The 57671-nt window shown below is 69.0% G+C and carries 50 protein-coding genes, 2 tRNA genes and 1 pseudogene (2 of these 53 running past the window's edge); 22 read left to right on the top strand and 31 right to left on the bottom strand.

The window, feature by feature from the left end:
• Positions 1 to 1866, top strand: partial view of a Stk1 family PASTA domain-containing Ser/Thr kinase gene (gene pknB / locus FNH13_RS01570; RefSeq protein WP_143781829.1) — the 3' portion only. Its footprint begins 189 nt before the window's first position; 1866 of the gene's 2055 nt are visible here — the last part of the coding sequence; its start codon lies beyond the left edge, outside the window; its stop codon occupies positions 1864 to 1866.
• 56 nt (positions 1867 to 1922) lie between these two features.
• Positions 1923 to 3014 (top strand): IS630 family transposase, encoded by a 1092-nt coding sequence (locus FNH13_RS01565; protein WP_143781828.1) that lies wholly within the window; start codon positions 1923 to 1925, stop codon positions 3012 to 3014.
• A gap of 29 nt (positions 3015 to 3043) precedes the next feature.
• On the opposite strand, the gene FNH13_RS01560 is transcribed toward FNH13_RS01565, so the two are convergent.
• Entirely contained in the window at positions 3044 to 3790 is a 747-nt protein-coding gene (locus FNH13_RS01560; protein WP_143781827.1) for a DUF881 domain-containing protein, read from the bottom strand.
• 137 nt (positions 3791 to 3927) lie between these two features.
• Here FNH13_RS01560 and FNH13_RS01555 point away from each other — a divergent pair, with 137 nt between their 5' ends.
• Entirely contained in the window at positions 3928 to 4185 is a 258-nt protein-coding gene (locus FNH13_RS01555; protein WP_143781826.1) for a cell division protein CrgA, read from the top strand.
• A 105-nt stretch (positions 4186 to 4290) separates the two neighbouring features.
• Here FNH13_RS01555 and FNH13_RS01550 read toward each other — a convergent pair whose 3' ends face one another.
• Both FNH13_RS01550 and FNH13_RS01545 read right to left on the bottom strand, forming a co-directional pair.
• Positions 4291 to 5193: a rhomboid family intramembrane serine protease gene (locus FNH13_RS01550; RefSeq protein ID WP_143781825.1), complete on the bottom strand. Its 903-nt coding sequence runs from the start codon at positions 5191 to 5193 to the stop codon at positions 4291 to 4293.
• Positions 5194 to 5232: 39 nt separating this feature from the next.
• A complete protein-coding gene (locus FNH13_RS01545; RefSeq protein WP_143781824.1) occupies positions 5233 to 5751 on the bottom strand; it encodes a peptidylprolyl isomerase in 519 nt (172 codons plus the stop codon).
• A gap of 121 nt (positions 5752 to 5872) precedes the next feature.
• Here FNH13_RS01545 and FNH13_RS01540 point away from each other — a divergent pair, with 121 nt between their 5' ends.
• Together FNH13_RS01540 and FNH13_RS19185 are read left to right on the top strand one after the other, a co-directional pair.
• Entirely contained in the window at positions 5873 to 7054 is a 1182-nt protein-coding gene (locus FNH13_RS01540) for a hypothetical protein (RefSeq protein ID WP_143781823.1), read from the top strand.
• Between the two features lie 219 nt (positions 7055 to 7273).
• Positions 7274 to 9589, top strand: a complete 2316-nt coding sequence (locus FNH13_RS19185; protein ID WP_228266529.1) for an acyltransferase family protein — start codon at positions 7274 to 7276, stop codon at positions 9587 to 9589.
• Between the two features lie 2 nt (positions 9590 to 9591).
• Here FNH13_RS19185 and FNH13_RS01530 read toward each other — a convergent pair whose 3' ends face one another.
• From FNH13_RS01530 to FNH13_RS01505, 6 genes are read right to left on the bottom strand one after another with little or no spacing between them, the layout of a single operon-like run.
• Positions 9592 to 10398 carry a bifunctional allantoicase/(S)-ureidoglycine aminohydrolase gene (locus FNH13_RS01530; protein WP_143781822.1) on the bottom strand — a complete coding sequence of 269 codons (807 nt, stop codon included), beginning with the start codon at positions 10396 to 10398 and terminating at the stop codon, positions 9592 to 9594.
• Complete coding sequence (gene allB, locus FNH13_RS01525; protein ID WP_228266528.1) at positions 10395 to 11762, bottom strand: allantoinase AllB; 1368 nt, start codon at positions 11760 to 11762, stop codon at positions 10395 to 10397. Before allB ends, FNH13_RS01530 begins: the two co-directional genes overlap by 4 nt.
• Positions 11752 to 12048 (bottom strand): hydroxyisourate hydrolase, encoded by a 297-nt coding sequence (uraH, locus tag FNH13_RS01520; RefSeq protein WP_143781821.1) that lies wholly within the window; start codon positions 12046 to 12048, stop codon positions 11752 to 11754. Before uraH ends, allB begins: the two co-directional genes overlap by 11 nt.
• Positions 12048 to 12545 (bottom strand): 2-oxo-4-hydroxy-4-carboxy-5-ureidoimidazoline decarboxylase, encoded by a 498-nt coding sequence (gene uraD / locus FNH13_RS01515; RefSeq protein ID WP_228266527.1) that lies wholly within the window; start codon positions 12543 to 12545, stop codon positions 12048 to 12050. Before uraD ends, uraH begins: the two co-directional genes overlap by 1 nt.
• Positions 12542 to 13399 carry a factor-independent urate hydroxylase gene (gene pucL / locus FNH13_RS01510; protein ID WP_143781820.1) on the bottom strand — a complete coding sequence of 286 codons (858 nt, stop codon included), beginning with the start codon at positions 13397 to 13399 and terminating at the stop codon, positions 12542 to 12544. Before pucL ends, uraD begins: the two co-directional genes overlap by 4 nt.
• Positions 13396 to 14613: a DUF6986 family protein gene (locus FNH13_RS01505; RefSeq protein ID WP_143781819.1), complete on the bottom strand. Its 1218-nt coding sequence runs from the start codon at positions 14611 to 14613 to the stop codon at positions 13396 to 13398. Before FNH13_RS01505 ends, pucL begins: the two co-directional genes overlap by 4 nt.
• A 101-nt stretch (positions 14614 to 14714) precedes the next feature.
• On the opposite strand from FNH13_RS01505, the gene FNH13_RS01500 reads away from it, so the two are divergent.
• From FNH13_RS01500 to FNH13_RS01480, 5 genes are read left to right on the top strand one after another with little or no spacing between them, the layout of a single operon-like run.
• Complete coding sequence (locus FNH13_RS01500) at positions 14715 to 15935, top strand: ATP-grasp domain-containing protein (RefSeq protein ID WP_143781818.1); 1221 nt, start codon at positions 14715 to 14717, stop codon at positions 15933 to 15935.
• Positions 15925 to 16887 carry a hypothetical protein gene (locus FNH13_RS01495; RefSeq protein WP_143781817.1) on the top strand — a complete coding sequence of 321 codons (963 nt, stop codon included), beginning with the start codon at positions 15925 to 15927 and terminating at the stop codon, positions 16885 to 16887. The genes FNH13_RS01500 and FNH13_RS01495 overlap by 11 nt, the downstream gene beginning before the upstream one ends.
• Positions 16884 to 18068, top strand: coding sequence for an alpha/beta hydrolase (locus tag FNH13_RS01490; protein WP_143781816.1), 1185 nt, complete (start codon positions 16884 to 16886; stop codon positions 18066 to 18068). The genes FNH13_RS01495 and FNH13_RS01490 overlap by 4 nt, the downstream gene beginning before the upstream one ends.
• Positions 18069 to 18089: 21 nt before the next feature.
• Positions 18090 to 18656, top strand: coding sequence for an NYN domain-containing protein (locus tag FNH13_RS01485; protein WP_143781815.1), 567 nt, complete (start codon positions 18090 to 18092; stop codon positions 18654 to 18656).
• Between the two features lie 5 nt (positions 18657 to 18661).
• Positions 18662 to 19291, top strand: coding sequence for a flavin reductase family protein (locus FNH13_RS01480; RefSeq protein WP_143781814.1), 630 nt, complete (start codon positions 18662 to 18664; stop codon positions 19289 to 19291).
• Positions 19292 to 19391: 100 nt separating this feature from the next.
• On the opposite strand, the gene FNH13_RS01475 is transcribed toward FNH13_RS01480, so the two are convergent.
• Together FNH13_RS01475 and FNH13_RS01470 are read right to left on the bottom strand one after the other, a co-directional pair.
• Positions 19392 to 20990, bottom strand: a complete 1599-nt coding sequence (locus FNH13_RS01475; RefSeq protein ID WP_228266526.1) for a S8 family peptidase — start codon at positions 20988 to 20990, stop codon at positions 19392 to 19394.
• 162 nt (positions 20991 to 21152) lie between these two features.
• Entirely contained in the window at positions 21153 to 22061 is a 909-nt protein-coding gene (locus FNH13_RS01470) for an XRE family transcriptional regulator (RefSeq protein ID WP_143781813.1), read from the bottom strand.
• 227 nt (positions 22062 to 22288) lie between these two features.
• Between FNH13_RS01470 and FNH13_RS01465 the strand changes: the two genes are divergently transcribed.
• Positions 22289 to 23806, top strand: a complete 1518-nt coding sequence (locus FNH13_RS01465; protein ID WP_143781812.1) for a fatty acyl-CoA synthetase — start codon at positions 22289 to 22291, stop codon at positions 23804 to 23806.
• Positions 23806 to 24615 (top strand): enoyl-CoA hydratase/isomerase family protein, encoded by an 810-nt coding sequence (locus FNH13_RS01460; RefSeq protein WP_143781811.1) that lies wholly within the window; start codon positions 23806 to 23808, stop codon positions 24613 to 24615. Before FNH13_RS01465 ends, FNH13_RS01460 begins: the two co-directional genes overlap by 1 nt.
• Here the strand turns inward: FNH13_RS01460 and FNH13_RS19905 are convergent.
• The 5 genes and pseudogenes from FNH13_RS19905 to FNH13_RS01440 form a co-directional block, all read right to left on the bottom strand.
• Positions 24530 to 24802, bottom strand: a pseudogene (locus FNH13_RS19905) (relaxase domain-containing protein); the annotation flags it as partial. The gene FNH13_RS01460 and the pseudogene FNH13_RS19905 overlap by 86 nt on opposite strands.
• Positions 24803 to 25039: 237 nt before the next feature.
• Positions 25040 to 25112 (bottom strand) — tRNA-Ala (locus FNH13_RS01450).
• A gap of 30 nt (positions 25113 to 25142) precedes the next feature.
• Positions 25143 to 25280 carry a DLW-39 family protein gene (locus FNH13_RS18905; protein WP_165699971.1) on the bottom strand — a complete coding sequence of 46 codons (138 nt, stop codon included), beginning with the start codon at positions 25278 to 25280 and terminating at the stop codon, positions 25143 to 25145.
• A gap of 73 nt (positions 25281 to 25353) precedes the next feature.
• Entirely contained in the window at positions 25354 to 27096 is a 1743-nt protein-coding gene (locus FNH13_RS01445) for a cell wall-binding repeat-containing protein (RefSeq protein ID WP_143781810.1), read from the bottom strand.
• A gap of 107 nt (positions 27097 to 27203) precedes the next feature.
• Positions 27204 to 27280 (bottom strand) — tRNA-Ile (locus FNH13_RS01440).
• Positions 27281 to 27455: 175 nt separating this feature from the next.
• Between FNH13_RS01440 and FNH13_RS01435 the strand changes: the two genes are divergently transcribed.
• Together FNH13_RS01435 and FNH13_RS01430 are read left to right on the top strand one after the other, a co-directional pair.
• Entirely contained in the window at positions 27456 to 28424 is a 969-nt protein-coding gene (locus FNH13_RS01435; RefSeq protein ID WP_202878842.1) for an ABC transporter ATP-binding protein, read from the top strand.
• 1 nt (position 28425) lies between these two features.
• On the top strand, positions 28426 to 29265 hold the full coding sequence (locus tag FNH13_RS01430) for an ABC transporter permease (protein WP_143781809.1): 840 nt from the start codon (positions 28426 to 28428) through the stop codon (positions 29263 to 29265).
• 130 nt (positions 29266 to 29395) lie between these two features.
• On the opposite strand, the gene FNH13_RS01425 is transcribed toward FNH13_RS01430, so the two are convergent.
• The 9 genes from FNH13_RS01425 to dnaA form a co-directional block, all read right to left on the bottom strand.
• On the bottom strand, positions 29396 to 30616 hold the full coding sequence (locus tag FNH13_RS01425; protein WP_143781808.1) for a ScyD/ScyE family protein: 1221 nt from the start codon (positions 30614 to 30616) through the stop codon (positions 29396 to 29398).
• A 160-nt stretch (positions 30617 to 30776) separates the two neighbouring features.
• Positions 30777 to 31415, bottom strand: a complete 639-nt coding sequence (locus FNH13_RS01420; protein WP_228266525.1) for a DUF3566 domain-containing protein — start codon at positions 31413 to 31415, stop codon at positions 30777 to 30779.
• Positions 31415 to 34018 (bottom strand): DNA gyrase subunit A, encoded by a 2604-nt coding sequence (gene gyrA, locus FNH13_RS01415; protein WP_229576651.1) that lies wholly within the window; start codon positions 34016 to 34018, stop codon positions 31415 to 31417. Before gyrA ends, FNH13_RS01420 begins: the two co-directional genes overlap by 1 nt.
• Positions 34019 to 34170: 152 nt before the next feature.
• Entirely contained in the window at positions 34171 to 36267 is a 2097-nt protein-coding gene (gene gyrB / locus FNH13_RS01410; RefSeq protein ID WP_143784883.1) for a DNA topoisomerase (ATP-hydrolyzing) subunit B, read from the bottom strand.
• A gap of 205 nt (positions 36268 to 36472) precedes the next feature.
• The gene (locus FNH13_RS01405; protein WP_143781806.1) at positions 36473 to 37048 is read right to left on the bottom strand and encodes a DUF721 domain-containing protein; all 576 of its coding nucleotides are present in this window, start codon (positions 37046 to 37048) and stop codon (positions 36473 to 36475) included.
• Positions 37045 to 38328: a DNA replication/repair protein RecF gene (gene recF, locus FNH13_RS01400; RefSeq protein ID WP_143781805.1), complete on the bottom strand. Its 1284-nt coding sequence runs from the start codon at positions 38326 to 38328 to the stop codon at positions 37045 to 37047. The genes FNH13_RS01405 and recF overlap by 4 nt, the downstream gene beginning before the upstream one ends.
• Before the next feature lie 34 nt (positions 38329 to 38362).
• Positions 38363 to 39460, bottom strand: a complete 1098-nt coding sequence (gene gnd / locus FNH13_RS01395; RefSeq protein ID WP_229576555.1) for a phosphogluconate dehydrogenase (NAD(+)-dependent, decarboxylating) — start codon at positions 39458 to 39460, stop codon at positions 38363 to 38365.
• 55 nt (positions 39461 to 39515) lie between these two features.
• Positions 39516 to 40649: a DNA polymerase III subunit beta gene (gene dnaN / locus FNH13_RS01390; protein ID WP_143781803.1), complete on the bottom strand. Its 1134-nt coding sequence runs from the start codon at positions 40647 to 40649 to the stop codon at positions 39516 to 39518.
• 610 nt (positions 40650 to 41259) lie between these two features.
• A complete protein-coding gene (gene dnaA, locus FNH13_RS01385) occupies positions 41260 to 42816 on the bottom strand; it encodes a chromosomal replication initiator protein DnaA (RefSeq protein WP_143781802.1) in 1557 nt (518 codons plus the stop codon).
• A 453-nt stretch (positions 42817 to 43269) separates the two neighbouring features.
• Between dnaA and rpmH the strand changes: the two genes are divergently transcribed.
• From rpmH to FNH13_RS01345, 8 genes are all read left to right on the top strand, one after another.
• Complete coding sequence (gene rpmH / locus FNH13_RS01380) at positions 43270 to 43407, top strand: 50S ribosomal protein L34 (protein WP_143781801.1); 138 nt, start codon at positions 43270 to 43272, stop codon at positions 43405 to 43407.
• Positions 43408 to 43428: 21 nt separating this feature from the next.
• Positions 43429 to 43794 carry a ribonuclease P protein component gene (rnpA, locus tag FNH13_RS01375; protein ID WP_143781800.1) on the top strand — a complete coding sequence of 122 codons (366 nt, stop codon included), beginning with the start codon at positions 43429 to 43431 and terminating at the stop codon, positions 43792 to 43794.
• Positions 43791 to 44081, top strand: a complete 291-nt coding sequence (yidD, locus tag FNH13_RS01370; protein WP_143781799.1) for a membrane protein insertion efficiency factor YidD — start codon at positions 43791 to 43793, stop codon at positions 44079 to 44081. Before rnpA ends, yidD begins: the two co-directional genes overlap by 4 nt.
• A 52-nt stretch (positions 44082 to 44133) precedes the next feature.
• Entirely contained in the window at positions 44134 to 45135 is a 1002-nt protein-coding gene (gene yidC, locus FNH13_RS01365; RefSeq protein ID WP_143781798.1) for a membrane protein insertase YidC, read from the top strand.
• Between the two features lie 49 nt (positions 45136 to 45184).
• On the top strand, positions 45185 to 45784 hold the full coding sequence (locus FNH13_RS01360; RefSeq protein WP_165699936.1) for a Jag family protein: 600 nt from the start codon (positions 45185 to 45187) through the stop codon (positions 45782 to 45784).
• 209 nt (positions 45785 to 45993) lie between these two features.
• Positions 45994 to 46779 carry a 16S rRNA (guanine(527)-N(7))-methyltransferase RsmG gene (rsmG, locus tag FNH13_RS01355; RefSeq protein ID WP_228266524.1) on the top strand — a complete coding sequence of 262 codons (786 nt, stop codon included), beginning with the start codon at positions 45994 to 45996 and terminating at the stop codon, positions 46777 to 46779.
• Between the two features lie 419 nt (positions 46780 to 47198).
• Positions 47199 to 48074, top strand: a complete 876-nt coding sequence (locus FNH13_RS01350) for a ParA family protein (RefSeq protein WP_407669932.1) — start codon at positions 47199 to 47201, stop codon at positions 48072 to 48074.
• The gene (locus tag FNH13_RS01345; RefSeq protein ID WP_143781794.1) at positions 48067 to 49116 is read left to right on the top strand and encodes a ParB/RepB/Spo0J family partition protein; all 1050 of its coding nucleotides are present in this window, start codon (positions 48067 to 48069) and stop codon (positions 49114 to 49116) included. The genes FNH13_RS01350 and FNH13_RS01345 overlap by 8 nt, the downstream gene beginning before the upstream one ends.
• A gap of 110 nt (positions 49117 to 49226) precedes the next feature.
• On the opposite strand, the gene trxA is transcribed toward FNH13_RS01345, so the two are convergent.
• The 6 genes from trxA to FNH13_RS01315 form a co-directional block, all read right to left on the bottom strand.
• Positions 49227 to 49550 (bottom strand): thioredoxin, encoded by a 324-nt coding sequence (gene trxA / locus FNH13_RS01340; RefSeq protein ID WP_143781793.1) that lies wholly within the window; start codon positions 49548 to 49550, stop codon positions 49227 to 49229.
• Positions 49551 to 49634: 84 nt separating this feature from the next.
• A complete protein-coding gene (gene trxB / locus FNH13_RS01335) occupies positions 49635 to 50639 on the bottom strand; it encodes a thioredoxin-disulfide reductase (protein ID WP_143781792.1) in 1005 nt (334 codons plus the stop codon).
• A 186-nt stretch (positions 50640 to 50825) separates the two neighbouring features.
• Positions 50826 to 51755, bottom strand: coding sequence for a hypothetical protein (locus tag FNH13_RS01330; protein ID WP_143781791.1), 930 nt, complete (start codon positions 51753 to 51755; stop codon positions 50826 to 50828).
• Positions 51756 to 51873: 118 nt separating this feature from the next.
• Positions 51874 to 52410 carry an RNA polymerase sigma factor SigM gene (gene sigM / locus FNH13_RS01325; RefSeq protein ID WP_143781790.1) on the bottom strand — a complete coding sequence of 179 codons (537 nt, stop codon included), beginning with the start codon at positions 52408 to 52410 and terminating at the stop codon, positions 51874 to 51876.
• Between the two features lie 49 nt (positions 52411 to 52459).
• Positions 52460 to 56275, bottom strand: coding sequence for a murein biosynthesis integral membrane protein MurJ (gene murJ, locus FNH13_RS01320; protein ID WP_143781789.1), 3816 nt, complete (start codon positions 56273 to 56275; stop codon positions 52460 to 52462).
• A protein-coding gene (locus FNH13_RS01315; RefSeq protein WP_143781788.1) for a DUF6049 family protein crosses the window boundary here: on the bottom strand, positions 56272 to 57671 show its end. The gene runs 1429 nt beyond the window's last position; only the last 1400 of its 2829 coding nucleotides appear in the window; its start codon lies beyond the right edge, outside the window — the gene reads right to left on this strand; its stop codon occupies positions 56272 to 56274. Before FNH13_RS01315 ends, murJ begins: the two co-directional genes overlap by 4 nt.

Raw genomic sequence — 57671 nt, 5'->3', positions numbered from 1 at the left:
GCGGCCGGGTTGAATCACCCCTCGATCGTGGCCGCCTACGACTCCGGTGAGCAGGAGCTGCGCGAGTCCGGGGGCGCACCGGTGCTGGTGCCCTACATCGTCATGGAGCTGGTCGAGGGTCACACGCTGCGCGAGATCCTCAACACCGAGAAGGTGCTGGACCCGGACGAGGCGGCCCGGGTCACCGCGGCGGTGCTCGCCGCGCTGGACTACTCGCACGAGCGGGGTCTGGTGCACCGGGACATCAAGCCGGCCAACGTCATGGTGACCCGTGGTGGCGCGATCAAGGTGATGGACTTCGGCATCGCCCGGGCCCTGGCGGACACCGCCGCCACGATGACACAGACCCAGTCCGTGCTCGGCACGGCACGCTATCTGTCACCGGAGCAGGCGCAGGGCGAGGACGTCGATGCCCGCTCCGACCTCTACTCCACCGGGTGCCTGCTCTATGAGCTCCTCACCGGCCGCACCCCGTTCGTGGGTGACCCGGTCTCCTTGGTCTATCAGCACCTCGGGGAGCAGGCCAAGGCGCCCTCGTCCTTCCAGGGCGACCTCACCGTGCCGCTGGACGCGATCACCCTGCACGCGCTGCGCAAGGCCCCGGCTGACCGCTATCAGAGTGCGGCAGCCTTCCGCTCCGACCTCTTGGCGGCACGCGCTGGCGAGCCAATCAGTGACGCCGCGATGGCATCGCTGAGCGCGGTCGTGGGCTCGCACGACGTGCTCTCCGGTGGGGCCGTCCCCTCCGCAGGCCCGGACACCCGTCCGATAGCCGCCTCAGCCGTCGGTGCCGCAGCGGGCACGGCCGCAGGCATCGCCTCCCAGGGCCGGCCAGGGGGACTGCCACCGCGGCCCCTCGCGGGCGACCCGGGATACGACGACGGTGACGAGCGCACCGATGAGATCCCGGTGCGCGAGCAGCGGCACTCCGGAGGCTGGCTCGTGCTGTCCGTGCTGGCCCTGCTGGCCCTCGCCGGCGTCGGGTGGGTCGTCTATCAGGCCCTCGGACCGAGCGGCGAGGATGACGTGGTGACCGTCTCGGTGCCCTTCGTGATCAACGACACCGAGGCAGATGCCGAGGGCAAGATCCTGGCCCGCAACCTGGTGGTCGGGCAGGTCGACCTGGTCGCCGACAACCAGCCGCCCGGCACGGTGATCGCTCAGGACCCGGCGGCCGGACAGCAGGTCGATGAGGGTTCAGACGTCAACCTCACCGTCTCCAGCGGGCCCGAGGCGATCCGGATTCCGGATGTATCGGGCAATGACGAGGACTCGGCACGCACCATCCTGGAGGGGGCGAATCTCACGGTCGCCGCAGAGGTCGTCGAGGAGGACAATCCCGACTTCGACAAGGGCATGGTGATCCGCACGGATCCGGAGGCCGGCAACGAGCAGGCCCCCGATGCCCCGATCACCCTGGTCGTGGCCAGTGGCCAGACCGAGATGCCGCAGGTCACAGACCTGGACATCGTCGACGCGATGGTCGCTCTGCAGGGCGCCCGCCTCCACGAGAACGTCACGCGCGAGGACGAGGTGCGCACCGACGTCGAGCCCAACACGGTGCTGAGCCAGTCGGTCGAGGCTGGTGACATCGTCGACTATCAGACCGAAATCACCCTGGTCGTGGCGGTCGCACCGCGCGAGGTCATCACGACAACGACGGAGGTGACGGTGACCCAGCCCCCGCCCTCGGAGCCCACCTCCGACCCGACGACCGAGCCCACCACGGACCCGACCACCGACCCGACGACCGAGCCACCCACCGACGACCCCACGGAGCCGACCACCGGTCCGACCTCGCCACCGGGGCCTACCGAGCCCCCGGGTGACCCGACCCTTCCTGACCCCCCCGAGCCCACGGAGTAGTCCGGTGGGCTAGTGTGTCGCGCCGTTAATTCGTTACATAAATCGTAGAATGGGGTATGAGTCGTACCGGACGCCCCAAGGCCCCGCTGGAGCTGACCGAGGAGGAGCGTGCACAGCTGCTGCGCTGGGCGCGCAGGCGCAAGTCTTCACAGGCGTTGGCGTTGCGCTCGCGGATCGTGTTGGGGTGCGCCGAGGGGTTGACGAACAAGGAGGTCGCGGCGCTGGAGAAGGTGTCGGCACCGACGGTCGGCAAGTGGCGGACCCGGTTCGTTGAGCACCGGTTGGACGGCCTGTCGGATGAGGCTCGCCCGGGTCGCCCTCCCACCATCAGCGCTGAGCAGATCGAGGACGTCGTGGTGGCCACCCTGGAATCCACGCCGCTCAACGCGACGCACTGGTCGCGGGCGAAGATGGCCCAGCGCAGCGGGCTGTCCAAGTCCACCATCGGGCGGATCTGGCGGGCCTTCGACCTCCAACCACACCGCGAAGACGGGTTCAAACTGTCCAACGACCCGCTGTTCGTGGAGAAGGTCTACGACGTGGTCGGCCTCTACCTGAACCCGCCCGAGGCCGCGGTGGTGCTGTGCGTGGACGAGAAGTCACAGGTGCAGGCCTTGGCCCGGTCTCAACCGGCGTTTCCGATGATGCCCGGTATGCCCGAGAAGCGCACTCACGACTATGTCCGACATGGCACCACGTCCCTGTTCGCGGCGTTCAACACCGCCGATGGCACCGTGATCTCCTCCCTGCACCGCAAGCACCGCGCGATCGAGTTCAAGAAGTTCCTGGCCAAGATCGACGACCAGGTCCCGGCCGAGCTGGAGGTGCACCTGGTCTGTGACAACTACGGCACCCACAAGCACCCCAGCATCAAGAAGTGGCTGGCAGCCCACCCCCGCTTCCACATGCACTTCACCCCGACCTACTCCTCATGGCTGAACCAGGTCGAGCGGTTCTTCGCCTACGTCACTGCCGACCTGCTCCAGCGTTCTGACCACCGCAGCGTCCAGGCCCTCGAGGGCGATATCCGCAAGTGGGTCAAGGCCTGGAACGAAGACCCCAAGCCATTCATCTGGACCAAAACCGCCGAACAGATCCTCGACTCCCTCGGCAGACTTCTACAACGAACTACCGGCGCGGGACACTAGCGCTGGAGCGGGCCGTCCTCCTCGGTGGGCTAGCGCTCCAGCGGGCCGTCCTCCTGGGTCGGCTGCGGGCGCGGTCCCAGGGGCTGCGCGTGCTGGGGCCGCAGGGTGCCGGTAAAGGCCGGCAGCTCCGCCTGGTCCAGCTCGGCCATCTCATAACCCAGCCCCAGGATGTCGGCCCACGCGCGATAGTTGCTCACCGTCGGGTCGTCCTCCAGGGCGGCGGCCAGCGCCTGCGGGTCACCGATTGCGGTGATCGTGTAGGGCGGGGAGTAGACCCGGCCCTGCAGATAGAGGGTGTTGCCGACGCACCGGACCGCGCTGGTGGAGACGATGCGCTGGTCCTGGACCATCATCGCCTCGGCCCCGCCGGCCCAGAGCGCGTTGATCACGCCCTGCACGTCCTGCTGGTGGACGACCACGTCGTCGACCGTGTAGCCGTCCGGCAGCGTGGCGAGGGTGTAGCCGGCATCATCGAGCACCACCTGGACGGCCGGGCCCTGCACCGCCGCCGTCCCCACCAGCGGCGCGAGCGCCTCGACCTCCTCCCGCACCGGGGAGGGACTGAGCACGGCGCTGCTCCCGATCTCTTGGCGCAGCTCGTCCGCCTGCGCGGAGAGGTCGGCGACCAGGTCGTTGCGCTCGGTGATCAGCCCGGCAAGGGTCTCGGGCGTGGCCGGACTGTCACCGGCGGTGGCCGCGGAGGTGCCGAACAGCAGGCCGGCGACCAGCGCCATGACCGGGACAAGGCCGTGCCACAGGCCGCGCTGCTCCGTCATCTCCAACCCCTCACCGGTCTGTGGTGCCAGCCTAGTCCTCCCGGGCACGTATCCTGTGGCCAAGTGCCGGGCAGACGTCCGGGCACTGAGCGGGTCAGCACTACCGCTGTCCTGCCCGCCCACCGAAGGAGTGAGTCGTGCCCAAGTCCAAGGGACGGGTCCGGAAGAAGCCCCGCACGGACAAGCGCCCGGTCGACGTCGCCGCACCGCCGCAGGTCAACCCGCCGTGGTTCGTGCCTGTGATGTGCGCCCTGATGATCTTCGGTGTGCTCTATGTGACGGTCTTCTATGTGACCAGCGGTAACTGGCCGATCGGCTCGATCGGCTACTGGAACCTCGTGGTCGGTCTCGGGGCCATCATGGCTGGCTTCATGATGGCGACGCGCTGGCGTTAACCACTAGTTATCCACAGGTTATCCACAGGATGGGGATAACTACACGGGTGTAACTCGGTGAGGTTGTTCCGCGGGGACCGCCCCGTGAGGAGCCTCCGACCTGGGTCAGAGACTGTAGAACTGCAGCAGCAGTGCGTTGTCCACGGCAGCGATCCGCCAGAGCGACGCGGCCGCGAGCCCGACGAGGATGCCGAGCACCGCGGGCCAGAACCAGCGTCGCCGAGCGGCCGTCTGCACCGTGGTGCGCCCAGCGGGCGCGGTCACCGCCAGCACGAGCGCGACGGCCGCACCGGTGATGGCCCCACCCAGGTGTGCCTGCCAGGCGATATTGGGCAGCACGAAGCCCAGCACGCCGTTGATCAGGAAGACGCCGATGATCCCGCCGGTCTCGCGGCCGAGATGGCGGTTGAGGACCAGCACCGCGGCAAACAACCCGAAGACCGCGCCGGAGGCACCCACGGTCGGAGTGGTCCACCCGGACCGCTCGCCGAGCTGCTCGGGCAGCTGGGCGAGCAGCAGGAAGCCGACCGACCCGCCGATCGCACTCACCAGATAGAGCACCAGGAACTTGACCCGGCCGAGCAACGGCTCGAGGTACTGCCCGGTGATCCAGAGCGCGAACATGTTGAACAGGATGTGCATCACGCTGCCCGGGCTGTGGGCGAAGGCGGCGGTGAGGAAGCGCCATGGCTGACTCTCGGCGAGCAGCGGGACAAACATCATCTCCACGGTGACCCGGTCGTTGACCAACTGGCCGACATAGACGACCACGCAGATCGCGATCAGGGTCAGCGTGACGATCGGGCGCCCGCCCCGCGTCGGTGCTCCGAACCGTGAGGTCGGTTGCCGCACCGTCTTGGCCTGCGCCCGGACACAGTCGACACACTGGATGCCCACTGCGGCCGGCCGCTGGCACTCCGGACAGGCCGGCCGGTCACACCGCTGGCACGTGACGTATGACGGTCGGTCCGGGTGGCGGGGACAGACCGGCGGGGCGGGGGCCGACATCAGCGGATCCTCACTCACGGGGGGCGGACGCCCAGGGGCTCACTCGGAGACGACGACCTTGTTGATCACGATCGGCTCGACCGGCTTGTCACCGCGACCGGTGCGGCTGGTCGCGATCGCGTCGACGACGGCCTTGCTCTCGGGGTCTGCGACCTCACCAAAGATGGTGTGCTTGCCCATCAGGTGCGGGGTCGGGCCGACGGTGATGAAAAACTGCGAGCCGTTGGTGCCCCGGCCTATCTGCTTGCCCGCGTTGGCCATCGCCAGCACATAGGGCTCGTTGAAGTTCTTGTCCGGGTGGATCTCGTCGTCGAACTTGTAGCCGGGGCCGCCGAAGCCCTCACCCAGCGGGCAACCGCCCTGGATCATGAATCCCTCGATGACCCGGTGGAAGACCAGCCCGTCGAAGAACGGCTGGGGGTTTGTCCGGCCCGCGTCGTCCTTGTACTCCTTGTCGCCGGTGGCGAGGCCGACGAAGTTCTGGACGGTCTTGGGCGCGTGGTCGGGAAAGAGCGTGATGTTGATGTCGCCCTTGGTGGTCTGCAGCGTCACATTCATGGGTTCATCCTCGCACGCAACACCATCATCCCCCGCGAGTGTTCCCCAGCAGGAACCCAGCCACCTACCCGAGAGTTAAGGGGGTGCCACCGGGTGGAGGATGGGGCCAAGACAGTGCAGGATGGAAGTAGTGCCCGACGACGAGGAGGACTTTGTGTTCCAACGCAAGAGCAAGGCTGAGCAGGTGGGCGACGAGGCGGTGGCCGTCAAGAAGAAGGCTGTCGCCAGCGTGAAGTCTGGGGCAGACGCGGCTAAGGGCGCCTTCGACAGCAAGGTGGCCCCCAGAGCCAACGAGGCCGCTGAGGCTGCTGCGGACGCCGCGCACCAGGCGCGGGACAAGGGCGCCGAGTTTGCGCACCAGGCCCGCGAGAAGGGCGCCGAGTTCGCGCACCAGGCCAAGGAGCGTGCCACCCAGGCACAGAAGCGTGCCGTCACCGGGATCGACCACGGCATCGACAGCGCGGTCCCCAAGGGCCAGGAGGCCATCGCCGGCCTGACCCCCAAGGTCGACCACGCCCGCGACGTGATCGTCGATGACATCCTGCCCAAGATCTCCGAGATGCTCGGCCAGGTGCAGAGCGTCAAGGACGAGAAGCTGGCCCAGACCGTCGCTGCCCTGGGTGCAGCCCCGGCCGCTGTTGCCGCAGCGCCCACCCCCAAGAAGAAGCGCCGCGGCGGTGCGCTCGTCGTCGTCGGCCTCCTGGCTGCCGCTGGTGCCGCCGTCGCCTGGTATCTGAACTCCCAGAAGAAGCCGGCCACCGACCCGTGGGCCACCGACCACCACGTCGGCGGCGCCCCTGGCGTCGACAGCCAGGTGCGGGCGACGCTGGCCGACAAGGCCACCGCCACCGGCAAGCCAGCCGGCACCGCGGGTGCAGCCGGCACAGGCGCCGCCGGCGCAGGGGCTGCTGGGGCGAAGGAGACCCCGATCGCTGACAGCCTGTCCGCCAAGTCCAGTTCCAGTTCGGTCGCCGACAAGGCCAAGGACAAGTTCGCGGACGCCAAGGACGCCACCAAGGACGCCCTGGACACCGCGAAGGACAAGGTGGTCGACGCCAAGGACGCGGCGAAGGACAAGATCGCCGAGGCCAAGAACGGCGCAGACTCGGGGCACGACGCCCCCGGCACGCCGGCCGGCCACGCCTCCGCCCCCCTTGCCGGGGAAGAGATCCAGGGTGCCAGCGGCACGGGCACCTCCGGCTTCGGCACCGACTTCAGCGAGGTCAGGGAGGCCACCGACCAGGACGCCGAGATCGCGGCCACGGACTCCCACGAAGCCAACCGCAAGACCGACCTGCCCTGACAGCGCTGGTCCCACCGGATGATGTGGGCGGTGGACACCTCGTGAGGTGTCCGCCGCCCACGCCCATGCTGTGAAGACGGTCACGAACCGTCGGCACACCCCTCCCTCTGACCCCATCCGTCACAAGAGATTCATGGCGCCACCCGCGTGGCGCCATACTCGTGCGGGGCGGACCCCTAGATTTGGTCCATCGGTGTCACGTGACGGAAGGAGGGTCCGTTGTCGGCCCAGGCACAGGAGCCCAGCTCCTCGCGCGAGCCCGCTGCCCGCAATCGCCTCCCGCAGGCTCCGCGTCACGGCGCCTCGATGAGCACCGGCCTGCTCGAGCGTCCCGCCATCATCCAGCGGCCCGTCGAGCACTCAGCAGCACCGCCCGATGACGGACTGCCCAGACGCCGGCGCCGGCGCGGCCCCTCGGAGATGGACCCCCGCCCTGGACACATCCGCGGCCTGGATGGCATCCGCGCCATCGCCATCATCGGCGTCCTCATCTTTCACTTCACCCCCACGGTGCTTCCCGGCGGGTTCCTCGGCGTGGACGTCTTCTTCGTCCTCTCCGGCTTCCTGATCACCACCCTGCTGCTGCGCGAGGTCGCCCGCAAGGGACGCATCGACCTGCCGAGCTTCTGGTTGCGACGGGCCCGTCGCCTGCTGCCCGCCCTGGTCACCGTCGTGGTGGTCAGCATCGCCGCGGCCCGGCTGGTCGGCGGAGACCTGCTGGTCAACATCGGCCGGCAGACCCTGGGCGCGCTGACCTTCAGCACCAACTGGGTGGAGGTCGCCGCCGGGGCCAGCTACTTCCACAGCACCTCCCCGCTGCTCTTCGTCAACTTCTGGTCACTGGCCGTCGAGGAGCAGTTCTATCTCTTCTGGCCGCTGACCCTGGTCGTCGTGCTGGCCCTGACCCGCACGGCCAAGCAGCGCATCGGTGTCGTGCTCGCCCTGGCCGGCGCCTCGGCGATCCTCATGGCGGTGCTCTACTCACCGGACAAGGACTCCACCCGCGTCTACTACGGCACCGACACGCACCTGTTCGGCCTGATGCTGGGCGTGGCGCTCGCCTTTGCCTGGGCAGCTCCACACCGGGCCGGCCTGCACTCAGCCACCTGGCGCCGGGTGCGTCCGGTGGCGGTGCTGACCTCGCTGGTCGTGCTCACCGCCCTCATGGCCGTGCTGACCGACAGCAACCCATGGACCTTCCGTGGTGGCATCCTGCTGGCCTGCCTGGCGACCGTGGTCCTGGTCGCCGGCGTGCTGGAGTCCCCGTCCTTGTGGCGCGGGGTGATGGAGCTGGCACCGCTGCGTTATCTCGGGGAGCGGTCCTACGGCATCTATCTGTGGCACTGGCCGGTCCTGATGATCGTCGCCACGATGTTCCCGTATGCCGAGGGCACCGCCCGCGGATATCTCACCCTCGTCGGAGCGCTCGTCCTGACGCTGGTGCTGAGCGAGCTGTCCTTCCGGCTCATCGAGACCCCGGTGCGCAAGCACGGGTTCCGCGCCTCCTTCCAGGCGGTGCGCGACGCGGTGGCCAGCTCCGGCCAGGGCGTGATCCCCAAGGTGGTGGCCGCCACCGCCGTCGCCGTCGTGGCCCTCGCCGGTGTGGCCATCGCCACGGCGCCCGAGAAGTCCGAGACCCAGCTGGCCATCGAGGCGGCTGAGGCCGACCTCAACGCCCCGACCACCCACGCCACCGCCCGCGCATCACTGGGCGGGGGCTGGTTGGTGGGGACGATGCCGGAGCCGGAGGGTGCCGCGGACAACGCTGCGGTCGCCGGCCCCGAGGGTCCCGGGTCCAGCAGTGCCGCTGACGGCTTCCGGGCTGCGGTCAACAGCTTCACTCCCGACGTCGACTCCCCTGTCGCGGGCAGCCCGGCCGGAGCAGGCACCGACACAGACACCGACACGGACACCGCACAGACACCCCAGGACGACACCGGCGAGGACGGCACGGCCGGGGAGGAGCCGGGCTCGCAGGAGGAGCCGGCGACACCGACCGGTGAGACCGCAGTGCCGGACGGCTGGCACCAGGACGAGGACGGGCTCCTCGTGCCGAGCAGCGACCGGATCACCGCCATCGGTGACTCCCTGGTGGTGACCAGCGCCGACGGGCTGAAGTGGCGTTTCCCGGAGATGAACTTCGCCGCCAAGTCCAACCGTCAGTGGAGGGACGCCAACCCGGTGCTGCAGGCCGCCCTGGCCGAGGGCAGCGTGCGGGACAACGTCATCGTCCACTTCGGCACCAACGCCGGGGTCAACGAGCAGCAGCTGCGCGAGTTCCTGGACGCCCTCGGGCCGGACCGCAACGTCGTGGTGATGAACCTCTACGGCTCCAGCACCTTCATCCCCTCCTCCAACGAGATCATCGAGGAGGTCGTCGCTGGCTATCCCAACGCCGTGGTCGGCGACTGGCAGTCCACCATCGAGGCGCAGCCGTCGGTGCTGCAGTCCGACCGGGTCCACCCGGACCTGGACGGCATGCATGTCTATGCCGAGGTCGTCGCGATGGCCTTCGACGAGCTCGCCCGTCGCTGACGCTACAGCCGGGCGTGCCGGTTGACGTCCTTGTAGAGCAGGTAGCGGAACGGCCCCGGGCCTCCGGCGTAGCAGGCCTGCGGGCAGAACGCGCGCAACCACATGAAGTCGCCGGCCTGCACCTCGATCCAGTCGGTGTTGAGCAGATACACGCCCTTGCCCTCGAGGACATACAGGCCGTGCTCCATCACGTGCGTCTCCGGGAACGGGATCGACCCCCCGGGCTGAAAGGTCACGATGTTGACGTGCATGTCGTGCCGCACGTCGAGGGGGTCGACGAACCGCTGGGTGGCCCACGCCGCGGTGCCCGGCATCGCCTGCGGAGCGACGTCCTCCTCGTGGGTGACCAGCGCCTCGGGAGTCTCGATCCCCTCGACGGGGACATAGGTCTTGCGGATCCAGTGGAAGGTCGCGGTGGACGCGGACTCGTTGCGCAGCGACCAGCGCGCGCCCGCCGGGAGATAGGCATAGCTGCCGACCCGCAGGGGGTGGTCGGTGCCCTCCAGGGTCAGGGTGGGGGTCCCGTCGACGACGAAGAGGACCGCCTGGGCTCCCGCGTCGTCGTCCGGCCGGTCGCTGCCGCCACCGGGACTGACCTCGACGACATACTGGCTGAAGGTCTCCGCGAAGCCGGACAACGGGCGGGCCAGCACCCAGGCCCGGGTCAGCGCCCAGTGCGGGAGCTGGCTGGTCACGATGTCGCGCATCGTGCCGCGGGGTATCAGCACATAGGCGTCAGTGAACACCGCCCGGTCCGTGGTGAGCTCCTCCTGGCCGGGCAGACCGCCGCGGGGCACGTAGTAGGTCATCGCTCTCCTCTCCGGAGCAGGCGGCCCGTTGGCACGGCTCCGTCAACAGGTATGCCGCGCAGCCAGGTCGCCCGCACTGTCCCGGTCAGGGTGCGGCCGGCATACGGCGTGTCGGGGTTGCGGTGGTGCAGCATCGTCGCCTCGACGGTGAAGCTCTCCTCCGGGGCGAGCACGCACAGGTCCGCGTCGGCGCCGACCGCCAGCCTGCCCTTGTGGGTCAGGCCCACGAGGTCGGCCGGACCCTCGGACATCCACCGGACGAGGTCGACCAGCGTGTGCCCCCGTGCCCTGGCCTGGGTCCACACGGCCGCCAGCCCGAGCTGGACGGACCCGATGCCTCCCCACGCCTGCCCGAAGTCACCGGTGTCGAGACACTTCAGCGCGGAGGTGCACGGCGAGTGGTCGGAGACGATGATCTCGATGGTGCCGTCGGCGAGCCCAGCCCACAACAGGTCCTGGTTGGCGCCGTCGCGGATCGGTGGGCAGCACTTGAACTCGGTGTGCCCGTCGGCGACCTCGGCCCCGGTCAGGCTCAGATAGTGCGGGCAGGTCTCCACCGTCAGGGCCACCCCGCGCTCACGGGCCTCACGGACCGTGGTCAGCGCCTCGGCGGCGGAGACGTGCACGACGTGCACCCGGGCCCCGCGCTGCGCGGCCGCTGCCGCCAGCCGCTCGATGGCGACCTGCTCGGCGCGCGGCGGTCGGGTCGCCAGGAAGTCGGCGTAGGCGCGGGTGACCAGTGGTCTGGCGTCGATCTCGGCTTCGTCCTCGGCGTGGACCAGCAGCAGCGCGTCGAGCTCGGCCAGCTCGGCGAGCACCTCGCGCAGGCTGGCGTCATCGAGGTGGGCAAACTCCTCGACCCCCGAGGGGAGCAGGAACGCCTTGAACCCCATCACCCCGGCGTCGTGCAGGCCCCGCAGGTGGGACAGGTTGTCGGGCACCGCGCCGCCCCAGAAGCCCACATCGACGTGCACCCGTCCCTGCGCCGCCTCCTGCTTGGCCCGCAGGCCGGCCACGGTGGTCGTGGGCGGCACCGAGTTCAGCGGCATGTCGATGATGGTCGTCACCCCGCCGGCGGCGGCAGCCCGGGTGGCGGAGTCAAAGCCCTCCCACTCGGTGCGGCCCGGCTCGTTGACGTGGACATGGGTGTCGACCAGCCCGGGCAGCAGGACCTCGTCGTCGGCGAGGACCAGGTCAGGCTGTGCGCCGGGCGCCAGCTCGGCGTCGAGGGTGCGGATCCGGCCATCCCGTATGCCGAGGGTCACCTGCCGCACAGTGGCCCCGACCACGGCCCGGGCGGCGTGGACCACCAGGTCGTAGGGCTCGCCCGTCCCGGCTGCCGCCGTTGGGCTCTCAGCTGCCACGGTAGGTCGAGTAGCCGAAGGGGCTGAGTAGCAGCGGGACGTGGTGGTGCTCGTCGGCCACGATCCGGAAGGCGACCACGATCTCGGGATAGAACGGTCCGTCGACACCGAACCGCAACCGATAGGTGCCGGGGGTCAGCTCGCCGCCGAGGGACCCGACGCGGCCGTCGGCGTCGGTGCTTGCCTCGGCCAGCACCGCGTCAGCGGCGTCGAGCAGGGTGACCGGCACACCCGGTGCCGGTCGACCGGCAGCGGTGTCCAGGACGTGGGTGCTCAGGGTTGCCATCAGTCGGTCTCCTCAAGGCGCAGCAGCGCGATCTGCAGGAGCTGCTCGATCGTCTCCGCGCGGTCTTGCTCGTCGGTGTGGGTGAGACGGACCTCCAGCTGGTCGAGGACCTCGTGCCCGTCCCGGCCCGCCGCACGGATGATGAAGACCCGACCAAAGCGCTGCTCATAGGCCAGGTTGCCGTCCCGCAGCTGCTCGGCCAACCGCTCGTCGGACCGGTCGATTCGACCCTGCTCCCGCTCGGAGTGCGCGGCGTCGTGGCGGGCGGCGTCCGCGCGCTCGCCGATGCGGGGGTGGCGGGCCAGCGCCCGGGTGAGTTCGGCGTCGGTGATGGTGCGCGCCGCGGTCCGCGCGGCGGTCTGCAGCTGGTGCGAGTCGGCATACGGTCTCCCGGCCACGACCTCCTGCGCCCACCGGGGGATGTCCAGGGCGGCCTCCACCCTGGCCCGGGCGGCCTCCTCGGGCATCGTGTTGAGGTGGTCCAGCGCGGTCGTCACTCGTCATCCCGGGTCACGGTGGCCTCGATGAGGCCGTAGGGGCGGTCGGCCGCGATGAAGACCTCTCCGTCGTTGGCCACCCCGAAGGGCGAGAGGTCCACGAGCAGGTGGTGCTTGTTGGGGGCGGAGAAGGAGATCTCCGCGATGCCCGGCTGGCTCTCGAGCACCGCGCGGCCCATCGCCCACAGGGTCTCCTGCAGGGCCCGGCTGTAGGTGGTGGCGAAGGTCTCGAGCAGGGTCGCGCGGACCTCGGCGTAGGTGCTGTTCCAGTCGACATCCACGCCCGACCAGCGCCAGGTCGCGGTGAGCGCCGTGGCCAGGATCCGGTCGTCGGTCTCCGGCAGCGTCGTGTAGTCGTCCTTGAGGAAGCCCTGGAACTGCGAGCCGGTGGACTTCAGCACGATCAGATCGGTCAGCCCGGAGACGACCTGGACGCTGTCCCGGGAGCGGTCGACCTCGGTGGTGCGCACGTCACCGCCGCGACGGACAAAGGCGTGGTCATGGCCCCGGGCGTCGTCCCCGACGCTGATCCGGTCCCAGGCATACTCCTCGACCCGTGTCAGGGCGCCCGTCGCCGCGGGTGAGGCCTCCAGCAAACGCCGCCCCAGGGCCAGGGCGTAGTCCTCGATGGAGGAGACACCGTGCTCCTTGGCATAGGCGAAGGCGGTGTTCTTCTGACTGTCGGTCGGCAGCACCGCGGACTGGTCTCCGGCCACGTGCGCGTCCTCGAAGTCACCCCGCAGCCAGCTGGAGACGTTGAGGTCGTGGATCTCGTGCCGGGCGGTGTCCCGCACGATCCGCACGACCCTGCTCTCGGACTTGCCATAGCGGTTGGCTCCCAGCCGGATGCTCATGCTCGCTCTCCTTCCCTGGGGCGCCGGGCCATCGCCCACAACGTCCCGATCTGCAGGCCGGTGGCCGTGACCACCTCGGACTCTTCGAGGGCACCGCAGTCCAGGCCGCGGGCCACGAAGTCGGACAACGCGCGGGCGGTCGCCGGCTCGTCGAGGATTGCGGACTCCTGGCGGCTGACATAGGTGTGCAGCCGCTGCGCCGCGGCGGGGAAGCCGTCGCGGAAGAACCGGTAGGTCGCGGCATACCGCGTCGGCAGCTGGGCGGGGTGCAGGTCCCAGCCCTGATAGAAGCCGCGCTCCAGGGACCGGCGGATCAGGCGCAGGTGCTCCTGCCAGCCGGGCACCAGGTGGTCCCCGACGGGCAGCCGGTTGGTCGAGCCGTCGGAGAGCCGGACCCCGGTGCCGGCGGCGGCGACCTGCATCACGGCCTTGGCGTGGTCGGCAGCGGGGTGGTCGAGGGACTGCTGGCCGGCGGCGATCCCACAGGCTGCGCTGTAGTCGTAGGTGCCGTAGTGGAAGCCGGTCAACCGGCCCTCGGCGGCGGTGACGATCGGCGCCAGCAGGACCCGACCGTCGGCCCCGAGCACGGACTGCGGTGTCTCGACCTGGACCTCAAACTGCAGGCGCCCGCCCAGGTGGGCCTCGAGGCGCTGGCAGGCGTGGGCCAGACCCGCGACCTGCTCGATCGCGGTGACCTTGGGCAGGGTGACCACAAAACCGTCGGGCACCTGTCCCAGCGCCTCGAGAAAGAGCAGCAGCGTGCGGACGCCGCGAGCGCGCGACTCCGGCTCGAAGCTGCGGATCCGGATGCCTGTGAACGGTGGCGGGTCCTGGCCCAGCAGGGTCGCCAGGGCACGGCCGCCCGCCTGCGCGGCCGCGTCCTCCTCCTCGTCCGGACGGGTGCCGTAGCCGTCCTCGAAGTCGATCCGCAGGTCCTCGATCGGCTCGGTCTCGATCTTGGCGCGCACCCTGGCGAGCAGGTCCTCGTCCCCGTCGATGACGGTCAGGAAGTCCTGCTCGTGCTCAGCCAGCACCTGGCTGGCCTGGGCGCCCAGATCAGCGACGGACCCGGCCTGGAAACGGTCCGCCGGCAGATAGAGGGTGTGCACCGGTTGTCGCCCGGCGCGCTCACCCGGGTAGTGCCGCGCCAGCGCCGCGTCGGCGTCGGCCAGCAACTCGTCCAACTCAGCAGTGAGCGGGCCCAGCAGGTCCATCCCGTGACCCTAGCCCCACCGGGCGCGCGGCGGCGCGGGATTCCTGCGTCCGGTCAGGTGCAGTGCAGACGCGGCAGCACCATCTGTGGCAGTCTCGACCTGTGAACATCGTCTTCGTGGAGCCACACTTCCCACGCAACCAGCGCGAGTTCGTCAGAGCGCTAGCCGAGGCCGGCGCGAACGTCCTCGGGGTCGGTGAGACACCCGCCGAATATCTCGACAGCGAGCTCAAGTCGTGGATGCGCCACTACGAGCAGGTCGGCTCGGTGACCAACGTCGAGGCGATGACCCAGGTGGTGCGCAGGCTGCAGGGCATGGTCTGGGTGGACCGGATGGAGGCGACCATCGAGTCGCACACCATGCCGGCCGCCATCGTGCGTGAGGCCACCGGCATCCCCGGCACCTCGGTCCACACCACCTGGCTGTGCCGCGACAAGCCGTCCATGAAGGAGGCCCTGCGTCAGGTCGGGGTGCCCACCGCGGCCTCGACGGCCGCCTCGTCCCTCGACGAGGTCCGGGCCTTCGCCGAGCGGGTGGGCTATCCCCTGATCCTCAAGCCGCGCGACGGTGCCGGAGCGGCGGGCACCAGCAAGGTGACGGACGCCTCGGAGATGGAGTCGGCGCTGGCCCGGTTCGGTCCCGGCACCAGCTCGATCGCCGTCGAGGAGTTCGTCGAGGGACACGAGGGGTTTTACGACACCATCAGCATCAACGGTCAGGTCGGTGTGGACTTCGCGTGCCACTACTATCCGAACGTGCTCGAGGCGATGCGCACCCGCTGGATCTCCCCGGTCTATATCTCCACCAACCGGATCGACGGCGGGGGGCTCTATGACGAGATCCGCGCCATGGGCCAGAAGGTGATCTCCGCCCTGGGCATCGGCACGTCCGCCACCCACATGGAGTGGTTCCACGGCCCCAAGGGGCTGAAGTTCAGCGAGATCGGCGCACGCCCACCCGGCGTCGGGTGCTACGACCTCTACTCCGCCGGCAACGACGTCGACACCTACCGCGTCTGGGCCGATGCGATCGTGCACGGCCAGGTCTTCCAGCACCCCAGCCGCAGCCACTCCGCCGGCATCATCGCCCTGCGACCCGACCGGGACGGGGTGATCACCGGCTACAGCGGCCTGGAGGACGTGGAGAACCGCCTGGGCCGGTGGATCGTCGACGCGCACCTGCCGGGTGCCGGCACACCAACCCAGCCGATCGAGGCGGGCTACATGGCCAATGCCTACATCCGGCTGCGGCACCCCGACTATGACGTGCTGCGCTCGATGATGACCAGTGTGGGCGAAGCCGTCCAGGTCCATGCCGGCTGAGCAACGTCCGCACTCCAACCACGTCGCCTCGGTCACCCTGCTGGGGCCGCAGCGCAAGCCGCGGGTCGACAAGGTGCTCCAGTCCCTGGGACTGGCCGACGCCCGAGCGGCGATCATCAACGCCGGCTGGCGCGAGCGAGAGCCCGAGGACGAGCTGCTCGTGACCCTGACCTCGGGCGATGCCGTCAACCTGCGGCTGTGGCACCGGATGCAGGAGGTCTGGGACGCCGATCCTGAGTTTGCCGCTGCGGACCGCAAGCGCCGGGTGTTGCTGGAGGAGATGCAGGACCTCTATCTCATCGCTCTGGACCACGTCATCGACGCCCTGGTGACGATGCGCACGCGTGCCCCGCGGTCGGCAGCGGCGCAGGAAGTCGCTCTGGCGGACGCCGAGCAGATCATGCGTGACATCGACCAGCGCCATCTGGACCGGGTCAGCGAGATCCACGCGGGCTTCTGGGCGAAGTGGCCCCCGCACGAGCGTCGCCCGGTCCAGCTGCAGCGCCAGCTGATCAGCTCCGACCTCAACGGCACCGACGTCGTGCTGATCCCCGGTGGCCACGTCGGGGTGCTGATCGGCGCCCTGCACCTGTTCAACATCGCACCCCAGCTGCGCGTCCCGATCGTGGCGTGGGGGGCCGGAGCCATGGCGCTGACCGACCGGGTCGTGCTCTTCCACGACCGGGCGGCCCACGGTCCCTCCGTCAGCGAGCTGTTCACCACCGGCCTGGGGCTGGTCCACGACACGGTGGCCTTCCCGGCTGCGCGTGAGCGTCTCGACGTCGCCGATCAGGTCCGGATGGGGGTGCTGGCCCGGCGTTTCTCGCCCGCGGCGTGCCTGTTGCTGGATGAGCGCGCGCGGGTCGACATACCTGCTGGTGGTGACCTGCCCGATGATGCCCGGGTGTTGGACAACGACGGCACCATCACGACCATGGAGCACCTCCGATGAGCATCTCCCTGCCCAGTCAGCCGTTGCGCGGCACCACCCGGGGCACGTTGGCGATCAACGAGTTCCGGCGGCTCGCGCACCACGACGAGAGCACGGTCGACGCCTTCCTCCATGACCGGCAGGTGCCGATCGTGGAGGGGTCCAAGTGCACCTTCTTGTTCCGCGGCGAGGCCGACGAGGTGCACCTGCTGCACCGCATCGTCAACCAGTCGCAGCGGGTGCCACTGCGGCGCATCGCCGGGACCAGCCTCTGGTACGTCATCATCGAGCTGCCCTACGGCTCCCGGGTGGAGTATCAGCTGCAGCTGCGCCGGGGCGATCACACGGTGCAGGGCAACGACCCCCTCAACCCTCTGGTCGCGCACAGTCCGGTCGGCTCGTCGTCGGTGTGCCAGGCGGTCGGCTATGTCACCCCGGAGTGGACCCAGCACGACCCGCAGGCGCGCCCCGGGGAGCTGCTCGACCTGCCGCTGACGTCCAAGGCCCTGCGCCGCGAGACCCACAGCCGGGTCTATCTGCCCGCCAGGTTCCGCCGGAGCACCCGGTATCCGCTGCTGATCGTGCACGACGGCGATGACTACCTCAACTACTCCTCCATGAAGACGGTGCTCGACAACCTGATCCACCGCCTGGACATGGCCGAGACGATCGTCGTCTTCTCCAACCCCGGCGACCGGATGCGTGAGTACCCGAACTACGCCCCCCACGCCCGCCACCTGGTGACCGAGCTGATCCCGCACCTCGAGGAGCACTACCCCATCATGCGCCGCCGGCAGGGACGCGCCCTGATGGGGGCCAGCTTTGGTGCCGTGGCCTCGATGAGCACGGCCTACCGCAACCAGGCCATGTTCGGATCCCTTCTGCTGCAGTCGGGTTCCTTCGTCTTCACCGACATCGGGGACGACCACGGCGGCGGTCCGGCCTTTGACCCGGTCGTCAAGTTCATGAACCGCTATCGCTCCCGGCCGCGCAAGGTCGCCGACCGGCTCTTCGTCTCCTGTGGCGTCTATGAGCCACTCATCGTGCCGAACCGCTCCATGGTGCCGGTGTGGGAGAGCACGGGGAGTACTGTGCGATACGTCGAGGCGCGGGACGGGCACAGTTGGGAGAACTGGCGCGACCGGCTCCGCGACGGATTGTCCTGGACCTTTCCGGGACCTCAGAAATTTGTCTATGAATAGGCACGACCTTTGGAGGTAAGGGTGGACGACCACACCCAGCCCACGTCATACCTGCTGGTGGACGGTGAGAACATCGACGCCACCCTCGGCACCTCGATCCTCAACCGCCGACCGGAGCCGCACGAGCGGCCGCGCTGGGACCGGCTGATGCAGTTCACCCGCGAGACATGGGGAGGCTCACCGCGCGGCCTGTTCTTCCTCAACGCCTCCTCGGGCATGCCGATGTCCTTCATCCAGGCGCTGAAGGCCCTCGGCTATCTGCCGGTGCCGCTGTCCGGTCCGGCGGACGAAAAGATCGTGGACATCGCGATCCAGCGCACCCTGCAGGCGATGGCCGACCGCGACGGCGACGTGATGCTCGTCAGCCACGACGGTGACTTCCTCGAAGATCTCGAGCCGCTGCTCGGGACCGACCGCCGGGTGGCCGTCGTCGCCTTCGCCGAGTTCCGCAACGGTGGGTTCAACCGCCTGCTGGAGCAGGGTCTGGAGGCCTATGACCTGGAGCACGACGTGCGGGCCTTCACCTCGCCGCTGCCGCGCATCCGGATCATCCCGATCGACGACTTCGACCCGACCCAGTTCCTCTAGACCGTATGCCGGACGGGCCAGCCAGGTCGACGCCGCGGGCGGTCTTTCGACCCGGTGACGAGGGAGTCAACGCCTATCAATTGCTGACCTCGGTGGTGCTTCCGCGACCGATCGCGTGGGTCTCCACACTCGGTGCGGACGGGGTCGGCAATCTCGCGCCGCACTCGTTCTTCTCGGTGGCCTCCGCGGTCCCGCAGGTGGTCTCGTTCACGTCCGTGGGGCACAAGGACACGCTGGCCAACGTGCTCGCCACCGGCGAGTTTGTCGTCAACATCGTGACGGCTGCCCAGCTTGAGCAGTGCAACGGGACGAGCGCCGAGGTGGCGGCCTCCGTCGATGAGGCGGCCCTGCTCGGGATCGCGATGGAGGCGAGCAGGACCGTGCGTCCGCTGCGCGTCGCAGGATCCCCCGCGTCGGTCGAGTGCTGCCTGCACTCGACCGTGCCGGTCGGTGACAGCGTCGTGGTCCTGGGCCTCGTGCAGGCGATCACCGTGCAGGAGCAGGTGCTGCGCGCGGGCCGCGTGGACGCCCGAGCCCTCGACCCACTGAGCCGGTTGGGCGGGCACGAGTGGGGCACTCTCGGGCAGATCCACTCCGTGCGTCGGCCCCGCCCGGAGGACGTCCTGCCGACCTGAGCGGTCGGGTGCAGGATGTCCGACGGCAGGATGTCCGAGCGCAGGGTGACGGCCGGCAGCTCGGGAGGTGCTGCCGGCCGTCAGTCAAGCGGGTGTTGGGTCAGGGTCGGTCGAGGGCGAAGGTGTAGCTGCCGGAGCCGCGGTAGGAGTGCACTGCCCACGAGTAGTAGCCCGCGGTGCCTGCGTAGGTGACCTGCTCCTGCGAGCCGGTGCTCAGGCTCGAGGCGACCCGCACCCAGGAGGAGCCGTTCCACTTCTCCAGGTAGAGGTCGAAGTCAGCACCGGTCGGCCCGGACAGGCAGCCGACGTGGGTGCCGGAGCCGCTGTAGTAGCTGCCGCTGCTGCCGGGGTGGTAGCGGTAGGCGCCGGAGCCGGACAGGGTGCCCGACTCGCTCTGCGACAGGTCACAGCCGGGTGCGGGGTCCGGGTCGGGATCCGGGCCCGGGTTCGAGGCGCCAAAGGTGGTGTGCAGCAACAGGTTGGGCGAGCCGGTCCCGATGCCGGTGAGCCGGTTGGGGGTGGCGTTGCTCACCACGGCGGCGTTGACGCTGCTCGGCGAGGCGGACGGGTTGTCCTCCAGATAGAGCGCGGCGGCGCCGGCGACGTGCGGCGCGGCCATCGAGGTCCCGCTGATGCTGTTGGTCGCGCTGTTGCTGGTGTGCCAGGCCGAGGTGATGCTCGAGCCGGGGGCAAACAGATCGACGCAGCTGCCGTAGTTGGAGAAGGAGGACCGGGCATCGCTGCTGGTGCTCGAGCCGACCGTCAGCGCCTCGGCCACTCGGTTCGGGGACCCGTTGCACGCGTTGGCGCTGTCATTGCCCGCTGCCACGACGTAGGTGACGCCCGAGTTGATCGAGGTGCGCACGGCCTGATCCAGGGCGCTGGAGTTGCCACCACCGAGGCTCATGTTGGCGACCGCGGGACCTGAGGCGTTGCCGGTCACCCAGTCGATGCCGGCGATGATGCCCGAGTAGGACCCCGAGCCGGCGCAGTCCAGGACCCGCACAGCCACCAGATCGACGTCCTGGGCGACGCCATAGCGCTCCCCGCCGATCGTGCCGGCCACGTGCGTTCCGTGGCCGTTGCAGTCCTGTGCGCCACGCCCGTCGTTGATGGCGGAGTAGCCCGCGCTCGCGCGGCCGGAGAACTCGGAGTGCGCTGTGCGGATGCCGGTGTCCAGGACGTATGCCGTCACGCCCTCGCCGCTGGCGGCGTAGCTGAAGCTGCCGTTCAGCGGGCGGTCCCGCTGGTCGACGCGGTCCAGGCCCCAGGTCGCGTTGGACTCGGTGCCGGAAGCGGCGAGCGAGACGGTGGCATCCTGCTCGATGTAGGCCACGTTGGGGTCCTGGCGCAGGTCGGCCAGGGTCCGCTTCGAGGCCTCGACCGTGAAGCCGGTCAGGACGGTGTCATAGGTCTGCAGCACCCGGGCACCGTCGGCCGTGCTGGCGCGCTGGGTGGCGGCGAGGGTCGCCGAGGATGCGTCCTTGTCCAGCACGACGATGTAACGGTCCTTGATGGGGGTCCCGTCAGGCACGATCAGGGGTGCCGTTGTGGAGCGCGAGCCCTCCAGAGAACTGGCCCGGTCCGGCGGGGCACTCCGGTCTCCGGAGTCTCCAGCCGCCGCGGCACCCAGGGGGACCAGCGCCACCATCGCACTGGCGGCCAGCACGCCAGCCCGTCGCATGAATGATTTCGACATCATGTCCTCTTTCTCCGCCTCGTCGTCGACGCGGTGCCCCAACTGTGCGGCAGACAATGCACGTTCACAAGGATTAACAATTAGAAGTAGGACCCTTTTGGTCGGCAAATAGGGCGCCATTCAGGCGCCCGACGAGGTGCCGCCGGACAGCGTGCAGCAGGCTCAGGCGGCGCCTTCAGGCCAGTCCCAACGGGCTCCGACGACACCCGGCCGGCCGTCGAGCTCGACCAGCAGCAGCCCGTGGTCGGGGTCCAGATAGAGCTCCTCGGACTCCTCCTCCCCATCCACCACCTGGGAGTACCGCTCACACCGGGCGGGCAGCTCCTGGCCGTCGAAGAGCACCTCCAGGACGTACTGTCGGTTGGCTCCTCGCCGCCGCCGTTCATAGCGGTGGGCGGGCGGGTAGGGAGCCGACTGGACGAACTCGTACTCGACCGTGACGAACTCTCCACGACGCAGCGGCCGGGGGAGCATCATCTCCACGACGACCACCCCGCTGCCCGCTTCGCTCGTGGTCCGGAGGATCTCGCAGCGTTGCAGGGCACGCGCCTGCGGCAGGGGGCTGCGCGGGTCGTCGTTGCCGTACATCGCCACAAACCGGTCGACCCCGTCGCGCTCGCTGCGCATGATCTGGCGGGTCCAGGTGCTCCGCTCGGTGTGGTCTGGACCCACCTGCACCCGGTCGTGATAGCTGACCCTGGTCAGGTGGTCATCGACGCTGCTGGTGATCTGCTCGAAGGCGGAGACGACCGCGGGCACCTCGTTCCACAGTTCGCTCCAGGTCGGTGGTTGCGGGTTGCGTCCCCGGACGGCCGGACGCCCGAGCTGCCCGACCAGGTGACCTGGCGCCAGCTCGAGGATCTGCTCGAGAGTGCTCACACAGTCCAGCGAACTGCGTCGGCCAGGTCGCGACCGGCCGGACTGCCAATAGCTGAGGGTCGCCGCACTGACCGGGGTCCCTGCCTCTTCCAGGCGGGCCACGATGCGCCCTAGCCCCAGGCCTCGCTGATCGATCGCCTCGCGCAGTGTGGTGGCAAACGAGGCCAGATCCTCAGCGGTGTCGGACAACACGTCGTGACCCCTTGAAAGAATACTTCGGTCGGTGCGGATTAAATCAGAGCAACAATGCAGACTACCGACTAGTAGCATGAGGGTCTAGGTCGCCGGTGCAAAGAATGCGTCAAGACTGTGTTGCAGCACAGTCAAGGTATTGTCAAGAATCATGGGACGCGCAGCTCTGACCATGTCGATACTGTGGGTCCGTCGGGCCGACGCGGCCCCCGAGTCCAGGAGGCGTCATGTCACTGCTCACCCGCTCCAGCACCGTTGACGGGATCCTGCGGCGCAGCGCCGCGCGCTACACAGGCAGCACTGCGCTCATCTTCGGGGACCGGACCTGGAGCTATCAGGACCTCGACGACGCAGTCAGCCGGGTGGCTGCCCACCTGCTGGGGCTCGGCCTGACCGCCGGTGACCGCGTGGCAGCGCTGGGACGCAACAGCGACGCCTACCTGATCGGGTTCCTGGCGTGCGCCCGAGCCGGCCTGATCCACGTCCCGCTGAACTACAACCTGCTCGGCGGCGAGCTAGACTACCTGCTCACGCAGTCCGGGAGCACCGCGCTGCTGCTCGACCCCGCCCTCGAGACCTCACTCGCCGGCATACCGGAGGCGACCCTGGCCGGCCTGGCCCACCGGGTGCCCCTGCGCGACGCCGAGGGGTCGGTCATCTCGGTCGCGACCGAGGGGGCGGTGCCGGTGGTCGACGTGGAGGTGGCGGACGACGACCTCGTGCAGCTGCTTTACACGTCGGGCACGACCTCCCGGCCCAAGGGGGCCATGATGAGTCACCGGGCGCTCGTCCACGAGTACCTGTCCTGCATCGTCGAGCTCGACCTGGCCACCGACGACAACCCGCTGCATGTCATGCCGCTCTATCACTCGGCCCAGATGCACGTCTTCCTCCTGCCGTGGTTGGCCATCGGCGCGACCAACACGGTGCTGGAGGTGCCGGATCCGGCCGAGGTGCTGCGGCGGATCGAGCAGGACGGTCACCGGGCCTTCTTCGCAGCTCCCACGCTCTGGGTTGCGGTGGCCAATCACGGCGACTTTGCGGCGAGCGACCTGTCGGGCCTTCGCAAGGCCTACTACGGCGCGTCGATCATGCCGGGCCCGGTGTTGAAGCGGCTGCTGGACAAGGCGCCCGAGTGCGGCTTCTACAACTGTTTCGGCCAGTCCGAGGTGGCCCCGCTGACCTGCGTGCTGCGCCCCGAGGACCATGCGACGCGACCCGACTCGGCGGGTCGTCCGGTGCTCTTCGTCGAGTCCCGGGTGGTCGACGCCCAGGCGCAGGAGGTGCCGGTCGGACAGAGCGGGGAGATCGTCTACCGGTCACCGCAGCTGTGTGACGGCTACTGGGACAACGAGGAGGCCACCGCCGAGGCCTTCGCCGACGGGTGGTTCCACTCCGGGGACCTGGTCCGGGTCGACGAGGAGGGCTACATCTTCGTCGTCGATCGCATCAAGGACGTGATCAACACCGGTGGCGTCCTGGTGGCCTCCCGCGAGGTCGAGGACGCCCTTTACACCCATCCCGCGGTGGCCGAGGTCGCGGTGGTGGGAGTGCCCGACGAGAAGTGGGTCGAGGCGATCGCCGCCTTCGTGGTGCGCAAGGCGGACGTCGACGAGGCGGGCCTGATCGAGCACGTCCGCGGCCAGCTCGCGGCGTTCAAGGTGCCCAAGCAGGTCACCTTCATCGACGATCTGCCCCGCAACGCCTCGGGCAAGATCCTCAAGAGAGAGCTGCGTGACGGCTGATGACCAACGACCAGCCCCGGGGTGTGCGCACCGAGGTGCACGGCTCCGTGCTGCACATCATCCTGGACCGCCCCGAGGCGGCCAACGCCTTCGACATTCCCGCGGCCCTGGCGCTGCGGGAGGCGCTCGACGAGGCGCAGGACGAGCGGCACCGCGCGGTGCTGCTGACCGGCGCGGGTGCCCGCTTCTGTGCGGGTGGGGACGTCGCCTCCTTCATGGCCGCTGCGGAGGGTGAGCGATCGGCATACCTGCATGAGCTGGCGACCATGCTGGAGGCGCAGCTGCGTCGTCTCGCCGACCTGGCCAAGCCCGTCGTCACGGCCGTGCAGGGAGCGGTCGCCGGTGCCGGGCTGGCGTTCGTGCTCAACTCAGACATCGTGGTCGCCGCCCGCTCGACCAAGTTTGTGTGGGCGTATGCCGGGGTCGGCCTGACCCCCGACTGCGGGGTGTCCTATCTGCTGCCGCGGGTCATCGGCCTGCAGCGGGCACTGGACATGGCGATCGGCGGCACGATGCTTTCAGCGCAGACCGCGCAGGAGTGGGGCCTGGTGGCCCGGGTGGCCGACGATGAGCGGGCTCAGACCATCGCGCGTGACCTCGTCCAGACTCTGGCTGAGGGCCCAACGGGCGCTCACGGCCACGCCGGTCGGCTGCTGCGCCAGGCCTTTGAGGTGGATCGGGACACGCACGCCGCGGATGAGGCGGCCACCATCGCGGCGCGGGTCAACACTCCCGAGGCCGCGGCCCTGATCGAGCAGTTCTCGGCACGCTCACGGACCCCGGGAAAGGGACCTGCGAGGGAGGCGTGATCGTGCGTTCTGGTCTGGCTTCGAGGTGGGTGTTGTCGTGCTCGGAGGCCATCACCGTGGACTTGAACAGCATCCGCCCGTCCACCGTCAACCACCGGCCGCCCCCCTCCGGCAGCAACTGCACCTTCTTGGAGACGACGACATGGGTGTGCAGATCCGGGTCCCTGGTGCGCGGGTCGCGGTGGTCGAAGCCGCCACCAACCCGATACCCGCCACAGGCACCTGCGCGGCGAGATGCATGACATGTTCACTGAGTGCAGATCACACCGATGAAGTTTCTGTGATGTCCGTGTAGGTGGACATTGTGGATGTCGAAAGGTTCGGGAACTCAGCGCATGAGCCCGTTGCAGTACGTATCTAGGGTACGGGTGCGAAAAGAGGCCCTCCCCAATGATCGGGAAGGGCCTCTGACCTGCGGTTGCGGTGGAGCCTAGGGGACTCGAACCCCTAACCCCCTGCTTGCAAAGCAGGTGCGCTACCAATTGCGCCAAGGCCCCCGAAGGGTGCCGGACCGAGCCGGCGGTTGTTCAGTTGGCCGGGGCCTGCTCGCTGACGCCGTCAGTCGCCTCGGCCCACAGGTCGCGCTCGGCCTGCTCGTCCTGCATCTTCTTGGCGACGGCCAGGACTCCGGCCGCCACAGCTGCCAGTGCCAGCAGACGCTTCATGAGTGCTCCTCGGTGTGGATGTGCCCGAACAGGATACCCGCGGGGGGCCGCTGCCTCCTAACCGTCGTGCCGCTCAGTCGGCCATCACGTCCTGCAACTGGCTCTCGACCGCACCCGTCACCACGCTCTGACCACCGACGATGGTGACGGTCTGCGGGTCGATGGCCCGGATGATGCCGCGGCTCGCGATCGGCAGGCTCGTCGTGCGGGTCAGCACGACAGGGCCGACCTGGCCAGCCGCCAGGGCGTCTGGGAAGTCGCGGCCGGTGGCCACCAGCACCGTGCCGGTGTCCACGCCAGAGTGCGCGAAGAGGGCCGCCGCCGTCTCGTAGCGGTCCACGCCGGCGGCCCGCTCGACCGTGAACCCCAAGCCCCGCACCTGGTCCTCAACATCAGCGCTGACCGCGCCCGTGCCGCCGACGAGGACGACCAGCCGAGCGTCGAGGTCGGTCAGGGCGGCCCGGGTGGCCAGGGGCAGGGTGCCCGGCTTGGTCAGCAGGAGAGCATCATCCGGGCCGGCATGACTGGCGGCTGCGAGGGCATCGGGATAGTTCTCGCCGCTGGCCAGGAAGACCGTGTCCACCTGCTGTCCGTCCAGCGCGTCCCGGGCGAGGACCGCCGCGGTCTCATAACGGTCCTTGCCCGCCAGCCGGACCGTCGGAGCATGTCCGCCCAGGGCGACCTCGACAGCACCCGACACCGCCAACTGCCCGCCGGCAATGACGATGCGGGTGTACTCCGGGGCGACCAGTGCGGCCAGAGCGGTTGCCGTCACGACCGGCAGACGGCTGGGCCGGGTCAGCAGGAGCCTGTCGCGATCACCGCTGAGCGCTCCCGCCGCGAGGGCATCCGGGAAGTCCGTGCCGCTGGCGACATAGAGGTCCCCGGCGTGGGCACCCCAGTTGGTCGTCGACAGCAAGGCCGCAGTCTCGTAGCGGTCCCGGCCCGCGACCCGCATCACCACATCGGGATCGCCGTCCACCAGGCCGGCCTCGTGCAGCTCGCTGGCCAGCGGGTTTGTCAAGGTCAACGCATAGGTGGCCGTCAGGTGACTGCCTGCGCCAGCAACGGTGACCCCGCCGATCGCGGCCGGGTCGGTCCCTCCCGGGTGGACCCAGTCGGACACGTCCACCCAGCTGACCCGGCCGTCCTGCTCGGCCACCTGCTCGGCGGCCTCGTTCAGCTCCGGCTTGTCCGCCATGCCCGGGTCCCACAGCAGAGCGACGTGTCCGGCGCCAGCGGCGAGGGCGCGCTCGACCACCGGGCCCACGTCGTAGGAGAAGGCGGCGGACGGAGAGGCAGCCAGGAAGACCACCTCAGGTCCGACGCGCGTGATCTCGGCCAGGACCGCGTCGTTGAATGCGCGGGCGGCACCGCTGCCGGAACCCGGCGCAAACGGGTTTGTCGATTGGGTCGCCACCCGCAGTGCCGCACCCTCCCGCTCGGCGAGGCTGATCAGGGCGTCGCCATAGGAGCCGCTCTTGCTGGAGCCCACCAGCATCCAGGTCTGCGCGCTGCTCGGATCCCCGTAGACGCACCCCGCGGGGACGTTCGTCGCCGTCCTCGGGGCGTGGCAACCGTCGGCGTAGTAGCCGGGGTAGTCGTTGCGCGGATCGGCCGGCGTCGCCGCAGGACTGTCACTGACCGCGCTGCCCCAGTGCGCACCGGGCTGGACCCAGGTGCTGCCGTCGTGCAGGGCCACTGCCCCGACAGGCGGACCCTGATAGGCGTCGGGTGTGCCGGGAGGGTAGGTCTGCCCGGCCATGGTGGCGACGAGCGCCAGGCTCAGCGCGACGGAGGAGGTGATGCTGGCCATAGTGCACGCTCATGTCCCAGATCGGCGGTGTGAAACTCCATGGTCGCACTGGTGCGAGCGGCATGACGGGTCCGACACTGCTCCAGCGCTGGGGGCTGGGGTGCTGCTGGTGGGCCTAACAGGACTTGAACCTGTGACCTCTTCCTTATCAGGGAAGCGCTCTAACCGTCTGAGCTATAGGCCCGGGGAGGTGCTGTGCCCGACGGACACGCGCCGCATGAGATTACCCCATCGGGGCGGCTTGCTCCAAAGTGAGCGGCTCGTGGACGCTGGCGGTGAACCACCCCGGCGCATGATGCTCGCGACCGTGCCCGATGATCTACTTATCCCCGACAGCCGCCGTGGTCACAGGGAGCCCGATGAGCGACACCGTCCCACCGATCCAGACCCACAACCTGCAGATGACGTATGGCGCCACGCAGGTGCTCAGGGATGTCACCGTGAGCATCGGGCGGGGGGAGGTGGTCGCCCTGCTGGGGCCCAATGGCGCCGGCAAGACCACCACGATCGAGATCCTGGAGGGCTTCCGGGTGCCGTCGGCCGGCGAGGTGCAGGTCCTGGGCGAGACGCCCCACACTGCGGGTGAGGCCTGGCGGGCCCGGGTCGGGGTGGTCCTGCAGTCCTGGCGGGACCACGGCAAGTGGCGTGTCGGTGAGTTCCTCGACTACCTCAGTCTGTACTACGCCGACTACGCCACCCCCGAGGTCGAACGCCCCTGGCCCACCGCTGACCTCATCGAGCGGGTGGGGCTGGGCGACAAGACGCTGCGCCGCCTCGACCGGCTCTCCGGAGGGGAGCGCCGCCGGCTCGACGTGGCGGTCGGACTGCTGGGCCGCCCGGAGGTCCTCTTCCTCGACGAGCCCACCGCCGGCTTCGACCCGCAGGCGCGCCGCGACTTCCATGAGCTCATCCGGTCCCTGTCGGACCTGGACACCACGATCCTGCTGACCACCCATGACCTGACGGAGGCAGAGATCCTGGCCAGTCGCATCCTGGTGCTGGCCGGCGGCACGATCGTCGCCGACGGCAGCCCCGACGACCTGCGCCACCGGATGTCGGCGAGCGCCTCGGTGCGCTTTCGGCGCGACGGGCAGCTGCACACCCAGTCGACCGAGGACCCGGTGAGCTATCTGCGCACGGTGCTGGCCGAGCCGGGAGAGATCGAGGACCTTGAGGTGCGCCGGGCCTCGCTCGAGGAGGCCTACCTCAGCCTCGTCCGCCAGGTCGAGACCGGCACGGAGACGCCGGAGGCGAGCTTCGGCATACCTCCTGAGGGGACCGACGACGCCCCGGCGGCCGACCCCGAGCCCACCCGCGAGGAGGCCTGAGATGCCCACCGTCCTGCGTGCTGCCCTGCGACGGGCCCGGATCGAGCTGCGGCTGCAGATCATGTCGCCGATGGTGCTCTTCGCCCTGCTCGGCCCGGCGGTGATGCTCGCTGTCCTGTTCTGGCTGCGGGACTCACCGGTGATGGAGAGCGCCCTGTCGCTCGGCCAGTTCCTGGTGCCGGCCTATCTCGCGTTCGGCATCATCAGCGGAGGGGTGCTCGGTGTCTCCGGAGAGATCACCACCGAGCGGGACGACGGCACCCTGCTGCGCGCCAAGACGGTGCCGCACGCGATGACCGGTCACCTGATCGCCAAGTTCTTTGCCAGCATCGTCACCACGCTCCTGCCGATGGCGGTCATCATCATCGGCGCTGGCTTCCTCGTCGACGGCGTCACCCCCACGACCGCCTGGGGATGGATCCGCCTGCTGCTGCTGTCCACGCTGACCATCGCCGCCATGCTGCCGCTGGGTGCCGTGCTGGGCTCGATCTTCAAGGGGCCGATGGCGCTGCTGTTCACCACGATGGTCATCTATGGCCTGTGCGCCGTCTCCGGGCTGTTCTATCCCGTGACGGGGCTGCCAGAGTGGCTGCAGTGGGTCGTGCAGATCTTCCCGGTTTACTGGCTGGGTCTGGGTTTCCGCTCGGTGATCCTGCCCGCCGAGGCGGTGGCCCTGGAGATCGGGGAGTCGTGGCGCACCTGGGAGACCTTCGGGGTGCTCGGGGTCTGGGTGGTCATCGGCTTGGTCCTCGCGCCGATCGCCCTGCGCCGTATGTCGCGGCGTCAGTCCGGCTCCGCCCTCGCCTCCGCACGCGAGCGGGTCCTCACCCGCGGGTACTAGACCAACGACGCGCCTTGGCCTGGGACCCTGCCTGTGCAGACAGGGTCCCAGTGCCGTCCACCCGCCGGCGGCTCCCCCGGGAAAGGACTCGGAAGCCGTCGTTCAGGAGTCGATGGCCGTCAGAGGGCGATCAGTGCAGGCGGAACCGCAGCACCTCTCCGCCACCGGGAACGACCGCGCCGGTGGTGACGTAGGCATGGCCCTTGCTCACCGCGACACCGTAGGGGGCGAACAGGTCGTCAGCGATGACCTTGTGCGTGTCAGAGCCCTTCTTCACCCGCACCAGGGAGCCGGTGAGGTCCTCGGACAGCAGGCCGTTGTTGGCCAGCTGCACGGCATACAGCTTGCCGTTGGCCCAGGTCAGGTCGGTGACGTTGGTGAGTCCGCTGGCCCACTCGGACACAGTGCCGTGCCGGTCGATCCGCACGATCGTGGAGCCACCGACCGGGAACGGGAAGCCGGTCAGCAGGCTGACATAGACGGCTCCGTCCGGGCCGCGCTCGGCGGCCGTGGGCACCGGTTCGAACGGGATCATCGTCCCGGGAGGCAGCCCCAGGAAGGGCGGAGCCTCAGCCATCCCACCCGGAGGGACACCGACGGTCGACAGGTCCCCGTGGTTCAGTCGCAGGACGCTGTTGCCGCCGGCATCGGTCACCAACCAGCCGTGCCGATCACGCACGATCGCGTTGGGGTTGGTGTCGAGGTAGTCCGGGTGCGGATTGACGTCGGTCTCGAACTGGGCCAGGTCCGCGAACTCCTCGATGATGACCCGGTGCCGGCCGCGGAAGCTGATCTCCTGGACGGTCGCGAGGTCCTCATAGGTGTCGTCATCGAAAAGTTGCACCATCGCGTCCCGCATCTCTGGAGGAGCCCCCAGCCCGACGGTGACCATCAGGGTGTTGCCCCTGACCGAGACGTCGCTGGGGCCGGTGCTCTCCCCACCACCGAGGTCGACAGAGGGCAGTCCGGTGACGATCCGGTCCTGGCCGCCCTTGCGAGACACCTTGGTGATGGATCCGGTGTCGCCCAGCCGGACCTCTGACCAGTCCGGGTGCTCCTCGGGGTCCCAGCTGCCACAGGGCACCAGGGAACCGCCTTCACCAACGACCGGCCCTTCCTCACCGAGGACCACGCAGTCGTCACCACCGGTGCCTGACTCGGCGACATAGAGGTCACCGTTGGGGGCAGCCGTGAGGTGTCTGGGGCTGTTCAGCCCGGTGGCGATGACCTTGCCGTCCTGGTCCGGCGGGTGGTGGTCCCTGCCGCCGGCGAAGGCGACTGTCGAGACGCCGGTGGTGGTCAGGCACACCACGGCAAGGCTGCCGAGCACACGACGGGACAACGGCTGCATAGCGGCTCCTAGCGAGAGGTCACGGGACTGCTGTCACGGATACTCTCGTAGGCTAGGCACCGGCGAGGGTCTGGCGATATGGGTAAAACTGCCCACACGCGCAGGGTTGTGGAGCGGGGCGCGCCGCGGGATCATGCCCCGCGGCGACGCCGGGACGATCTCACTCGTCGGACAGCGTGAGCTGAGCACCGCCGACCAGCGCGGTGCACACGTTGTAGAGGAAGGCGGTCAGCGTCGCCAGTGCGGTCAGCAGGATCACGTTGATGACCCCGATCACCACGGCCAGCGACACGATTCGACCGAAGCCGACATAGTCCATCAGGTTGAAGGTGTCCGAGGACGTCTCACCGGTGGTGATCTCCACGATGAGGTCGTTGACCGTGGCAAAGACGTTCATGCCGTTGAGGACGGTCCACAGCACGGCCACCATGATCACGGTGGCGACGCCCAGTGCCACGGACACCAGGAATGAGATCTTCATGACCGACCAGGGGTCGATCCGCTGCAGCACCAGGCGCACCCGACGGGGCCCGGTGCGGCGCACCGGACGACCAGGGGCGGACCGCGCGGTGCTGCGGCTCCTGCCAGCAGCGTTCGGGGAGCCACTACCGCCCCGGGCGCGGGCCGCGGCGGCGCTCAGGTCCCGGCGCGGTGCGGTGCGGGCCATCGCACCGTCGCGCAGCCCAGTCCCCTGACCGGTCTGGGTGCCCGGACGGCGGATCTTCTGGGTCTCGTCGCCCGCGGCGGGCCGCGTCTGTGCGCCGGCCGTGCCGGCCGGGTTCGGACCAGTCGTGCTCACTACTCGCCTCCAGTGTCGGGCTCATCGGCGTCCGTGGCGTCGTCACCCGGGACCACCTCGGCCTCGGGGGACGGCTCGTCGACGTCCGCCGACTCCACAGACGGTAGTGCATGATCGCCGGTCGTGACCGCATCACCGGTGACTCCCGCGTCCGCAGTCGTTGCGTCCGGATCGGTCTCGATGGTCTCGATCTCCTCGGACAGGGCGGACTCGGTGTTGACCGCGACCGCGACGATCGAGTCACCCTTGCCCGGGGTCGCGAACTTCACCCCTGCGGTGTCCCGGCCGGTCACCCTGACCTGGTCGATCGCCGAGCGCACCACGTTGCCGCGCTCCATGACGACCAGGACCTCGTTGCCCTCCTCGACGGTCAGGGCCCCGACCAGGTCACCACCCTTGTCGGTCGCCTTGGCCACCTTGATGCCCAGTCCGCCACGACCCTGCACGCGGTATGCCGACAGCGGGGTCCGCTTGGCCATGCCGGACTCGAAGACCACGAAGACGAAGGGGTCGCTGCCCTCCGGCACGACCGACATGGACAGCAGCCGGTCCTCCCCGCGGAACTTCATGCCGGTCACGCCCGAGGTCGCCCGTCCCATCGGCCGCAGCGTCGTGTCGGTGGCGGTGAACCGCACGGACTGGCCCTTGACCGAGACCAGCAGGATGTCGTCCTCCGGGCCGGCCAGACCGGCGCCCACCAGCTCGTCCCCGTCGCGCAGGTTGACCGCGATCAGCCCGCCGGAGCGGGGGGAGTCGTAGTCGGTGAGCCGGGTCTTCTTGACCAGCCCGTTGCGGGTGGCCAGCACCAGGTAGTCAGTCACCTGGTAGTTCTCCAGGGCCAGCACCTGGGCGATCTCCTCGCCGGGCTGGAAGGCCATCAGGTTGGCCACGTGCTGGCCCTTGCCCGTCGGTCCACCTTCGGGGATCTCATAGGCCTTGGCACGATAGACCCGGCCGAGGTTGGTGAAGAACAGCAACCAGTGGTGGGTGTTGGTCGTGAAGAAGTGGGAGACGACATCGTCGGCCCGCAGTGCGGCACCGCGGCGCCCCTTGCCCCCGCGGTTCTGGGGGCGATACTCGGTGACCTTGGTGCGCTTGGCGTAACCGCCCCGGGTGATGGTGACCACCACGTCGTCCTGGGGGATCAGGTCCTCCATGGACATGTCGCCGTCGAAGGCCACGATCTGGGTGCGACGCTCGTTGCCGAACTTCTCGACGATCTCGGCCAGATCGTCGCTGATGATCTGCCGCTGGCGCTCCGGCTTGGCCAGGATGTCCTCGTAGTCCAGGATCATCGCCTCGAGCTTGTCGTGCTCGTCGATGATCTTCTGACGCTCCAGGGCAGCCAGGCGGCGCAACTGCATCTCAAGGATGGCGCGGGCCTGGATCTCGTCGATCTGGAGCAGCTCGATCAGGCCGTCGCGGGCGTCCTCGACGGTCGCGCTGCGTCGGATGAGCGCGATGACCTCGTCAAGAGCATCCAGCGCCTTGAGGTAGCCGCGCAGGATGTGGATCTGCTCCTCGGCGCGCTTGAGCCGGAACTTCGTGCGCCGGACGATGACCTCGATCTGGTGCTCGACCCAGTGCCGGATGAAGGCACTCAGCGGCAGCGTGCGGGGCACGCCGTCGACGATCGCCAGCATGTTGGCACCGAAGTTCTGCTGCAGCTGGGTGTGCTTGTAGAGGTTGTTGAGCACGACCTTGGCCACCGCGTCGCGCTTGAGCACGATGACCAGGCGCTGACCGGTGCGACCAGAGGTCTCGTCGCGCATGTCGGCGATGCCCTTGAGCTTGGCGTCGTTGACCAGCTCGGCGATCTTCTTGGCCAGGGTGTCGGGGTTGACCTGGTAGGGCAGGTCGCGCACGACCAGGCAGGTGCGTCCCTGGATCTCCTCGACCTCGACATTGGCCCGCATGATGATCGAGCCGCGCCCGGTGCGGTAGGCCTCCTCGATGCCCTTGCGCCCCATGATCTGGGCGCCGGTCGGGAAGTCCGGCCCCGGGATGATCTTGATGAGCGCCTCGAGCAGCTCCTCGCGGCTGGCCTCCGGGTTGTCCAGCAGCCACTGCACACCCTCGGCGACCTCGCCCAGGTTGTGCGGCGGGATCTGGGTGGCCATGCCCACCGCGATGCCTGCCGAGCCGTTGACCAGCAGGTTGGGGAAGCGCGCGGGCAGGACCGACGGCTCCTGGGTCTTGCCGTCATAGTTGTCGACGAAGTCGACGGTGTCCTCGTTGATGTCCCGGACCATCTCCATGGCCAGCGGCGCCATCTTGCACTCGGTGTAGCGCGCGGCCGCGGCCGGGTCGTCACCGGGCGTGCCGAAGTTGCCCTGACCGTGGACGAGCGGATAACGCAGCGTCCAGTCCTGGACCAGCCGGACCAGGGCGTCATAGATGGCGCTGTCACCGTGCGGGTGATAGTGACCCATCACGTCGCCGACGACGCGGGCACACTTATTGAAGCCGCGGTCGGGACGGTACCCCCCGTCATACATCGCGTAGAGGACGCGCCGGTGGACCGGCTTGAGCCCGTCCCTGACGTCGGGCAGGGCGCGGGCCACGATCACGCTCATCGCGTACTCGATATAGCTCCGCTGCATCTCGGAGTTGAGGTCAACTACCTCGATGCGGTCGGTCTCCGGCGGGTTGATGTCGGTCACGCCTGTCCTTCTCGTATGTCGGGTGGTCCGGTGTGCGTGGGGGCTGGGGCGGCGCGCCCAGCGGGGGGCTCGGGGGCAGCGGCCCCGAGTGATCAGATGTCGAGGAACCTCACGTCTCGGGCATTGCGCTGGATGAAGCCGCGTCGCGCCTCGACGTCCTCGCCCATCAGCACCGAGAAGACCTCGTCGGCCTTGGCCGCGTCGTCCAGGGTGACCTGGAGCAGCACCCGGTGGTCAGGGTCCATCGTGGTGTCCCACAGCTCGGAGTAGTCCATCTCACCAAGACCCTTGTAACGCTGGATGCCGGAGTCCTTCGGCAACCGCCAGCCCTTGGCCAGGCCCTCCTTGATGAACGCGTCGCGCTCGCGGTCGGAGTAGGCGTACTGGTGATCCACGCTGGACCACTTGATGCGGTAGAGCGGTGGCTGCGCGAGGTAGACGTAGCCGTGCTCGATGAGCGGGCGCATGAACCGGAACAGCAGGGTGAGCAGCAGCGTGCGGATGTGCATGCCGTCGACGTCGGCATCGGCCATCAGCACGATCTTGTGATAGCGCGCCCTGGTGATGTCGAAGTCCTCACCGATGCCCGTGCCGAACCCGGAGATCAGGGCCTTGACCTCCTGGTTGTTGAGCACCCGGTCGAGGCGGGCCTTCTCGACGTTGAGGATCTTGCCGCGGATGGGCAGGATCGCCTGGTTGAACGGGTTGCGACCCCGCACCGCCGAGCCACCCGCCGAGTCACCCTCGACGATGAAGACCTCGCTGATCGAGGGGTCGTTGCTCTGGCAGTCGCGCAGCTTGCCGGGCAGGCCACCGGACTCCAGCAGCCCCTTGCGCCGGGTCGCCTCGCGCGCCTTGCGGGCGGCGACGCGTGCGGCGGCCGCCTGGACCGCCTTGGTGACGATCTCCTTGCCCTCGCGCGGGTGCGCCTCGAGCCAGTGCCCCAGCTCCTCGGTCATCGCGGACTGCACAAAGCCCCTGACCTCGGAGTTGCCGAGCTTGGTCTTGGTCTGTCCCTCGAACTGCGGCTCGCCGAGCTTGACGGAGATCACCGCCGTCAGCCCCTCGCGGATGTCCTCACCGGTCAGATTGGGGTCCTTCTCGCGCAGTACCTTGTTGGCGCGGGCGAAGTCGTTGACCAGGCGGGTCAGGGCTGCTCGGAAGCCCTCCTCGTGCGTGCCGCCCTCGTGGGTGTTGACCGCGTTGGCGTAGGTGTGGACCGACTCGCTGTAGGAGCTCGTCCACTGCATCGCGACCTCAACGGCGAGCATCCGCTCCTTGTCCTCGGTCTCGAACCCGATGATCTCCTCGTGGACCGCCTCGCTGCGCTTGGACTTGTTGAGGTGGGCGACATAGTCCAGGAGCCCGTTGTCGTAGCGGTAGGTGAGCGGCTTGCGGTAGGCCTCGCCGGTGGGGGAGGCATCCGGGGTCGCGTCCGTGTCCTCCTCGGCGATGCCGTCGATCGGGTCGTCCTCGAGGGCGTCGATGTCGCGGACGACCTCAATGGGCCGCTCATCGGTCAGCCCGATCGTCAGGCCCTTGTTGAGGAAAGCCGTCTGCTGGACCCGGGCCCGGATCGTCTCGAAGTCGTGGTTGACAGTCTCGAAGATGTCGGGGGAGGGCCAATAGGTGATGATCGTGCCGGTCTCGTCCTCAGGGATCTTCTCGTCCTGGGACAGGGGCTCCTGAGGCACCCCGAGCTTGTAGGTCTGACGCCACACGTAGCCGCGCTGCCGGACCTCGACCTCGAAGGTCTCGGCGAGGGCGTTGACCACCGAGGAGCCCACGCCGTGCAGTCCGCCGGAGACCTTGTAGCCGGAGCCGCCGAACTTGCCGCCGGCGTGCAGCTGGGTCAGCACCAGCTCGACGGCGGGCTTCTTCTCCACGGGGTGGATGTCGGTGGGGATGCCGCGGCCGTTGTCGACCACCCGGATCCCGCCACCCTTGAGGATGGTGACGTCGATGCGGTCGGCAAAGCCAGCCATCGCCTCGTCGACGGAGTTGTCGATAATCTCCCAGACCAGGTGGTGCAGACCCCGCTCACCGGTGGACCCGATATACATCCCGGGCCGCTTGCGCACCGCCTCCAGGCCCTCCAGGACCTGGATCGCGTTGGCGTCGTAGGCGGAGTCGGTCGCCAAGGATGCCGGGTCCCCCTGCTGCGGTGTTGCCTCGGGGAGCTCCGGCATCTCCGGCTCGTTGTCCTGGGGATTGTCTGGTCCGACAGTGGCCACGGGGCTCCTAGGAAGTGTGGGCGGGGTAACCTCCTCAGTCTACCTGTCAACAGCCTCGAAGAGTGCCTTCCACAGCCAGATAACGGCAATTTGACGATCAAACAGCCCCAGTCCTGGGGTGGACCTCATCCCTCGGGCCCCCAGACAGTCCTGAGCCCACTCAGCCGTAGGTGTCGCGCGGTCCTCGTCCCGGTGCCCGCAACCGGCCCTTGCGCCAGCTCGGCGCGGCCGGTCCACGGACGGAGATCTCGGTGACCACCCCCGCACCGACCTCGGTCTCGATCCGCGCGAGCACCGAGCTGCTCAGCAGCTTCATCTGCGTCGCCCAGGCGGTGGAGTCTGCCTGCACAGTCAGCACCGTGCCATCGAACCCGAGCGGCTGCACGTGCTGGGACACCTCGGCGCCGACGATGGTGGGCCACCGGCCGATGACCGCCCCCACCTGCACGTCAGCGCCCCAACCGCGTGAGCTCAGCAGCCGGTCGACCTCACCGCCGAGGAGCCTGGGGTCCCGTGCCGCGCCCTCACCGGTGCCGGAGCGGCGCTCGGCCAGTTCCTGCCCTGCGGTCCGCTTCTTGCCCAGCGGGCCCGGTCGCAGCCCTCGAGCCCGAGCGCTGGCGCGGGCTCGGGCCAGCGCGTCGGCCGCTGCAGTCAGCGGCGCCCGCTCCTCGGAGTCGTCAGGCCCGGACTCGTCAGCACCGGACCTGTCGGGACCGGACTCGTCGGGACCAGTCATCCGCCGGACTCCTGCTCAGGCATCTCACCAGTGTCCCGCTCAGGCATCTCACCAGTGTCCCGCTCAGTGCTCTCCCGCGGCACGACGGCACCGTCTGCCACGTCCAGGATTGTCCCGCGGCCCGACAACCACGCCGGCACGTCCTCGGCGACCGCCGCGGTGATGAGCACCTGCTCGCACTCGGAGACGAGCTCGGCCAGGCGCTCTCGACGCCCGGAGTCCAGCTCGGCGAAGACGTCGTCCAGCACGAGCACCGGGTCGGTGCCCACATCGTGGCGCAGCAGCCGGAAGGACGCCAGGCGCAGGGCCAGCGCGATCGACCAGGACTCTCCGTGGCTGGCATACCCCTTGGCCGGCAGCTCACCCAGCGACAGGACCAGCTCGTCGCGGTGCGGACCGACCAGGGTGACGCCGCGTTCCTGCTCCTCGCGGCGGCGCTCCTGCAGGACCGCGAGCGTGGCGGCATACAACTCCTGCTGCTCAGGCACCTCACCGGCGGTGATCGCCTCGGCCACCGACCCCTCCAGGCTGGAGCGGTAGGTCGCCTGGGCCTGCGCCGCGGCGTCGCTGATCCTGGAGTAGGCCTCGGCGAGATAGGGGCCGAGGTCGCGCAGGAGGCGCAGCCGCGCATAGGTCAGGGCGGCGCCGACCTGCGCGACCTGCGTGTCCCAGGCGGCCAGGGTCGACTCGACCGCTGCACGCGCGTCCTCGACGCTCTCACCGGGGGCGAGTCGGTGCTGGGGGACCTGCTTGCGGCCACCGCGCCACAGGTGCTGGCCCGACCGCAGCAGGGCGTTGCGCTGCTTGAGCGCCTTGTCATAGTCGCTGCGCACCCCCGCCCAGCGCGGCTGACGGGCGACCAGCAGGTCGTCGAGGAAGCGGCGGCGCTCCGCCGGATCCCCCTTGACCAGCGACAGGTCCTCCGGGGCGAAGAGCACGGTGCGCAGGGTGCCGAGCAGGTCACGGGGCCGGGTCTGGGGTGACTTGTTCAGCCGGGCCCGGTTGGCGCGCCCGGGCAAGATCTCCAGCTCGACAATGCTCTCGCGGCCCTCCCGGACCACGGCTCCACGCACGATCGCCGACTCGGCCCCGTGCCGGACCAGCGGTGCATCGGTGGAGACCCGGTGACTGCCGAGCGTGGCGAGATAGCCGGCAGCCTCGACCAGGTTGGTCTTGCCGACACCATTGCGTCCCAGGAGCGTGGTGATGCCGGGCGTCAGACTCACCTCGGCGCCGTGATAGCTCCGGAAGTCGGTGACGCTGAGATGGCGCAGGTGCACGACGTGTCGGACGAGTGCTCGGTATGCCGCGGGGCTAGCCCGCGTCGGTGTCGCCGGAGCCCGAGGTGGGACCGGCGTCCGCCCCGGGTGCGGACGACCCGTCGGTGTCACCGGAGCCGGAGGAGGGGCCAGCATCCGCTGCCTCGGACCCTGCCGACTGACCGCCCGGGGCCTCTGCGCCCGCGCCGGGACGCTCGGTGCCCTCGTCGTGCTTGGGCTCGGCACCCTGGTGGACCTGCGGGGTCTCCTCGTCGAGCATCTGCACAGCGTGCCCACCGAACTGGCCGCGCAGTGCCGCGACGGCCTGCATCGCGGGGGAGTTCTCCTGACGGGAGGCGAACCGCGCGAACAGGGCCGCGCTCAGCACCGGCATCGGCACCGCGTTCTCGATCCCCTCGATCAGGGTCCAGCGTCCCTCGCCGGAGTCGGTGGTGTACTCGCTGACGCCCTCCAGGCCGGGGGTCTCCTCCAGGGCCTTGACCATCAGGTCCAGCAGCCAGGAGCGCACGACCGTGCCCCGGGTCCAAGCACGGAAGACACCCTCGACGTCCTTGACGGTGTCCTTGGCGGTGAGCAGCTCGAAGCCCTCGGCGTAGGCGTGCATCAGGCCGTACTCAATGCCGTTATGGACCATCTTGGCGTAGTGGCCAGAGCCCACCTCACCGGCGTGCACCCAGCCCTCCTCGCGGGGTCCCTCCGGGCGCAGCGCGTCGAAGATCGGCATCGCCTTCTCGACCCACTCGGTCTCGCCACCGCACATCAGGCCATAGCCCTCGGTGATGCCCCAGATGCCTCCCGAGACACCGCAGTCAAGATAGCCGATCCCCTTGCTGCCCAGCTCAGCGTGGTGCTTGACGTCGTCGGTGAAGTGGCTGTTGCCACCCTCGATCACCAGGTCGCCCTCGGTCAGCAGGGAGCCGAGCTCGTCGACCGTCTGCTGCGTCGGCTCGCCGTGGGGGACCATCACCCACACCACCCGCGGAGCCTCCAGGGCCTCGACCAGGGCGCTCAGACTGTCCACGTCCCGGACCTCGGGGTTGAGGTCGTAGCCCACGACCTCGTGGCCAGCGGCGCGGAGACGGTCGCGCATATTGGCGCCCATCTTGCCCAGTCCGATCATTCCCAACTGCATGGTCATGCTCCTTCGTGGGTCGGGTGCGTGTGGAGTGTGGCGCTCTGCCTCGTGGTCAGCCGGCAAACCTGACCGGCATCAGCACATAGCGGAAGGACTCGTCTGACTCGCCGTCCATCTCGGCCTGGCCGGAGAGCACCGCCGGCTTGGACGGCTGGGTGAAGCTGATTCGGGCGAACGGGGTGCCGAGGGCGGACAGTCCGTCGAGCAGAAACTGCGGGTTGAACGCGATCTCCAGCTCCGGACCGGTCAGCGTGGCCTCGATGGCCTCGCTGCCCTGGGCGTCGTCGCCGGTGCCGGCCTCGATCGCGACCTGCCCCTCGGAGAAGCGCAGTCGCACGGGGGTGTTGCGCTCGGCGACCAGGGCGACACGGCGGGCGGCCTCGAGGATGGTGTGGGTGTCGACGACGGCAACGGTGTCGACGCTGGTCGGGAAGATCGAGGTGACCTTGGGGTACTCACCGTCAAGCAATCGGGTGGTCGCCCGACGGGAGCCGGCCTCGAAACCGATGAGTCCCTCGCCCCGGGCGGCATCGCCCAGCGCGATCTCGATCGAGCCGGCCGCTCCCAGCGCCTTGGCGGTCTCCGACAGCGTGCGCGCCGGGATCAGCGCCACGTGGGAGACGCTGGTGTCCTGCGGCGACCAGGTGAGCTCACGCATCGCGAGGCGATAGCGGTCGGTGGCCAGCAGGGTGATCTTCTCGCCCTCGATCTCGACGCGGACGCCGGTGAGGATCGGGAGCGTGTCCCCGCGGTCTGCGGCGATGGACACCTGGCTGACGGCGTTGGTGAAGACGTCTCCGGCGACCGTGCCGCTGCTCTCGCTCGAGGTCGGTAGCGCGGGGTAGTCGGCAACCGGCATCTGGATCAACGAGAACCGGCTGGACCCGCACACGAGTTGCACCTTGTTGCCGTCCGTGGCGAACTCGACCGCCTGGTGGGGCAGGTTGCGAGCGATGTCTGCCAGCAGACGACCCAGGACGAGCACCTCGCCACCCTCGGTGACGTCGGCCTCGACCGTGACGGTCGCAGAGATCTCGTAGTCGAAGGCGGACAGGGTCAGGGTGCCCTGCTCATCGGCCTGGAGCAGCACGCCGGCCAGGACGGGGACCGGCGGCCGGCTGCTCAGCCCGCGGACGACCCACGCGACGGCTTCTGACAAGACATCGCGTTCTACGCGGAACTTCACGACGGTCAGCCCTTCAACAGTTGCGGTTGGTGCACTTCGGTCCCGGGCCGACAGTCGCGTCGACGCGTGGATGCTGACATTAGCCTCCTCCATCCGTTGCGACCAACACCCGCCCGCTCAAAGCGCCGGACGAGTGGCTCGGGTGAATCACAGGTCCAGGTCCCCAGGGGACGCGGGGCTAGGCCTTCCCACAAGATAGTCAGTAGTCGTCATAGGTGTTGTGGATCCTGTGGACAACGCTCTGTCGTTGCTGGTCCACGCGGCGATTCACCGTGTGTATGCCGCGTGGACACCCCTGGGGATGACGGCGCCGGCCTGGGGACGAGCGTTTGTTGTGCACAGACCGGCGGTCCGTCATACAGCGGTTGTGCCCAGGATGACCAGCGGTCAGACACAGGAAGTCCCCTGATCCTCCACAGGGCTGGGCCCTGGTCGAGACGGTGCACCACATCGAGGGGTGATGACGGCGGAGTGAACGGCAGGAGACTACCCACAGAGTTATCCACAGGCTGGGGATAAACTGGTGATGATGCAGGTGACCGCCGGGTAACACCCGTGGATGAGGCTGTGGGGTCAGCGTGGCGCGACAGTCGCGCGACAGTGATGTGCCTCAGCGCGCAGAGGCCTTGCGGATCTGACCGGTCAATTCGGTGATCTGGTCGTAGAGGGCGCGTCGCTCGCCGATCAGCTGGCGGATCTTGCGCTCGGCGTGCATCACCGTGGTGTGGTCGCGGCCGCCGAACTCGTCGCCGATCTTGGGCAGCGAGAGGTCCGTCAGCTCGCGACAGAGATACATGGCGATCTGCCGGGCGTTGACCAGCGTGCGTGAGCGGGAGGTGCCGCACAGGTCGTCGACGCTGATCCGGAAGTAGTCGGCGACCTCAGTCATGATCGTGCCAGCCGTGATCGTCCCGCCGTCACCGCTGGGGATGATGTCCTTGAGCACGTGACCAGCCAGTTCGGCGCTGACCGGGTGGCCGGACAGCGACGCGAAGGCGGTGACCCGGATCAGGGCGCCCTCGAGCTCCCGGATGTTGGTCGTGATCTTGCTGGCAATGAGCTCGAGCGTGTCGTCGGGAGCGGTCATGCCCTCCTGGGCGGCCTTCTTCTGGAGGATCGCGATGCGCGTCTCCAGGTCCGGCGGCTGCACATCGGTCAGCAGGCCCCACTCAAACCGGCTGCGCATCCGCTCGGCAAAGCCGGAGAGCTTCTTGGGGGGCTGGTCGGAGGTGATCACGACCTGCTTCTCGCTGTTGTGCAGCGTGTTGAAGGTGTGGAAGAACTCCTCGACCGTCTGCTCCTTGCCCTGCAGGAACTGGATGTCGTCGATGAGCAGGAAGTCGACATTGCGGTAGCGGCGCTGGAACGCTCCGGCCTTGTCGTCGCGGATGCTGTTGATGAAGTCGTTGGTGAACTCCTCAGAGTTCACATAACGCACCCGCACGCCCGGATAGAGGTTGAGCGCGTAGTGCCCGATGGCGTGGAGGAGGTGGGTCTTGCCCAGGCCGGACTCGCCGTAGATGAACAGCGGGTTGTAGGCGCGGGCCGGTGACTCCGCCACGGCCAGTGACGCCGCGTGGGCAAACCGGTTGGACGAGCCCGACACGAAGGTGTCGAAGGTGTACTTGGGGTTCAGGCGCGGGTCCATGTCGGCCGCCGAGGAGTTGCGCTTGGGCGGTCGCTCGCTCGTGCGTCGAGCACCTGGCGCGCTGCCCGACAGCGACGGGCCGGTGCCATTGTCCAGCGGTTGCCCGTCGACCTGCTCGGTGATGACCTGCTGGTGCGGATCGCCGGTCCCGCCGTCGGCCCCACCTGCGTCGTCGTCGGCACCCTGGGGGGTGGCGTCGGGGCGACCTGCAGGTGGTGTGGTGGCCGGCGGGTCGGCCTCACCCTCGACCTGCCGGCGCAGGAGGTCGTCGACCGTGACCGCGAGGCGGACGTCCACGTCCAGCGTGGAGGAGAGCGCCAGGCGCACCGGCTCCCGCAGCGTGGTCTCGAGGGTCTCTTTGGTGTGCTCATAGGGCACCGCCAAGAGTGCGGTGGAGTCGATCAGACCCACCAACCGGACCATCGCCAGATAGGCGCGGTCGCGCGGTGAGGTGTCGTCGCCCATCTTTCCGATGGTGTCGCGCCAGACCTGGGTGTAGTCAACCTCTGGCTGCGTCATCGGTGGCGGACCCCTTGGCTGTCGGTGTGGTCGGTCTGAATAACCGTACCCCGAGTTTCCACAGGTTTATCCACACCTGTGCATAGAGCCGTGGACAGAAGCGACCGAAGGCGGGACCGTAACAAGGAAGGTGCCTCGGGGGCAAGTGGTGGGCGGCAGGTCGCCTCCCGAAATCGTGCTGTCCCGGCGTGTCGGCGGCACCCGGCGACGGGCGTCACGCAGACTGAGAGGTTGTCGTCGACAGGGGCGGAGGAGTCTCGGTTTGACCGGACTCGGCCTCCTCCCGTACCTTTAGGGATGGCCTGTTGTCTCGGCCGTTTTCGCCTGCCCACGAGTGGTGGCCCAGTGGGTCTCGACGGCGTGGGCTTTCGATTGCGGCCGGTCCACGAGCCGCCCCGGTCCACATCCAGTGTGAGGCAGCACCATTGCGGTGCTGCGGTAATGGAGTTCCAAGTGAGCAAGCGCACCTTCCAGCCCAACAACCGCCGTCGCTCCCGCGTGCACGGCTTCCGTCTGCGGATGCGCACCCGCGCTGGCCGCTCGATCCTGGCCTCCCGTCGGGCCAAGGGCCGCACCAAGCTGTCTGCCTGAGCAGAGTCAGCAGTCTGCGCAGTGCTGCCCCGACGTCACCGGCTGACCCGACCGCGGGAATTCACCGCGGTGCTCCGGGGTGGCGAGAGCACGACCCGTCGGCGCCGCGCAGGCACCCCCTTGCTTGTGGTGCACTGTGCGACGACCACCGATCCGACCCGGGGTCCCCGGGTCGGATTTGTCGTGTCCCGCGCCGTGGGCAACTCGGTTGTGCGGCACCGTGTGACGCGCAGGTTGCGCCACCTCGTCGCCGACCGGATCGGGGATCTTCCCCCCGAGGCCGATCTGGTTGTGCGGGCCAACGCCGCCGCGGCGACAGCGTCGTCGGCCCAGCTGGGCCACGCCCTGGATCAGGCGCTGGAGCGCGCCTGCCAGGTGGCGCGATGAGCACGGCCACCAGCCGGGAGGCGAGCACGATCGGGACCTACCTGGCGATGCCGTTGATCGCTCTGGTGCGGGTCTATCAATTGCTGATCTCCCCGTTGCTGGGGCCGTCGTGCAAGTTCTACCCGTCGTGCTCGGCGTATGCCGTCACCGCGCTGCGCCGACACGGACCGATCAGGGGAACCTGGCTGGCGGCTCGTCGGTTGGGTAGGTGCCACCCCTGGTCCCACGGAGGGGTCGACCACGTCCCTGAGCGGGGTCCTGGCCGCAGCACCACCACAGACCACTAACCATCCACCGCGGGTGCGGTTGATACTGCCACCCGCCGACACCGAGGACCACATGCTAGACACTCTGCTCTGGCCGTTCACCTGGCTCGTCTCGTCGATCCTGGCCGGTTTCCACTGGATCTTCTCCGCCCTGGGCATGGCGGACTCCAACGGACTGACCTGGGCGTTGTGCATCGTCGGCCTGGTCGTCGTCCTGCGTGTCATGCTCATGCCGCTGTTTGTGCGACAGATCCACTCGCAGCGCCGGATGCAGCTCATCCAGCCCGAGCTGATGAAGATCCAGAAGAAGTACAAGGGCAAGAAGGACGACCTCTCCCGCCAGAAGATGCAGGAGGAGTCGTTCGCGCTCTATAAGAAGCACGGCACGAACCCGTTCTCGTCGTGCCTGCCGATCGTGGCCCAGATGCCGTTCTTCTTTGCGCTGTTCCGGATCCTGAACACTGTGCCGGCGATCGCCAGCGGCAAGAAGACCGTGCCGGGCTTCTTCACCCAGGAGCTGGCAGGGGCGATGAACGAGGCGACGATCCTCGGCGCCAAGCTGTCCTCCAGCTTCCTGCACAGCGACGACACCTCGGCCAAGATCCTCTCCGTGGTGCTCATCATCGCGATGTCGGTGACGACCTTCACCACGCAGCATCAGCTGATGCGCAAGAACATGCCGGCCGCTGCGCTGGACAACCCCATGGCACGGCAGCAGAAGATCCTGCTCTATGCCCTGCCCCTCATCTTTGCGGTCACCGGCGTCAACTTCCCGCTCGGTGTGCTCATCTACTGGACCGTCTCCAACCTCTGGACGATGTGCCAGCAGTTCTACGTCATCCGTCGCATGCCGGCGCCCGGATCGCCCGCCGAGAAGGCGCTGGAGCAGCGTCGCCTCGCCAAGGGCAAGCCGGTGACCAAGATGCAGCTGAGCAGCACCACCGATGAGGAGGAGTCCGACGAGGCAGGCGTGGGCGGCGGGACAGGCTCGGCCGGCGCGGCTCGCAGCGGGCAACGAGTCCAGCCCAAGAGCAAGAAGCGCAAGAAGGGCAGCAACCGGCCCAAGGGCCGCTGACCGCCTCCGCGCCCCACAAACCACACCCCAAACACACCCAGGAGCTTTGGTGACTACCGAACCCATCACGCAGCAGACCGCTGAGACACCGGAGGGCGTGGCAACTCCCACGACCGAGGACAGCCCCGAGACGACCACAGAGAGCAGTGCTCTCCAGCAGGGTGGTTCGTCGACCCGCAAGGAGGCCCTGGAGCACGAGGGCGAGATTGCCGCCGACTTCCTGGAGACCCTCCTGGACATCGCCGACCTGGACGGGGACCTCGAGGTCAACGTCGAGGGCGACCGTGCCGCGGTGGCGATCGTCGACTCCGAGGACGGCCCGGCGCCCAAGAAGTTGGTGGGCTCCGGAGCTGCGGTCCTGGAGGCGCTTCAGGAGTTGACCCGCCTTGCCGTCCAGGCCGAGACCGGCGACCGCAGCCGGCTCATGCTGGACATTGCCGGTCACCGGGCCGGTCGGCGCGCGGAGCTGGTGACCCTGGCACGGCGCACCTGCGAGACGGTCAAGAACTCCGGGGAGCAGGCGGAGCTCGAGGCGATGTCCGCGTTCGAGCGCAAGGTGGTGCACGACGAGGTCCTCGCAGCTGGTCTGATCTCCGAGTCCGAAGGCACCGAGCCGAATCGTTACGTGGTCATCCTGCCCCAGGACTGATGCGCACGGTGCTCCCTGCGAGCGTCACGTCCGAGCGCGGTGCGCACGGACCACACCGGCCCACTCCCGTCCGCGGGGGTGGGCCGCTGTCGTGGTGGGGGTGTCCGGAGCTGCCTGCCGAACCTGGCAGACTAGGGCGCTGCCGCTCAGTGTCGTGCCTCAGGCACGCCCTGATGGCAGGATCCCCGAGACCAATGAGGACGTTTCACGTGAAACACGATGACAGCGAGCAGCCGGGCCTCCCGGACCGTCCGCCACCGGTTGCCAGCGAGATCTTCGGCAACCGGCTCCCGATCGCGGAGCAGTTCGCCCAGATCCTGGCGGACACCGGCGTCAGCCACGGCCTCATCGGACCGCGCGAGACTCCCCGCCTGTGGGATCGTCACCTGCTCAACTGTGGAGTCGTGGAGGCTGTCCTGCCACACCGCACCCGGCTGGTCGACGTGGGGTCGGGCGCAGGGCTGCCGGGACTCGTCCTGGCCATCGCCCGGCCGGACCTCGATGTCGTGCTGGTCGAGCCGATGCTCCGCCGGACCACCTGGCTGCAGAGCACGGTCGACGAGCTCGGCCTCGGCAATGTCCAGGTCCTGCGCGGTCGGGCCCAGGACTTCTGGGGCAAGCTGCGGGCGCCGGTGGTTACCGCCCGCGCGGTCGCTCGTCTCGGCGAGCTCTCAGCGTGGTGTCTGCCGCTGCTCGAGGCCGAGGGACGACTGCTCGCCCTCAAGGGAGCCACGGCGGAGCGCGAGCTCGCCGAGGATGAGCCTGAGTTGCGGCGCGCCGGCGCCACGAGTGGTCGGCTCATTGTCCTCGGCGAGGACTCACTGCCCGAGCCCACGCGACTCGTGGAGGTCACCGTCGGCTCGGTCCCCGTCAAACCGACGGAGTCGGCCGTGCGGCGGTCGTCGTCCGGACCGGGACGCACCCGCGGCACCAAGAAGGGCGCTCAGTCCTCACCCCGGCGTGGGTCCACAGAGCGGCAAGCCAGCGGGGGATGATGTCAGAGATGAAGACTTTGAACCTCAGGAACCCGGTCGCTCGATCAGACGCGCGACGTTCCACGGCCGTCGGCTGGCCACCAACTGAGGGTGGGTCGTTGGACTCCTGGGGCACGCCGACACCCGTGGGGTGGTCCACTCCGGGGCGGCGTGGCGAGAACGCGACTGTTTCACGAGAAACAGGGCCCGAGGAGACCGCACACAACGACCGTGCTGCACGTGAGACCGCGGGGGTCGAGCGGACCCCGCAGGATGACGTTGTTTCACGTGAAAAGGTGCCCAAGCAAACTGCCTGGGAAGACGTGGTTTCACGTGAAACGCACTCCGAGGGGCCTCAGGCCGATGACACGGCCACCCGTGCAACGGCGGCACCCACTGATGCGCAGGTTTCACGTGAAACACCGTCCGCTGTCCCCGCAATGACCGAGCGTGACGCCCAGTTGGACCCAACTCGCTCTCCGCAGCTGCCCCGGCCCCGCGAGACGCGGGTGCTCACTGTCGCCAACCAGAAGGGCGGCGTGGGTAAGACCACGACCACCGTCAACATGGCGGCGGCACTCAGCCAGCAGGGACTGCGCGTCCTGGTGATTGACATGGACCCGCAGGGAAATGCCAGCACTGCTCTTGGGATCCCGCACGCGGGCGACACGGCGGGCGTCTATGACGTGCTCATCGATGGCACCTCCCTGGCTGAGGTGGTGCACGAGAGTCCCTCGCTGCCGGGTCTGTGGTGCGCCCCGGCGACCGTGGACCTGGCCGGTGCCGAGATCGAGCTGGTGCCGATGGTGGCCCGCGAGGGCCGGCTGCGCAAGGCTGTCCGTGCCTTCCTGCGGGCCGAAGAGGAGGCGGGAGCACGCTTCGACTACGTCTTCATCGACTGCCCACCGAGCCTGGGTCTGCTCACGATCAACTCGTTCGTGGCGGGGTCCGAGGTGCTGATCCCCATCCAGTGTGAGTACTACGCGCTGGAGGGCCTCAGCCAGCTCCTCACCAATATTGACCTGATCAAGGAGCACCTCAACCCAGAGCTCCAGGTCTCCCACATCCTGCTGACCATGTATGACGGCCGCACCAGGCTGTCCTCCCAGGTCGCCGACGAGGTGCGCACCCACTTCACGAGCACTGTCCTGAGGACCTCCATCCCGCGGTCGGTCCGCATTAGCGAGGCTCCCAGCCACGGAGAGACCGTCATGACCTATGACCCCATCAGCAGCGGTGCCCTGTGCTATCTGGAGGCCGCCAAGGAAGTCGCCCGATCCCCTCGGGCAGGAGAGGAAGGCAGCACCCATGAGTGACCGGCGACGAGGACTGGGCCGAGGACTAGGAGCGCTGATCCCGCCCGCTCCGACGGGCGTCGACCGGCCCAGTGACGTCTTCTTTCCGCGGCAGACCCATCAGCAGGTTGAGCCGGGGACCGCCACGGCACTGCTGGAGACCGAGGTCTCCAGTGAGCCTGACACCGCCTTGGGGACCCCTGACATCCCATCGGGTGCTGACGATCAGACGGCCGCGCCCATGTCTCCGGAGCCGGCCCTGGCGCCGGTCCCGGGTGCTCGCTTTGCGGAGATCCCGGTAGCGGACATCGTGCCCAACCGTAGGCAGCCACGGCAGGTCTTTGACGAGGATGACCTCGCAGAGCTCGAGCACAGCATCCGCGAGATCGGAGTCCTGCAACCCGTCGTAGTCCGCTCTGCAGCAACGGGATACGAGCTCATTATGGGCGAGCGGCGGCTGCGCGCAGCCACGATGGCCGGCCTGACATCGATCCCTGCCATCGTGCGGGACACCGACGACGAGGCCATGCTGCGCGACGCCCTGTTGGAGAACCTGCACCGGGCGCAGCTCAACCCGCTGGAGGAGGCTGCTGCCTATCAGCAGCTCCTGGAGGACTTCGCCTGCACCCACGAGGAGCTGGCGTCCCGCATCGGCCGATCACGACCGCAGATCAGCAACACGCTGCGACTGCTCAAGCTGCCACCACTGGTGCAGCGCCGCGTCGCAGCCGGCGTGCTCAGCTCCGGTCACGCCCGTGCTCTCCTGGGCCTGCCGGACGGCGCGGCGATGGAGCGGCTCGCTCAGCGCATCGTGGCCGAGGGCCTGTCGGTGCGCTCCGTGGAGGAGATCGTGCTCCTGGGTGAGGGTGGTGAGGGTCCCGGACCACGCTCCCGAGCAGTCCGGGAGCCGCAGCCTGAGCTCGAGGAGCACGCAGCACGCCTGGCGGACCGGTTGGACACCCGGGTAGCCATCTCGATGGGCAAGCGCAAGGGCAAGGTCACCGTGGAGTTCGCCTCGCTGGAGGACCTCGACCGGATCCTGGACCTGCTGGCCACGTCCTGACCGTCGGTCCCGCTTCCTTCGGGGGCGGCTGGGCGGGACACGCAACGGCCCCGGACCATCATGGTCCGGGGCCGTCGTCGTCGGTGCTGGTCTGCACCAGGGGGTGAGGATCAGCCGAGGTAGTTCTCCAGCTCGCGCACCAGCTTCTGCTTGGGCAGTGCACCGACCAGGGTCTTGACGACCTCACCGTCGACATAGACATTCATCGTGGGGATGCCGGTGATGCCGTAGCGGCCGGTCACCTGCGGGTTGTCGTCGGTGTTGAGCTTGACGACCTGGATCTTGTCGCCATACTCCTCGGACAGCTCCTCCAGGATCGGAGCCACCATCTTGCACGGGCCGCACCACGGGGCCCAGAAGTCCACCAGGACAGGGGTGGACTGGTCGAGGACGTCGGCCTGGAAGTCAGCGTCTGTGGTGTGCTTGGTAGCCATGGGTTTCCTCCATCGTGGATGAGCGGTCGCTCGTGTGTGGCGAGGCTTGGTTGTCGAATTCAGTTGTGGCAGTTGATGTCTGGGTCAGCTGACGAGCGCGGGAACGCCCTGCTGGGCGTCCAGAGCGGCCAGGAAACGCTCGGCGTCGAGAGCCGCTGAGCACCCCGTGCCAGCGGCGGTGACTGCCTGACGATAGGTGTGGTCGACGAGGTCGCCACAGGCAAAGACGCCAGGCACGTTGGTCTGGGTGGAGCGGCCCTCGACGAGCACATAGCCCTCTGCGTCGAGCGCGACCTGCTCGGTGATCAGCTCGTTGCGGGGGTCATGACCGATCGCCACGAAGACGGCCGCGAACGGGACGTCCTGCTCAGCGCCCGTGACGGTGTCGCGCAGGGTGACGCCGGTCAGCTTGGGGTCTCCGTGCAGCGCGGTCACCTCGCTGTTCCACGTGAAACGGATCTTGGGGTCGTTCTGGGCGCGCTCGGCCATGATCTTGGAGGCGCGCAGCTCGTCGCGACGGTGGATGACCGTGACTGAGCGGGCAAAACGGGTCAGGAAGGTCGCCTCCTCCATCGCGGAGTCGCCACCACCGACCACGGCGATGTCCTGGTCCCGGAAAAAGGCACCGTCACAGGTGGCGCACCACGACAGACCGTGGCCGGACAGTCGCTTCTCGTCGGGGAGGCCGAGCTCGCGATAGGCCGATCCCATGGCGAGGATGACGGAGCGTGCCCGGTGCACCTGTCCGCTGGCGTCCGTGACCTCCTTGACGGGACCGGTCAGGTCGAGAGACACGACGTCGTCGCGCACCAGCTCGGCACCAAAGCGCTCCGCCTGGCCACGCATCGCAAACATCAGGTCTGGGCCCATGATGCCGTTCTCGAAGCCGGGGAAGTTCTCCACGTCGGTAGTGTTCATCAGCGCGCCACCAGCGGTCACCGCACCCTCGAACAGCAACGGCTCGAGGTTGGCACGGGCAGCATAGACCGCCGCCGTATAGCCCGCCGGACCGGATCCGACGATGATGACATCACGCAGGGCCCCATCGGCTGGACCGGGCAAGGGTGACTCCTCGGGAATCGTGATCATGCAGGCATCTCCAGGAAGCGTCGTCGGCTGTCGGTGCCCACCTGGGGTGGCCACCATCGTTCATCACAACCGATCCTACGTGCCCGATGTTCCCTGAGCCGACTCCGAGCAGGAGCGGCTGCGTGTGGAGCAGGCTCGGCGTGGGAGCGACTCACGCGGTGAGCCGATGCCCGTCTCGAGTGCTGCTCAGCGCGGGAGGGTGAGCGGGCCGGAGAGGACCTCGTCGCAGTCAGGGCTCACGACCCAGGCGGTGGTGCTCTCGGCCTGCTCGGTGACCAGCAGGACGGCTGGGGTGTCGTCCCAGTTGGCGTCGGAGAGCAGCAGCTGCTGGGCGTCCGTGATGTCCAGCCCGTGGGCGGTGACGCACTCCAGGGCGTCCCGGCTCGTCCAGCTCGAGGTGCCGGGCTCGGGCTCAGCAGCAACCCAGCTGCTCACCTGCCCGCCCCACCCGGTCGTGCTCAGCGCAATGGTGCCGTCGGCGGTGAGCACGCGGAGCGCCTCAGAGTCGCCATGCACCTGCGCTGTGCTGCCGTCCTGTGCGCCGGGGTCGTCGGGACTACCACCGTCGACCGCAGCATCACCAGCGTCGGTGGGTGCGGGCTCGGCGACTGCTCCGGGTGGCACTTCGGCGGCATCCTCCTGGTCCCGCTGAGGTGCCTCGTCCCGGTCGGCGATGCCCGCGTCGCCGCCGGCCTCGGCCGAGTCAGCAGCCGGCACCTGCGCCGAGACCCCGGCGTCGCCATTGCCGTCGATCAGCTGGTTCACCGACAAGGTGGCGACCATCGCGACCGCGGCAGCCCCGCCGAGCCACAGCACGGTGCGTCCGGGACGGCGGCGCTGGCGCTCGGCATCCAGGGACACGACAGAGCCATGATCTGAGCGGCCTTCCCCGAGGGGGTCATCGCTGGTGTCGGGTGTGGCAGGACCCCCGGGATAGCTGCTGGCGGCGCCGGCTGAGCGGCGCTGCTGCTCCAACTCCAGGCTCTGGACGATCCGGGCCATCAGCTCGTCGGGCATCGGGCCTGGATCTGGGAGACCGGCGAGCAGGGAGCGGACACCCGTGGGGTCCTGGTCGTCGGGCTGGTTCAGGTCAGGATCGGGACGCGATCCAGTCACGGGGACCTCCTCACGGGTGTGTCGATGCGCTTCTGCGGGTGGCTCTGTCCATCAGCTCCACGGGTGTATGACGCATGGCCGGCTCCGGAGGTTCCCTGGCAGTTTGACCGGTGCGTCGTCATGCCGGTTCCAGCAGTTGGGCCATGGCTGCGCGTCCGCGGGCACAGCGAGACTTCACGGTTCCCTCGGCCACCTCCAGGATCTGCGCGGCCTCCGCCACGCTCAGCCCGTGCATATCCACCAGCACCAGGGCCATCTTCTGCCCCTCGGGGAGCTGCTCCAGCGCCTCCCGGACGTCGAGGCGGACCTCGACGCTGCGGTGATAGTCGCGCTGCTCGACGGGGTCGTGGTCGGCGATGTCTGCGGTGGGCTTGATCCGTCGCAGCCGGTCGAGGCACGCGTTGACGACGATCCGGTGGAGCCAGGTCGTCACGGCGGCATCGCCACGGAAGGAGTCGGCGCGCCGGAAGGCGTTGATGAAGCCGTCCTGCACTGCGTCGGCGGCAATCTCCGGGTCACGCGAGGTGCGGAGGGCCACGGCCCACATCCGGTCCTTGTGCCGACGGAACAACTCTCCGAAGGCCTCGGCGTCACCGTCCTTGTGCAGGTTGAGCAGCTCGTGGTCGGTGCGCTCAGCCAGGTCGACGGTCACCACAGGGCTCTCCCGACCCGACTCGGTGGGTGCCCCCACGGCATACGGTCACTCATGAGCGTGCGCTCACCTCGGCAACCCGGACGATCTCCCCGTTGGGACCGGCCCACGCACGGTCAAAGTAGATCACGATGTAACGACCCTCGACCGGCTCGTCGGCCGTGACCACCCACTCCTCGGAGGCGGAGTCTGAGGTGCCGATGGCCGTGCCGGTGGTGTCTGGGCTATCGCCGACATAGACCGTGGCGCCGTAGTCCCCGTCCGGGAAGGTGACGGTCACCTCGGTGATCGGCTGGGTCTCGCCGGTGTCGATGACCAGGCCGACGCCGTCCTTCAGCCCGCCCCAGTTCGGGACCAGATAGGTGAAGGTGTTCCACCAGGTCTCCGGGTCACCGTCGATGGCGCGGGCCGTCAGATCCGGCTTCTCCTCGCTGCCGTTGCTGTCAAAGTCGCTGGCGCCGACAAGGCTGATCTCCGCGCCGGGCTCCGGTGCGGCGGTCGTCTCATCGTCGTCGCTGGTCTGGGTCGGCTCGTCGGTCGGGGACTCCGACGGCGCGGTGGTGGGCAGCGGTCGCTGGGCCTCACCGTCGTCCGTGTCGTCCCCGAGGTTGCTGAAGACGGAGTATGCCGCGAAGACCGCCGCGAGCACCAGCACACCCACGATCAGGAGCACGACCCAGCTCTGACCTCGCCCGCCGTCGCGCTCGCGGATGCCGGGGGGCAGGCCGCGGTCCGGGCGTTGCTCATAACGCTCGTCGAGACCGATCTCGTCGTCGCCCTGGTAGGACGTGGTCCCGACCGGGAACTGCTCCGCGTGCACAGGGTCGTCCGAGTGATCATCGGCGCGCTCGTGACCCTCGTCTGCGCCTGCGGCAACGGGACTGCGCAGGTCAGAGCCCTGGGCGGCCGCTGCGGCACCGATGGCAGCGGCGCCGGCCGCCCCTCCGGCGGCGGTGCCCCCGCGCGGAGTGCCACTTGAGTCCTGCGGTCGCGCGAAGCCCTGACCGCCGGTGCCGGATCCCGCCGAGGAGGCCGCCACGATCTCGGAGGCCCACGGGGCGAGCTGACGGGCCAGCTCTCCGGGGGTCTGCGGACCCTCGGTCGGGTCATAGTCCAGGCCGAGCATCTGAACGCACAGCGCGTCGAGGTCACCCGGCACCTCCCGAGCCGTGTCGGAGGGGGCCGGCAGCGACCCGTCCGCGCGGCGCTGGGCCGAGGGCAGACCGTCGATCTCGTCACCGGGCCACTGGGCCGTCAGCCCGGTGTAGAGCAGGGCGACCAGGTCGGCGGTGTCGATCACGGAGGCCGCTCTGGCCTCGATGTCGTCGGTCTGCTCGATCGCGGCGGTGACCCCCACCCCGGAGACCTTGATGCTGCCGTCCCGGGTGCGCAGCACGGAGTGGGGATTGAGATAGAGGTGGTGGAGGCCTCGGCGTCGCGCGGACTCCATGCCCACGGCTGCCTCACCGACCAGCCGGCGGGCCTCCTCGGCGGGCAGGGGTCCGTCCACGGTCAGCGAGGCCAGGGACTCGGCGTCGGGCAGGCCTTCCTCGACGATCCAGCAGTAGCCGTTCTCCTCCCCGACATCCAGCACGCGCACCAGACGGGGGTCGTCGACCCCGGCTGTGCGCCGCGCGCCGTCCAGCACCGCGTGCGCCAGGATCGCGCGGTCGCCGGTGGACGGGAGCAGCGTCACCGCGACGAGTCGCTCCAGAGTGGTGTCCTGGGCGGACCAGTACTCCAGCACGTCGCCGCGTTGAGCCAGAAGCTCCTCGAGCGCATAACGGCGCCCCAGCATCGTGCCCGGTTCCAGACCCATACCCCACACCTCCCAGTCCTGTCCATACCCTGCTCCGCCCAATCCTAGGGCCGGACCGGCGCTGGTCCATGCGGAGGAGCCCTGCTCAGCGTGCCGGAGGTCCTCGTATGCCGTCTGCCAGCCCGTGTCATCCTCACCAGGGGAGTCGTCCTGGGTGCGCCGCGCTGTGCTGCCGGCCTCCTGCTCGTCGGTTCCTCGTGGCCCGTGGTGCTCGTGCTCGAGGTCGCCGAGGTGGGTGGTGTCCCCGCCCTCATCGCTCTTCCCGCCGTGCGCGCGGGTGTCGGAGTCCGCGTGGCGGCCGCTGTCGTGGTGCTCGCTGTCGCGGTGCTCGCTGTCGTGGTGCTCGTTGTCGCGGTGGCGCGGGCGGTCGGCCACCGCCGCCGGTGCCTTGGGGCCGCGACCCAGTCGGCGGAGCAGGGGTGCGGCTGCCTCGGCGAGTTCGGTGACCCCGGCCTTGTGCGCCACCAGGCCATAGACCAGGAAGAACACCGGGCCCCCGACGAAGAGCATGACCGCAGCGGCCACCTTGCCGTCGAGCAGTTCCCGGGTGGCCAGGACGATCAGCAGCAGCACGATCCCGGCGATGACTGTCGCGAGGGTGATCCGCAGATAGCTGTGCAGGACATCCTTGAGCGGCAGGCGACCCAGACGCTTGCGGACCCACAACAGGCCCAGCACCGCGGCCACGGCCTGACCCAGGGTCTGGGAGAAGCCCACTCCGATGGCGGTCTGTGTGGCGGGCAGGGTCGCGGACACCAGGATGCCGGCGATCGACACGGTGGTGATGACCACTTGCATGCGGAACGGGGTCCACCCGTCCTGGAAGGCGTGGAAGATGCGTCCCGAGAGGATGTACACGGCATACGGCGCCAGCCCGATCACCATCGCCATGGTCACCCAGGCGGTCGCGATCGTCTCCTCCCAGGTGTTGTTGAAGAACAAGATGCTGGTCATGGCCGGGGCCAGGAGGAACAGACCAACGCTGATCGGCACCATGGCGACGCCGAGCAGCCGCAGGCCGTGGCGGTACTGCGCCCCCAGGGACCTCAGGTCCTCGGCGTGGGCGGACCGCGACATCTGGGTGAACATGGCGGTGATCAGGGAGGTCGCGATCAGGCTGTGCGGCAGGATGTAGATGAGGAAGGCGTTCTCATAGAGGATCTTGCCCGGCGCGGACCCGTCCAGGGCGCTGGCCCGGTTGAGCACGTTGGTCGACAGCCACATCCCCGCCTGGGAGACCCCGATGATCGCCAGCATCCACATGGCCATCCGCGACGCCGCGCCCAGACCGACCCCGCGGAATCCCCAGCGGGGGCGATAGCGGAAGCCGGAGCGCCAGGTGGGCACGATGAGCACGCCGGCCTGGACCGCGACGCCGAGCGTCGCGGTGCCGGCCAGCAGCCAGATCATGTCCGGCGTCCACTCCCCGGGGCCGATCGTGCGGGCCTGCGGGTAGAGCGCCATGAAGAGCACGATCCCGGCGATCGCCACGATGTTGTTGGCGACCGGCGCCCACATGTACCACCCCCACTTCTCGCGGGAGTTCAGGATCTGCCCGAGGAGGGTGTAGACGCCGTAGAAGAAGATCTGCGGCAGGCACAGGTAGGCGAAGGTGATGGCCAGGGCGAGCTGCTCCCCGGTCCAGGAGAGCGCATAGAGCTTGGTGAGCACGGCGGCCCCGGCAGTGAAGACCACCGTGATCAGGGCCAGCCCGGTCAGCGCCAGGGTGATCAGCCGGTCGGTGAAGTCCCGACCCCTCTCTGGGCTCATCGCCATCGCCCGGGTCAGGGCCGGCACGAGCACCACGTTGAGCACCCCGCCGGCCAGCAGGATGTAGATCGTGTTGGGCAGGGTGTTGGCGGTCTGCCACGCGTTGCCCGCCGGTGAGTTCAGGACACCGATCGCACCAGCGAGCAGCAGGACCCGGACCATGCCCAGCAGTCGGGACACAAAGGTCCCGGAGGCCATCAGCGCGCTGGCCCGAGCCAGGGATGCGGAGGAGTGACCACCCGAGGGCGGGGGTGTTGAGGTGGGGGGCTGGTCGCTCAAGGACTCTCCGTGTCGGGCCCGGGGGCCTCGACCTTCTGCTCGGACTGGCTGGATGGTGACCGGGGGCGCAGGGCACGCACCAGGCCGAGGACAAGGATGACACCTGCGACGCCGCCGAGCAGCCAGTAGATCCAGACCCCGGCCGGTCGGACGCGCACGGACGTCTCGGCCTCCTGGCCCACCGGCGTCCCGTTGGGGGTGCTCAGGGTGGTGCTCAGCGGGACCTCGCCGGCGGCGATCGCGCGCGCCCGGAACTGCACCGTGGCCCGTGACTCCGGTCCGATGGTGATCGGGTCGGGCTGCCCCAGGATCCGCAGTCGCGCGTTGCCGGGGGAGACCGTCATCTGCAGGTTGTCGATCTGCACGGGCAGGTCGTTGGTGACGGTGATCCGGATCAGGCCCTCGTCGGCAAAGAAGTTGATCGTGGTGGGGTTGATCGTCAGCCCGGTGAGGATCTCCCGTGCCAGCGCGACCACCCGGTCGACGGATGCCGACCAGCCCGCGGTGTCCTGACGCCAGCGCGTGGAGTACTGCCCGTCCAGCACGCGCCGCCAGGTGGCGTCCGCCTCCTCGCTGCCGGGCACGATCTCGGACGCGCCTGCCAGGGACTCCCTCGCCTCCTCGACCTGCGCGACCCGACCGGTCGTCAGCGGGCTGGGTCCGGGAGTTGTGTATGCCGTGAGGTTGCCCGGGGCGGGGACCCCGGCATCGGCTCTGGTGCTGTTGGTCCCGGTCCCGTCGCCCTCACCCGTCGGCGGCGGTGGCGGTGGCACCACGACCGCAGGAACGGCCTGGTCGCCGGCGTCTCTCGTGTCGAGGAGCTCACCCGCGCTCGTCTCGGCCAGCCAGGGTGCCCCGTGGGCTGCGCCGGTGAGCTCACGCAGGGTGTCGGCGTCCACGTGGGTGCCGCGCGGGATCGCCACCACCAGGGAACGGTCCTCGGCGGGACGCTGCTGATAGACGGCCATGGTCTCGGCGAGGAAGCGTTGGACGGAGCGGCCGTCCTGGTCAGGGGTGCCTGCCGCGGCCACCACACCGCTGAGTCTCTCGTCATAGCCGAGCAGCCGGGTGCCGCTGGCGTACGAGCGTGCCGCGGACCCGGTGAACGTCTCTCCTTCGATGCCCGAGGACGGCAGCAGGACGGCGGCCAGTGAGCCGTTGCGCAGGCCCGCAGCGCCGGTGGCGCCACCCGCCATGCGCCAGACGTCGGTCAGGGACGCCACCATGGCATCGTCAAGCTCGGTCGACACGGGCCACGCGATGTCCGTGCGGCCCGCGGCAACCAGGGGCTCGACCGGGGGACGGCCGACGAGGGCGGCGACGTCCTCGGTCTCGGCGCCGAGATCCAGCAGGGCACCGGTGTCCGGGTCAGCGACGGGCAGCCACCAGAGCCGCT

It is taken from the genome of Ornithinimicrobium ciconiae, assembly GCF_007197575.1.
In the GTDB taxonomy this organism is placed as follows: Bacteria; Actinomycetota; Actinomycetes; order Actinomycetales; family Dermatophilaceae; genus Ornithinicoccus; species Ornithinicoccus ciconiae.
The sequence above is the reverse complement of the archived record's forward strand: the minus strand, read 5'-3'. Positions and strand labels throughout refer to the sequence as shown.

What these genes read in the sequence shown, in the direction of transcription:
- FNH13_RS01565 (WP_143781828.1), top strand. Translation starts at nt 1,923, where the DNA reads ATGAGTCGTACCGGACGCCCCAAGGCCCCGCTGGAGCTGACCGAGGAG.
- FNH13_RS01560 (WP_143781827.1), bottom strand. Translation starts at nt 3,790, where the DNA reads ATGACGGAGCAGCGCGGCCTGTGGCACGGCCTTGTCCCGGTCATGGCG.
- FNH13_RS01550 (WP_143781825.1), bottom strand. Translation starts at nt 5,193, where the DNA reads ATGTCGGCCCCCGCCCCGCCGGTCTGTCCCCGCCACCCGGACCGACCG.
- FNH13_RS01545 (WP_143781824.1), bottom strand. Translation starts at nt 5,751, where the DNA reads ATGAATGTGACGCTGCAGACCACCAAGGGCGACATCAACATCACGCTC.
- FNH13_RS01540 (WP_143781823.1), top strand. Translation starts at nt 5,873, where the DNA reads ATGGAAGTAGTGCCCGACGACGAGGAGGACTTTGTGTTCCAACGCAAG.
- FNH13_RS01530 (WP_143781822.1), bottom strand. Translation starts at nt 10,398, where the DNA reads ATGACCTACTACGTGCCCCGCGGCGGTCTGCCCGGCCAGGAGGAGCTC.
- uraH (WP_143781821.1), bottom strand. Translation starts at nt 12,048, where the DNA reads ATGGCAACCCTGAGCACCCACGTCCTGGACACCGCTGCCGGTCGACCG.
- pucL (WP_143781820.1), bottom strand. Translation starts at nt 13,399, where the DNA reads ATGAGCATCCGGCTGGGAGCCAACCGCTATGGCAAGTCCGAGAGCAGG.
- FNH13_RS01505 (WP_143781819.1), bottom strand. Translation starts at nt 14,613, where the DNA reads ATGGACCTGCTGGGCCCGCTCACTGCTGAGTTGGACGAGTTGCTGGCC.
- FNH13_RS01495 (WP_143781817.1), top strand. Translation starts at nt 15,925, where the DNA reads ATGCCGGCTGAGCAACGTCCGCACTCCAACCACGTCGCCTCGGTCACC.
- FNH13_RS01490 (WP_143781816.1), top strand. Translation starts at nt 16,884, where the DNA reads ATGAGCATCTCCCTGCCCAGTCAGCCGTTGCGCGGCACCACCCGGGGC.
- FNH13_RS01480 (WP_143781814.1), top strand. Translation starts at nt 18,662, where the DNA reads ATGCCGGACGGGCCAGCCAGGTCGACGCCGCGGGCGGTCTTTCGACCC.
- FNH13_RS01475 (WP_228266526.1), bottom strand. Translation starts at nt 20,990, where the DNA reads ATGTCGAAATCATTCATGCGACGGGCTGGCGTGCTGGCCGCCAGTGCG.
- FNH13_RS01465 (WP_143781812.1), top strand. Translation starts at nt 22,289, where the DNA reads ATGTCACTGCTCACCCGCTCCAGCACCGTTGACGGGATCCTGCGGCGC.
- FNH13_RS01460 (WP_143781811.1), top strand. Translation starts at nt 23,806, where the DNA reads ATGACCAACGACCAGCCCCGGGGTGTGCGCACCGAGGTGCACGGCTCC.
- FNH13_RS18905 (WP_165699971.1), bottom strand. Translation starts at nt 25,280, where the DNA reads ATGAAGCGTCTGCTGGCACTGGCAGCTGTGGCGGCCGGAGTCCTGGCC.
- FNH13_RS01445 (WP_143781810.1), bottom strand. Translation starts at nt 27,096, where the DNA reads ATGGCCAGCATCACCTCCTCCGTCGCGCTGAGCCTGGCGCTCGTCGCC.
- FNH13_RS01435 (WP_202878842.1), top strand. Translation starts at nt 27,456, where the DNA reads ATGAGCGACACCGTCCCACCGATCCAGACCCACAACCTGCAGATGACG.
- FNH13_RS01430 (WP_143781809.1), top strand. Translation starts at nt 28,426, where the DNA reads ATGCCCACCGTCCTGCGTGCTGCCCTGCGACGGGCCCGGATCGAGCTG.
- FNH13_RS01425 (WP_143781808.1), bottom strand. Translation starts at nt 30,616, where the DNA reads ATGCAGCCGTTGTCCCGTCGTGTGCTCGGCAGCCTTGCCGTGGTGTGC.
- gyrA (WP_229576651.1), bottom strand. Translation starts at nt 34,018, where the DNA reads ATGCAGCGGAGCTATATCGAGTACGCGATGAGCGTGATCGTGGCCCGC.
- gyrB (WP_143784883.1), bottom strand. Translation starts at nt 36,267, where the DNA reads ATGCCGGAGCTCCCCGAGGCAACACCGCAGCAGGGGGACCCGGCATCC.
- FNH13_RS01405 (WP_143781806.1), bottom strand. Translation starts at nt 37,048, where the DNA reads ATGACTGGTCCCGACGAGTCCGGTCCCGACAGGTCCGGTGCTGACGAG.
- gnd (WP_229576555.1), bottom strand. Translation starts at nt 39,460, where the DNA reads ATGCAGTTGGGAATGATCGGACTGGGCAAGATGGGCGCCAATATGCGC.
- dnaA (WP_143781802.1), bottom strand. Translation starts at nt 42,816, where the DNA reads ATGACGCAGCCAGAGGTTGACTACACCCAGGTCTGGCGCGACACCATC.
- yidD (WP_143781799.1), top strand. Translation starts at nt 43,791, where the DNA reads ATGAGCACGGCCACCAGCCGGGAGGCGAGCACGATCGGGACCTACCTG.
- yidC (WP_143781798.1), top strand. Translation starts at nt 44,134, where the DNA reads ATGCTAGACACTCTGCTCTGGCCGTTCACCTGGCTCGTCTCGTCGATC.
- FNH13_RS01350 (WP_407669932.1), top strand. Translation starts at nt 47,199, where the DNA reads ATGACCGAGCGTGACGCCCAGTTGGACCCAACTCGCTCTCCGCAGCTG.
- FNH13_RS01345 (WP_143781794.1), top strand. Translation starts at nt 48,067, where the DNA reads ATGAGTGACCGGCGACGAGGACTGGGCCGAGGACTAGGAGCGCTGATC.
- trxA (WP_143781793.1), bottom strand. Translation starts at nt 49,550, where the DNA reads ATGGCTACCAAGCACACCACAGACGCTGACTTCCAGGCCGACGTCCTC.
- trxB (WP_143781792.1), bottom strand. Translation starts at nt 50,639, where the DNA reads ATGATCACGATTCCCGAGGAGTCACCCTTGCCCGGTCCAGCCGATGGG.